Annotated in this window: 58 protein-coding genes and 7 pseudogenes (1 of these 65 cut by a window edge); 37 read left to right on the top strand and 28 right to left on the bottom strand. The window is 72.4% G+C overall.

Going from position 1 to position 53,725, the window contains the following annotated elements; genetic code table 11:
- Positions 1–367: the 5' portion of a serine hydrolase domain-containing protein gene (locus ABZ318_RS00870; RefSeq protein ID WP_356900336.1), read on the bottom strand. The gene continues 887 nt to the left of window position 1, outside the view; the window shows 367 of its 1,254 coding nt (coding positions 1–367); its start codon is at positions 365–367; its stop codon lies beyond the left edge, outside the window.
- A gap of 212 nt (positions 368–579) precedes the next feature.
- Positions 580–1,410, bottom strand: coding sequence for an SDR family NAD(P)-dependent oxidoreductase (locus ABZ318_RS00865; protein ID WP_356900335.1), 831 nt, complete (start codon positions 1,408–1,410; stop codon positions 580–582).
- A gap of 159 nt (positions 1,411–1,569) precedes the next feature.
- Between ABZ318_RS00865 and ABZ318_RS00860 the strand changes: the two genes are divergently transcribed.
- Together ABZ318_RS00860 and ABZ318_RS00855 are read left to right on the top strand one after the other, a co-directional pair.
- Positions 1,570–2,130 (top strand): hypothetical protein, encoded by a 561-nt coding sequence (locus tag ABZ318_RS00860; protein ID WP_356900334.1) that lies wholly within the window; start codon positions 1,570–1,572, stop codon positions 2,128–2,130.
- Between the two features lie 15 nt (positions 2,131–2,145).
- Positions 2,146–2,790 (top strand): hypothetical protein, encoded by a 645-nt coding sequence (locus ABZ318_RS00855; RefSeq protein WP_356900333.1) that lies wholly within the window; start codon positions 2,146–2,148, stop codon positions 2,788–2,790.
- Positions 2,791–2,980: 190 nt separating this feature from the next.
- Here ABZ318_RS00855 and katG read toward each other — a convergent pair whose 3' ends face one another.
- From katG to ABZ318_RS00840, 3 genes are all read right to left on the bottom strand, one after another.
- Positions 2,981–5,209, bottom strand: coding sequence for a catalase/peroxidase HPI (gene katG / locus ABZ318_RS00850; protein ID WP_356900332.1), 2,229 nt, complete (start codon positions 5,207–5,209; stop codon positions 2,981–2,983).
- Positions 5,210–5,326: 117 nt separating this feature from the next.
- Positions 5,327–7,213, bottom strand: a complete 1,887-nt coding sequence (locus tag ABZ318_RS00845) for a transketolase (RefSeq protein ID WP_356900331.1) — start codon at positions 7,211–7,213, stop codon at positions 5,327–5,329.
- A 78-nt stretch (positions 7,214–7,291) separates the two neighbouring features.
- Complete coding sequence (locus ABZ318_RS00840) at positions 7,292–7,675, bottom strand: hypothetical protein (protein ID WP_356900330.1); 384 nt, start codon at positions 7,673–7,675, stop codon at positions 7,292–7,294.
- Between the two features lie 227 nt (positions 7,676–7,902).
- Here ABZ318_RS00840 and ABZ318_RS00835 point away from each other — a divergent pair, with 227 nt between their 5' ends.
- The 4 genes from ABZ318_RS00835 (at position 7,903) to ABZ318_RS00820 (ending at position 11,340) form a co-directional block, all read left to right on the top strand.
- Positions 7,903–8,070, top strand: a complete 168-nt coding sequence (locus tag ABZ318_RS00835; protein WP_356900329.1) for a hypothetical protein — start codon at positions 7,903–7,905, stop codon at positions 8,068–8,070.
- Positions 8,071–8,103: 33 nt separating this feature from the next.
- On the top strand, positions 8,104–8,373 hold the full coding sequence (locus ABZ318_RS00830) for a DUF6213 family protein (protein WP_123456414.1): 270 nt from the start codon (positions 8,104–8,106) through the stop codon (positions 8,371–8,373).
- A gap of 52 nt (positions 8,374–8,425) precedes the next feature.
- Positions 8,426–8,644 (top strand): hypothetical protein, encoded by a 219-nt coding sequence (locus tag ABZ318_RS00825; protein WP_356900328.1) that lies wholly within the window; start codon positions 8,426–8,428, stop codon positions 8,642–8,644.
- Positions 8,645–9,024: 380 nt separating this feature from the next.
- Positions 9,025–11,340, top strand: a complete 2,316-nt coding sequence (locus ABZ318_RS00820; RefSeq protein ID WP_356900327.1) for a SpoIIE family protein phosphatase — start codon at positions 9,025–9,027, stop codon at positions 11,338–11,340.
- 45 nt (positions 11,341–11,385) lie between these two features.
- Here ABZ318_RS00820 and ABZ318_RS00815 read toward each other — a convergent pair whose 3' ends face one another.
- From ABZ318_RS00815 to ABZ318_RS00805, 3 genes are all read right to left on the bottom strand, one after another.
- Positions 11,386–14,349: a HAMP domain-containing protein gene (locus ABZ318_RS00815; protein WP_356900326.1), complete on the bottom strand. Its 2,964-nt coding sequence runs from the start codon at positions 14,347–14,349 to the stop codon at positions 11,386–11,388.
- A 73-nt stretch (positions 14,350–14,422) separates the two neighbouring features.
- Complete coding sequence (locus ABZ318_RS00810; RefSeq protein ID WP_356900325.1) at positions 14,423–14,872, bottom strand: ATP-binding protein; 450 nt, start codon at positions 14,870–14,872, stop codon at positions 14,423–14,425.
- Between the two features lie 58 nt (positions 14,873–14,930).
- Positions 14,931–15,326: an STAS domain-containing protein gene (locus tag ABZ318_RS00805; protein WP_356900324.1), complete on the bottom strand. Its 396-nt coding sequence runs from the start codon at positions 15,324–15,326 to the stop codon at positions 14,931–14,933.
- 203 nt (positions 15,327–15,529) lie between these two features.
- On the opposite strand from ABZ318_RS00805, the gene ABZ318_RS00800 reads away from it, so the two are divergent.
- Together ABZ318_RS00800 and ABZ318_RS00795 are read left to right on the top strand one after the other, a co-directional pair.
- Entirely contained in the window at positions 15,530–15,982 is a 453-nt protein-coding gene (locus tag ABZ318_RS00800; RefSeq protein ID WP_356900323.1) for a universal stress protein, read from the top strand.
- Positions 15,983–15,989: 7 nt separating this feature from the next.
- On the top strand, positions 15,990–16,466 hold the full coding sequence (locus ABZ318_RS00795) for a hypothetical protein (RefSeq protein WP_356900322.1): 477 nt from the start codon (positions 15,990–15,992) through the stop codon (positions 16,464–16,466).
- A 189-nt stretch (positions 16,467–16,655) separates the two neighbouring features.
- Here the strand turns inward: ABZ318_RS00795 and ABZ318_RS00790 are convergent.
- The 3 genes and pseudogenes from ABZ318_RS00790 to ABZ318_RS00780 form a co-directional block, all read right to left on the bottom strand.
- A pseudogene (locus ABZ318_RS00790) lies at positions 16,656–16,998 on the bottom strand (thiamine pyrophosphate-binding protein); the annotation flags it as partial.
- 7 nt (positions 16,999–17,005) lie between these two features.
- On the bottom strand, positions 17,006–17,233 hold the full coding sequence (locus ABZ318_RS00785) for a hypothetical protein (protein WP_356900321.1): 228 nt from the start codon (positions 17,231–17,233) through the stop codon (positions 17,006–17,008).
- A gap of 44 nt (positions 17,234–17,277) precedes the next feature.
- Complete coding sequence (locus ABZ318_RS00780) at positions 17,278–18,198, bottom strand: SigB/SigF/SigG family RNA polymerase sigma factor (protein WP_356900320.1); 921 nt, start codon at positions 18,196–18,198, stop codon at positions 17,278–17,280.
- Between the two features lie 185 nt (positions 18,199–18,383).
- On the opposite strand from ABZ318_RS00780, the gene ABZ318_RS00775 reads away from it, so the two are divergent.
- Positions 18,384–18,725, top strand: coding sequence for a DUF3040 domain-containing protein (locus tag ABZ318_RS00775; protein WP_356900391.1), 342 nt, complete (start codon positions 18,384–18,386; stop codon positions 18,723–18,725).
- A 102-nt stretch (positions 18,726–18,827) separates the two neighbouring features.
- Here ABZ318_RS00775 and ABZ318_RS00770 read toward each other — a convergent pair whose 3' ends face one another.
- The gene (locus ABZ318_RS00770) at positions 18,828–18,983 is read right to left on the bottom strand and encodes a hydrophobic protein (protein ID WP_356900319.1); all 156 of its coding nucleotides are present in this window, start codon (positions 18,981–18,983) and stop codon (positions 18,828–18,830) included.
- A gap of 177 nt (positions 18,984–19,160) precedes the next feature.
- On the opposite strand from ABZ318_RS00770, the gene ABZ318_RS00765 reads away from it, so the two are divergent.
- Positions 19,161–19,751 carry a type 1 glutamine amidotransferase domain-containing protein gene (locus ABZ318_RS00765; RefSeq protein WP_356900318.1) on the top strand — a complete coding sequence of 197 codons (591 nt, stop codon included), beginning with the start codon at positions 19,161–19,163 and terminating at the stop codon, positions 19,749–19,751.
- 45 nt (positions 19,752–19,796) lie between these two features.
- Complete coding sequence (locus ABZ318_RS00760; RefSeq protein WP_356900317.1) at positions 19,797–20,216, top strand: CBS domain-containing protein; 420 nt, start codon at positions 19,797–19,799, stop codon at positions 20,214–20,216.
- A gap of 107 nt (positions 20,217–20,323) precedes the next feature.
- Here the strand turns inward: ABZ318_RS00760 and ABZ318_RS00755 are convergent, their stop codons facing one another.
- The 5 genes from ABZ318_RS00755 to ABZ318_RS00735 form a co-directional block, all read right to left on the bottom strand.
- Complete coding sequence (locus ABZ318_RS00755) at positions 20,324–21,007, bottom strand: nucleotidyltransferase family protein (RefSeq protein WP_356900316.1); 684 nt, start codon at positions 21,005–21,007, stop codon at positions 20,324–20,326.
- 454 nt (positions 21,008–21,461) lie between these two features.
- A complete protein-coding gene (locus ABZ318_RS00750; protein ID WP_356900315.1) occupies positions 21,462–22,487 on the bottom strand; it encodes an iron-containing redox enzyme family protein in 1,026 nt (341 codons plus the stop codon).
- Positions 22,484–22,831, bottom strand: coding sequence for a CDGSH iron-sulfur domain-containing protein (locus ABZ318_RS00745; RefSeq protein ID WP_356900314.1), 348 nt, complete (start codon positions 22,829–22,831; stop codon positions 22,484–22,486). The genes ABZ318_RS00750 and ABZ318_RS00745 overlap by 4 nt, the downstream gene beginning before the upstream one ends.
- Positions 22,832–22,898: 67 nt before the next feature.
- Positions 22,899–23,606 carry a HemK2/MTQ2 family protein methyltransferase gene (locus ABZ318_RS00740; protein WP_356900313.1) on the bottom strand — a complete coding sequence of 236 codons (708 nt, stop codon included), beginning with the start codon at positions 23,604–23,606 and terminating at the stop codon, positions 22,899–22,901.
- A gap of 4 nt (positions 23,607–23,610) precedes the next feature.
- The gene (locus ABZ318_RS00735) at positions 23,611–24,729 is read right to left on the bottom strand and encodes a glutamate--cysteine ligase (RefSeq protein WP_356900312.1); all 1,119 of its coding nucleotides are present in this window, start codon (positions 24,727–24,729) and stop codon (positions 23,611–23,613) included.
- Between the two features lie 249 nt (positions 24,730–24,978).
- Here ABZ318_RS00735 and ABZ318_RS00730 point away from each other — a divergent pair, with 249 nt between their 5' ends.
- The 9 genes and pseudogenes from ABZ318_RS00730 (at position 24,979) to ABZ318_RS00690 (ending at position 30,777) form a co-directional block, all read left to right on the top strand.
- Complete coding sequence (locus tag ABZ318_RS00730; protein WP_356900311.1) at positions 24,979–25,635, top strand: UdgX family uracil-DNA binding protein; 657 nt, start codon at positions 24,979–24,981, stop codon at positions 25,633–25,635.
- Positions 25,636–25,744: 109 nt separating this feature from the next.
- Positions 25,745–25,930: a hypothetical protein gene (locus ABZ318_RS00725; protein ID WP_356900310.1), complete on the top strand. Its 186-nt coding sequence runs from the start codon at positions 25,745–25,747 to the stop codon at positions 25,928–25,930.
- A gap of 54 nt (positions 25,931–25,984) precedes the next feature.
- Positions 25,985–26,443: pseudogene (locus ABZ318_RS00720) on the top strand (SRPBCC family protein); the annotation flags it as partial.
- Positions 26,444–26,819: 376 nt separating this feature from the next.
- Positions 26,820–27,785 carry an LLM class F420-dependent oxidoreductase gene (locus ABZ318_RS00715; protein ID WP_356900309.1) on the top strand — a complete coding sequence of 322 codons (966 nt, stop codon included), beginning with the start codon at positions 26,820–26,822 and terminating at the stop codon, positions 27,783–27,785.
- Between the two features lie 9 nt (positions 27,786–27,794).
- On the top strand, positions 27,795–28,493 hold the full coding sequence (locus tag ABZ318_RS00710) for an HAD family hydrolase (protein ID WP_356900308.1): 699 nt from the start codon (positions 27,795–27,797) through the stop codon (positions 28,491–28,493).
- Positions 28,494–28,506: 13 nt separating this feature from the next.
- Positions 28,507–28,743: a DUF6480 family protein gene (locus tag ABZ318_RS00705; RefSeq protein WP_356900307.1), complete on the top strand. Its 237-nt coding sequence runs from the start codon at positions 28,507–28,509 to the stop codon at positions 28,741–28,743.
- A gap of 111 nt (positions 28,744–28,854) precedes the next feature.
- Positions 28,855–29,211 (top strand): hypothetical protein, encoded by a 357-nt coding sequence (locus ABZ318_RS00700; RefSeq protein ID WP_356900306.1) that lies wholly within the window; start codon positions 28,855–28,857, stop codon positions 29,209–29,211.
- Positions 29,204–29,419 (top strand): hypothetical protein, encoded by a 216-nt coding sequence (locus ABZ318_RS00695; protein WP_356900305.1) that lies wholly within the window; start codon positions 29,204–29,206, stop codon positions 29,417–29,419. The genes ABZ318_RS00700 and ABZ318_RS00695 overlap by 8 nt, the downstream gene beginning before the upstream one ends.
- 179 nt (positions 29,420–29,598) lie before the next feature.
- Positions 29,599–30,777, top strand: a complete 1,179-nt coding sequence (locus ABZ318_RS00690) for a hypothetical protein (protein WP_356900304.1) — start codon at positions 29,599–29,601, stop codon at positions 30,775–30,777.
- A gap of 310 nt (positions 30,778–31,087) precedes the next feature.
- Here the strand turns inward: ABZ318_RS00690 and ABZ318_RS00685 are convergent, their stop codons facing one another.
- Complete coding sequence (locus ABZ318_RS00685) at positions 31,088–32,098, bottom strand: DNA topoisomerase IB (RefSeq protein ID WP_356900303.1); 1,011 nt, start codon at positions 32,096–32,098, stop codon at positions 31,088–31,090.
- Between the two features lie 118 nt (positions 32,099–32,216).
- Here ABZ318_RS00685 and ABZ318_RS00680 point away from each other — a divergent pair, with 118 nt between their 5' ends.
- The 7 genes from ABZ318_RS00680 (at position 32,217) to ABZ318_RS00650 (ending at position 38,056) form a co-directional block, all read left to right on the top strand.
- On the top strand, positions 32,217–33,614 hold the full coding sequence (locus tag ABZ318_RS00680; protein WP_356900302.1) for an FAD-dependent oxidoreductase: 1,398 nt from the start codon (positions 32,217–32,219) through the stop codon (positions 33,612–33,614).
- A 224-nt stretch (positions 33,615–33,838) separates the two neighbouring features.
- Positions 33,839–35,083: a cytochrome P450 gene (locus ABZ318_RS00675; RefSeq protein ID WP_356900301.1), complete on the top strand. Its 1,245-nt coding sequence runs from the start codon at positions 33,839–33,841 to the stop codon at positions 35,081–35,083.
- A 78-nt stretch (positions 35,084–35,161) separates the two neighbouring features.
- Positions 35,162–35,725, top strand: a complete 564-nt coding sequence (locus ABZ318_RS00670; RefSeq protein WP_356900300.1) for a DUF6328 family protein — start codon at positions 35,162–35,164, stop codon at positions 35,723–35,725.
- Positions 35,722–35,973, top strand: a complete 252-nt coding sequence (locus ABZ318_RS00665; protein WP_356900299.1) for a hypothetical protein — start codon at positions 35,722–35,724, stop codon at positions 35,971–35,973. Before ABZ318_RS00670 ends, ABZ318_RS00665 begins: the two co-directional genes overlap by 4 nt.
- Positions 35,970–36,731, top strand: coding sequence for a metallophosphoesterase (locus tag ABZ318_RS00660; protein ID WP_356900298.1), 762 nt, complete (start codon positions 35,970–35,972; stop codon positions 36,729–36,731). The genes ABZ318_RS00665 and ABZ318_RS00660 overlap by 4 nt, the downstream gene beginning before the upstream one ends.
- 135 nt (positions 36,732–36,866) lie before the next feature.
- The gene (locus ABZ318_RS00655; protein ID WP_356900297.1) at positions 36,867–37,661 is read left to right on the top strand and encodes a polysaccharide deacetylase family protein; all 795 of its coding nucleotides are present in this window, start codon (positions 36,867–36,869) and stop codon (positions 37,659–37,661) included.
- 92 nt (positions 37,662–37,753) lie between these two features.
- Positions 37,754–38,056 carry a hypothetical protein gene (locus ABZ318_RS00650; protein WP_356900296.1) on the top strand — a complete coding sequence of 101 codons (303 nt, stop codon included), beginning with the start codon at positions 37,754–37,756 and terminating at the stop codon, positions 38,054–38,056.
- 79 nt (positions 38,057–38,135) lie between these two features.
- Here ABZ318_RS00650 and ABZ318_RS00645 read toward each other — a convergent pair whose 3' ends face one another.
- The gene (locus ABZ318_RS00645; RefSeq protein WP_356900295.1) at positions 38,136–38,627 is read right to left on the bottom strand and encodes a carboxymuconolactone decarboxylase family protein; all 492 of its coding nucleotides are present in this window, start codon (positions 38,625–38,627) and stop codon (positions 38,136–38,138) included.
- 114 nt (positions 38,628–38,741) lie between these two features.
- Between ABZ318_RS00645 and ABZ318_RS00640 the strand changes: the two genes are divergently transcribed.
- From ABZ318_RS00640 to ABZ318_RS00630, 3 genes are all read left to right on the top strand, one after another.
- Positions 38,742–39,665, top strand: a complete 924-nt coding sequence (locus tag ABZ318_RS00640) for a pirin family protein (protein ID WP_356900294.1) — start codon at positions 38,742–38,744, stop codon at positions 39,663–39,665.
- 283 nt (positions 39,666–39,948) lie between these two features.
- Complete coding sequence (locus ABZ318_RS00635; RefSeq protein ID WP_356900293.1) at positions 39,949–40,323, top strand: hypothetical protein; 375 nt, start codon at positions 39,949–39,951, stop codon at positions 40,321–40,323.
- 257 nt (positions 40,324–40,580) lie between these two features.
- Positions 40,581–41,357 (top strand): hypothetical protein, encoded by a 777-nt coding sequence (locus ABZ318_RS00630; protein WP_356900292.1) that lies wholly within the window; start codon positions 40,581–40,583, stop codon positions 41,355–41,357.
- Between the two features lie 166 nt (positions 41,358–41,523).
- Here the strand turns inward: ABZ318_RS00630 and ABZ318_RS00625 are convergent, their stop codons facing one another.
- The 3 genes from ABZ318_RS00625 to ABZ318_RS00615 all read right to left on the bottom strand — a co-directional run bounded on the left by ABZ318_RS00625 (position 41,524) and on the right by ABZ318_RS00615 (position 43,133).
- The gene (locus ABZ318_RS00625; RefSeq protein ID WP_356900291.1) at positions 41,524–41,901 is read right to left on the bottom strand and encodes a hypothetical protein; all 378 of its coding nucleotides are present in this window, start codon (positions 41,899–41,901) and stop codon (positions 41,524–41,526) included.
- A gap of 74 nt (positions 41,902–41,975) precedes the next feature.
- Positions 41,976–42,215 (bottom strand): hypothetical protein, encoded by a 240-nt coding sequence (locus ABZ318_RS00620; protein WP_356900290.1) that lies wholly within the window; start codon positions 42,213–42,215, stop codon positions 41,976–41,978.
- A gap of 117 nt (positions 42,216–42,332) precedes the next feature.
- On the bottom strand, positions 42,333–43,133 hold the full coding sequence (locus ABZ318_RS00615) for an IS5 family transposase (protein WP_356900390.1): 801 nt from the start codon (positions 43,131–43,133) through the stop codon (positions 42,333–42,335).
- A 168-nt stretch (positions 43,134–43,301) separates the two neighbouring features.
- On the opposite strand from ABZ318_RS00615, the pseudogene ABZ318_RS00610 reads away from it, so the two are divergent.
- Positions 43,302–43,781: pseudogene (locus ABZ318_RS00610) on the top strand (Imm21 family immunity protein); the annotation flags it as partial.
- A 135-nt stretch (positions 43,782–43,916) separates the two neighbouring features.
- On the opposite strand, the pseudogene ABZ318_RS00605 reads toward ABZ318_RS00610, so the two are convergent.
- Positions 43,917–44,477, bottom strand: a pseudogene (locus ABZ318_RS00605) (transposase); the annotation flags it as partial.
- 43 nt (positions 44,478–44,520) lie between these two features.
- Positions 44,521–44,691 carry a CsbD family protein gene (locus ABZ318_RS00600; protein WP_356900289.1) on the bottom strand — a complete coding sequence of 57 codons (171 nt, stop codon included), beginning with the start codon at positions 44,689–44,691 and terminating at the stop codon, positions 44,521–44,523.
- Between the two features lie 297 nt (positions 44,692–44,988).
- On the opposite strand from ABZ318_RS00600, the gene ABZ318_RS00595 reads away from it, so the two are divergent.
- On the top strand, positions 44,989–45,336 hold the full coding sequence (locus tag ABZ318_RS00595; protein WP_356900288.1) for a PRC-barrel domain containing protein: 348 nt from the start codon (positions 44,989–44,991) through the stop codon (positions 45,334–45,336).
- Between the two features lie 16 nt (positions 45,337–45,352).
- Here the strand turns inward: ABZ318_RS00595 and ABZ318_RS00590 are convergent, their stop codons facing one another.
- Entirely contained in the window at positions 45,353–46,546 is a 1,194-nt protein-coding gene (locus tag ABZ318_RS00590) for an IS110 family transposase (RefSeq protein WP_356900287.1), read from the bottom strand.
- Positions 46,547–46,955: 409 nt separating this feature from the next.
- Between ABZ318_RS00590 and ABZ318_RS00585 the strand changes: the two are divergent.
- Both ABZ318_RS00585 and ABZ318_RS00580 read left to right on the top strand, forming a co-directional pair.
- A pseudogene (locus ABZ318_RS00585) lies at positions 46,956–47,403 on the top strand (transposase family protein); the annotation flags it as partial.
- A complete protein-coding gene (locus tag ABZ318_RS00580) occupies positions 47,396–47,860 on the top strand; it encodes a hypothetical protein (protein ID WP_356900286.1) in 465 nt (154 codons plus the stop codon). The pseudogene ABZ318_RS00585 and the gene ABZ318_RS00580, both read left to right, overlap by 8 nt.
- Positions 47,861–48,256: 396 nt before the next feature.
- On the opposite strand, the gene ABZ318_RS00575 is transcribed toward ABZ318_RS00580, so the two are convergent.
- Positions 48,257–49,951 carry an alkaline phosphatase D family protein gene (locus tag ABZ318_RS00575; RefSeq protein WP_356900285.1) on the bottom strand — a complete coding sequence of 565 codons (1,695 nt, stop codon included), beginning with the start codon at positions 49,949–49,951 and terminating at the stop codon, positions 48,257–48,259.
- A gap of 309 nt (positions 49,952–50,260) precedes the next feature.
- Here ABZ318_RS00575 and ABZ318_RS00570 point away from each other — a divergent pair, with 309 nt between their 5' ends.
- Positions 50,261–50,587, top strand: coding sequence for a hypothetical protein (locus ABZ318_RS00570; RefSeq protein WP_356900284.1), 327 nt, complete (start codon positions 50,261–50,263; stop codon positions 50,585–50,587).
- Positions 50,588–50,605: 18 nt separating this feature from the next.
- Here ABZ318_RS00570 and ABZ318_RS00565 read toward each other — a convergent pair.
- Both ABZ318_RS00565 and ABZ318_RS00560 read right to left on the bottom strand, forming a co-directional pair.
- Positions 50,606–51,485: pseudogene (locus ABZ318_RS00565) on the bottom strand (IS5 family transposase).
- 316 nt (positions 51,486–51,801) lie between these two features.
- Positions 51,802–52,159: pseudogene (locus tag ABZ318_RS00560) on the bottom strand (hypothetical protein); the annotation flags it as partial.
- Positions 52,160–52,218: 59 nt separating this feature from the next.
- Here ABZ318_RS00560 and ABZ318_RS00555 point away from each other — a divergent pair.
- Positions 52,219–53,014, top strand: a protein-coding gene (locus ABZ318_RS00555) for an IS5 family transposase (protein WP_356900389.1) whose coding sequence is annotated in 2 segments (ribosomal slippage) — positions 52,219–52,551 and positions 52,553–53,014 — 795 coding nt in all. Because the reading frame shifts where the segments join, the coding sequence is not laid out codon by codon here.
- A gap of 33 nt (positions 53,015–53,047) precedes the next feature.
- Positions 53,048–53,443, top strand: coding sequence for a hypothetical protein (locus tag ABZ318_RS00550; protein WP_356900283.1), 396 nt, complete (start codon positions 53,048–53,050; stop codon positions 53,441–53,443).
- The last annotated feature ends 282 nt before the right edge of the window (positions 53,444–53,725 follow it).

Below are 53,725 nucleotides of genomic sequence, written 5' to 3'. Positions count from 1 at the left end.
CCATGTAGCTGATCGCGATGTTCCCGTTCCGGAAGTGCATGGCGGGGGTGGCCGGAACGCCCGTCATCGACTCGCCGAGCGCGGTGGTGACGACCTCGCGGCCGTCGACGGTGACCCGCAGGATCACGGACTTGAGGTCCATCTCCGCCTTGGCCCGCTCGGTGATCCGCAGGATGGCGCGCGCCGGACCGCGCTCGGGCAGCCGGGAACCGACGCAGGGCCGGTGAGGGCGGCCGTCGGCCGTCGGGGCGCCGGCCGCCGCGGTGGGGGCGCAGAGGGCGAGGAGCGCGGCGACGGCGGTGACCGCGGCACGGCGCGACCGGGGGACGGACCGGAGCGGCCCGGTCTTGGTGCGGGGTGGTCTCATGGCCGGAGTATCGGCCGGTGGGGCGGGGTGGCCGCCCGAGGCGCCGTCGACCCGCGCGAACATCACCCGTCAGGCCCGCGCGCCGCCTTTCCAGGAGACGTGCCGTCGCCGCCGTGGGCGTCGCCACGCGCGCGTGCTCGCCGACGGCGCCCTGCCGCGGCCGCTGGTCTCCTCGACCTGGCCGCCCGGCGACCCGACGCTCGCCGGGCCCGTCACACGTCCCGCCAGACCTGCTCCGTCAGCTCGTGCGTCAGCTTCATCAGCCGCTCGCGCACCTCGGTGTCGTACGCCTGCTCGTGGGCGCGCGCATCGGTGAACCGGTCGAAGTAACGGCCGGTGACCGTGGCCAGGTCCGGGTCCAGGAGCAGTCGTACGGTGGGACGGACGCCCTCCTCCGTGGTGGTGGCGGGCGCGAGGCCGTAGGCGCGGACGCCGGGCGTGTCCATCAGGTGGGCGGGGTGGAGGGCGTTCACCGTGACGCCGGTGCCCCTCAGCTCGGCGGCCAGCTCGAAGGTCGCCATGATCATGGCCAGCTTGCTCCGGCAGTAGGCGCGCAGGCCCTCGTAGTCCCGCTCCAGCATCACGTCGTCGAGGTCGACGGCCTCCTGACCCATCGAGGCCACGTTGACCACCCGCGCCGGGGCCGAGGCGGTGAGCAGGGGCAGCAGGGCGCGGGTGAGTGCGTACGGCGCCAAATGGTTGACGGCGAAGCGGAGTTCATGGCCCTGGCCGCTCAGCTCCCGGACGAGCGGCCGTGCACCGCCGCCCGCCACCGCGTTGTGGATCAGCCCGTCGAGGTGCGGCTCCGTCGCCCGGATCCGGTCGGCCATCGCCCGCACCTGGTCCAGGTCGGAGAGATCGGCGAGATGGGTGCGGACCGTGGTACCGGGCCCCGCGGCCCGGGTCTCGGCGGCCACGGCCCCCAGGCGTGAGGCGTCCCGGCCGTGCAGGAGGAGGGTGCCGCCGCGGGGCGCCAGATCGAGGGCGAGAGCGCGCCCCATGCCCGTGGTGGCGCCGGTGATCAGAGTGGTGTGCTGGGTCATGGCGACGACTGTGGCAGCGTCCGGCGGCCCGGGGGAGTGTGTGCCGCACCTGGTGTCCACACCACCAGGCAGGTCCCCGGCCCGCGACGGCCGTTTCAGCCCGGCGCGCCTGGGCAGCCGCCGCCGTGGATATCGATGAGAGCCGAGGGAGCGAGGCCGATGTCGACAGGAACGATTCTGGCCATCGTCATACCCGTCGTGGTGGTGATCGCGCTGATCGTGCTGGCCGTCGCCCTGGACCGGCGGCGCCGTCGCCGGCTGCGCGAGCGCTTCGGTCCCGAGTACGACCGCGCCGTCGAGGACGCCGGGAGCAGGCGGGCCGCCGAGCACGACCTCGGGGAGCGGGAGAAGCGCCACGAGGACCTGGACATCAAGCCGTTGTCGAGCGGGGCGCGGGAGCGCTACGCCCAGCAGTGGAGCAGTGTGCAGGAGCAGTTCGTGGACCGCCCCGACGGCGCGGTGCACGACGCGGACACGCTGGTGACCTCGCTCATGCGCGAGCGGGGATATCCCACGGAGGGCTTCGAGCAGCAGATGAGGGACCTCTCCGTGGAGCACGGCCGCACCCTGGAGCACTATCAGGCGGCGCACGAGATCAACGCCCTGAGCTCCTCGCGGCAGGCCACGACCGAGCAGTTGAGAGGCGCGATGGTCCACTACCGGGCGCTGTTCGACGAACTTCTCTCGAACGGCGACACGCCCGGACAGGGCCGGAACTGACCAGGAGGACGCGCCATGCGACGCGAGTACGACACACCGGCACGGGCCGACGACACCGACACACCACCCATGTACCCCGGGGAGAGCACCGACCTTCCGGCCGGTACACACGCCGACGAGGGCACGCGGGAGAACGCCGCCGACGACGACACGCGTGAGCCGGAGCCGCGCGAGGCCGAGGGGCGCGGAGCCGAGCTGCGCGAGGCGGGGTCCGGCGCTGACGTGGGGGCCGGTACGGACGTGGGGTCCGGCACGTATATGGGGGCCGGTACGGACGTGGGGTCCGGTACGGACATGGGGGCTGGTACGGACGTGGGGTCCGGCACTGACGTGAGGTCCGGTACGGACGTAGGGGCCGGCGCCGATGCGGGGTCCGGCACCGGGGAAGAGCTGCCGCGCCTCCTCGACGCCGAGGCCGACGAGGCGTTCCGTACGCGCTGGCACGAGATCCAGAGCCGGTTCGTCGACGACCCCCGCGGAGCCGTGCACGAGGCCGACGAGCTGGTCACCGAGGTGATCCAGAGGCTCGCCGCCACCTTCGCCGACCGCAAGAAGGACCTGGAAGGCCAGTGGAGCGAGGGCGAGGACGTCGACACGGAGGACCTGCGCACGGCCCTGCGCCAGTACCGCTCGTTCTTCAACCGGCTCCTCACCACCTGAGGTCCGACCGAGCGAGGGAGGAACCCGAGGGGCGGGCCCACGCCTGGATCGAGGAGCGGGTCTTCTCCCCAGCCGCCCGTCAGGCCGCCCCGGACGATCCGCTGGAGGTCCCGAGCGCCGACGAGCAGCCGACGAGCAGCGGGGAGCAGGGAGGCCCGGCCGGCCCGTGAGCCGGCCGGGCGCGCCGTGCTCAGCGCAGGTCGAACCGGTCGAGGTTCATCACCTTGTCCCACGCGGCCACGAAGTCGCGCGCGAACTTCTCGCCCCCGTCCGCGGACGCGTACACCTCCGAGAGGGCCCGCAGCTGGGAGTGCGAACCGAAGACGAGGTCGACGGGGGTGGCGGTCCACCGCATCTCGCCCGTGGCGCGGTCACGGCCCTCGAAGACGTTCTCCTCGGACGTCGAGGCCTTCCACTCGGTGCCCATGTCCAGGAGCCCGACGAAGAAGTCGTTGGTCAGCGACTCCGGCCGGTCGGTGAAGACCCCGTGCCGTGACTGCCCGAACCCGGTGCCGAGCACCCGCATGCCGCCGACGAGCACCGTCATCTCGGGGGCGGTCAGCGTCAGCAGGTTGGCGCGGTCGAGCAGAAGGGTCTCCGGCGACAGCTTCTCTCCCGCCCTGAGATAGTTGCGGAAGCCGTCCGCCCGGGGTTCGAGGACCGCGAACGACTCCACGTCGGTCTGCTCCTGCGTGGCGTCCGTACGCCCCGGCGCGAACGGGACCGTGAGGTCGTACCCGGCGTTCTTCGCGGCCCGCTCCACGGCCGCGCAGCCGCCGAGCACGATGAGGTCCGCGAGCGAGATCCTCGCCCCGTCCGAGCCCGTGAAGTCCTGGCGGATCCCGTCGAGGGTCTCGATCACCCGGGCCACCTCGGGCAGGTCGTTGACCTCCCAGTCCTTCTGCGGCGCGAGCCGGATCCGCGCCCCGTTGGCGCCGCCGCGCTTGTCGGTGCCGCGGAAGCTCGCGGCCGACGCCCAGGCGGTGGTGACCAGCTGGGAGACGGAGAGCCCGTAGTCGAGGATCCGGGCCTTGAGGGCGGCGACGTCCGCCTCCCCGACCAGCGGGTGGTCGACCGCGGGGACCGGGTCCTGCCAGATCTGCGGCTCGGGGATCCACGGGCCGAGGTAGCGCGAGAGCGGGCCCATGTCACGGTGCAGCAGCTTGTACCAGGCCTTGGCGAACGCGTCGGCGAGCTCCTCGGGGTTCTCGTGGAAGCGCTTCGCGATCGGCGCGTAGACCGGGTCCATCCGCAGCGCGAGGTCCGTCGTGAGCATCATCGGGGCGTGCCGCTTCGACGGATCGTGCGCGTCGGGCACGGTGTCCTTCGCCGACGCGTCCTTGGGGGTCCACTGCTGCGCGCCGGCGGGGCTCGTCGTCAGCTCCCACTCGTACCGGAACAGGTTGTCCAGGTAGCCGTTGTCCCACTTCGTCGGCTCGTTCGTCCACGCGCCCTCGAGCCCGCTGGTGAGCGCGTCGGGGCCCTTGCCGCTGCCGTACGAGTTCCGCCAGCCGAGGGCCTGCTGCTCCATGGGGGCGGCCTCGGGCTCCGGGCCGATGTACTCGGGGTCGACCGCGCCGTGACACTTGCCGAAGGTGTGGCCGCCGATGATGAGCGCGGCGGTCTCCTCGTCGTTCATCGCCATGCGCCCGAACGTCTCCCGGATGTCCCTGGCGGCGGCGATCGGGTCCGGGTTGCCGTTGGGGCCCTCCGGGTTGACGTAGATCAGGCCCATCTGCACGGCGCCGAAGGGGCCGGTGAGCTCCCTGTCGCCGCTGTAGCGCTCGTCCCCGAGCCAGGTGTCCTCGGGGCCCCAGAAGATCTCCTCGGGCTCCCAGACGTCCGGGCGCCCGAAGCCGAACCCGAAGGTCTTGAACCCCATGGACTCCATGGCGCAGTTGCCGGCGAAGACCAGCAGATCGGCCCAGGAGATCTTCCGCCCGTACTTCTGCTTGACCGGCCAGAGGAGCCGGCGCGCCTTGTCGAGGCTCGCGTTGTCCGGCCAGCTGTTGAGCGGGGCGAAACGCTGGGCGCCCTGGCCGCCGCCGCCCCGGCCGTCCGCGATGCGGTACGTCCCCGCGGCGTGCCAGCTCATCCGGATGAAGAGCGGCCCGTAGTGGCCGTAGTCGGCGGGCCACCAGTCCTGGGAGTCCGTCATCACCGCGATGACGTCCCGCTTCAGCGCGTCGACGTCGAGGCCCGCGAACTCCTTCGCGTAGTCGAAGTCCGCGTCCATCGGATCGGAGAGGGGCGAATGCTGATGGAGTACCTGCAGGTCCAGTTGGTTCGGCCACCAGTCCGTGTTGGTCTTGGGCCGGGTCTCGGTGGGGGTGGGCGAGGGGATCGCCGGGTTCTCGCTCTCGCTGCCGGGCACGTGGGTCCTTCTTCCGCTCATCGTGACGGTTTCGGCGTCCGTCATGGTCGCGTACGGCGGACCGCGCAGGGGTGATAACACGCAGAGCCCGTCCAACCGACAGAAATCATCGGAAAGAAGGAATTCACGACCGGAGGCCGGGGACCCGGGGCCGGCGGGCGCCTACCGCGCGACCAGCGCCCGGGCGGCCCCGGCGATGTGGGTACGGGAGATGCCGCACGCGTCGAGGAGTTCGTCGGTGGTGCCCGAGCCGGGCAGCTCCGTGACGGCGAGATGGGCGAAGGCCGGACGGGCCCCGTCCACGGCGAGGGCCGACAGGACGGCCTCGCCGAGCCCGCCCTCGGGGTGGTGGTCCTCGACGACGACGAGCGCGCCGGTCTCCCGGGCCGCGCGGGCGAGGGCGCCCACGTCGACGGGCTTGACCGAGTACAGGTCGACGACCCGGGCCCGCACGCCGTCGGCGGCGAGCTCCTCGGCGGCCGCCAGGCACTCGTGCAGGGTGACCCCGGCGCCGACGAGCGTGACCCGGTCGTCCGCGCTCTCGCGCAGGGTCTTCGACCCGCCCACCGGGAACGTCTCGTCGCCGTCGTAGAGGACGGGGTACGCCCCGCGGGTGGTGCGCAGATAGGAGATCCCGTCCAGGTCCGCCATGGCCGTGGTCAGGGCGGCCGCGGAGGTGGCGTCGGCGGGGTACAGCACGGTGGAGCCGAGGACGGCGCGCATCATGGCGAGGTCCTCCAGACCCATCTGCGAAGGGCCGTCCGCGCCGATCTCGACCCCGCAGTGCGTCCCGCACAGGGCCATCGTGATCCGGGAGACGGCGGCCATCCGGACGAAGTCGTGCGCGCGGGTGAGGAAGGCGGCGAAGGTCGTGGCGTACGGGCGGAAGCCGCGCACGGCCATGCCGACGGCGTCCGCGATCATCTGCTGCTCCGCGATGTACGTCTGGAAGTACCGCTCCGGGTGGGCCTTCCCGAACTCCTCGGCATGGGTGGAGTTGCCGACCTCGGCGTCCAGGGCGACGACCTCGGGGCGGGCGCCGAGGGCGGCCAGGGCGGCGCCGAAGGCGACCCGGGTGGCGACCTCCTCGCCGACCTCGTAGCGGGGCGGCTCCACCGGGCCGGAGTGCCAGCCGTCGGGGTGGGCGGGGCCGGAACGCTCGGGCGGGCGCGGGCCGCGCACCCGCAGGTCGCGGGCGCCGCCGAGCTCGTCGACGGCGCGTGCGGCCAGGTCCTCGGGGAGCGCCTTGCCGTGCCAGCCCGCCTTGTCCGCCACCTCCGCCACGCCACGGCCCTTGACGGTCCTGGCGACGACGACGGTGGGCGCCCGTCCGTCGGCGGCCTCGGTCAGGGCCAGGTCGATCGCTTCGAGGTCGTGGCCGTCGACCTCGATCGCCCGGCAGCCGAAGGCCTCGGCGCGGCGGGCGTACGCGTCGGTGTCCCACTCCAGCTCGGTGGGCCCGCTCTGACCGAGGCGGTTCACGTCGAGCAGGACGGTGAGGTTGGCCAGCCGGTGGTGCCCGGCCTTGTCGAGGGCCTCCCACACGGAGCCCTCGGCGGTCTCGCTGTCACCGCACAGCACCCACACCCGGGAGGACCGCCGCTCCAGGTCCCGGATCGCGAGCGCGATCCCCACCGCGTAGCCGATGCCCTGGCCGAGGGAGCCGGTGGCCACGTCCACCCAGGGCAGCTCGGGCGTGGGATGGCCTTGGAGACGGTGGCCGAAGCGGCGGTACGTCGTCATCAGCTCGTCGTCGCCGATCGCCCCGGCGGCCTTGAACATCGCGTACAGCAGGGGCGAGGCGTGCCCCTTGGAGAAGACCAGGTGGTCGCCGTCCGGGTTGTCGGGCGCCGCCCAGTCGTAGCGGAGGTGGCGGGCCATCAGCACCGCCATCAGGTCGGCCGCCGACAGGCTGGAGGTGGGGTGGCCGGAGCCCGCGGCCGTGCTGGCGCGCACCGAGTCCACCCGTAGCTGCTGGGCGAGTTCGAAGACCTGGGAGAGGTCGCTGTCGGGGCCGAGCGTGGTGGGGGTGGCGGGTGGTGCGGTCATGACCGGGTCCTTTCCGACCGTGCGGGGCCTCATGCCGCCTCCGCCCACCGGGACGGGCCGGCGTGCACGAGGGTGCCGTCAGTGCCCGAAGCGGAAATGGTGGCGGCGGGGACGCTGTCCCCCGGCGGCCGTGGTGTCGTCGTCCGTACGGGGCTCCGCGTCCCGCTCGTCGTAGGGATCGCGGCCCCGCAGGGAACGCGATTCCGCCGGCTCATGGGCGCGGTGTCCGAGGGCTCGGCGGCGCCGGGCCCGTGCGGCACCCGCCGCCATCATCGCGCAGGCGAGGCCGACGATCACGGCCAGCGCCATGCCGGCGAGGAAGATCGCGAGGCCGTTCATCGTGGCGATCCGGTTGTCCAGCATCATGACGGTCTGGTCGGGGCCTCCGGTGTTCTCCGAGATCACCAGCCCGATGAAGGCACCGGTCGCCCCGAGAAGCAGCAGACCCAGCAGGAACAGCATGGTCGTACGTCCTTCCGCTGACCGCCCCCGCCTTCGGCACGTTCCTCCGCCGCCCCACCCTCCTTCGGCCCCGCGTCTACCCGCGCGGTCCGGCACTCACGCGTGCGGGACGCGCACGGACGGCACCCAGGCGTACGGGGCCGGGCATCGGGTAGTCGGTCGGGAGGGAGAGGACGGGGACGGCGTCCCGTCCACCCCTCGGGCCCGGTCGACGGAAGGGCAGGGTCATGAACTCCAGCGACGGCACTTCCCGCGTGGTCGTGGGCGTCCACGACTCCGCGAGCCCGCTCCCGGGCCCGGTCAGCCGGCGGCGCGCCGTGCACGCGTCCTGTCCCGTCGCCATCGTCCGCGCGGACGCCCCGGGAGGGGCGGCCCCCGTGGACCTGACGCCCTGACTGCTCGTCCCGTACCGCGGAGGTCGGTTTCCCATGAACGCGTCGATGTCCCTCGTCCACGTCCCCGGCGGTCCTCTCCTGCTCCCCGCCGACGAAGTGACCCTCCTGCTGAGACACCTCGCCTCCCACTGGCTGGACTCGGCCGACGCCGACGACTCGGGCCTCGAACCGGAGACGGTCGAGGCGCTGGTCGGCGCGCTGACGGAGGTCGCCGACAGGATCGACGCCGAGTGCATCGCGCTCATGCCGCTCAGCGAGGAGGGAGAGGCCGGGAGGGACGGGGGCGTTCCACCGCCCCTGTGAGCCGAGGGCCGGAAGGAAGGAGGGCAGGATGCCGGAAGGCGAGGAGATCAGGATGAGCGAGCACCGGAAGCCACGTCCGGACGAGCCGCTTCCCCGGGACCCCGAGGACCAGCAGGCCATGGCGGACGACCCGCTGTCCGTTCCCGTCCCCGACGGGCACGGCGGGGGGAGGCCGCCGGACACCGACGAGGCCGGCACGGGCCCCCGGGACCGGCCGCGCGACGGCACCGTCCACCCCGGGCACCCCGCGCCGAGCGAGCCGGCCGACTGACAGGACGGGTGAGGTCGGTGGCACGGCCGGTACGGAAGGGAGACCCGCGTTCGGACCGGTCAGCCTGCCGGTCGGGCTCGACGACGTCATCAAGGGGTTCGACGCCGGGGGCGAGCACGTGGTGGTGGAGCCCGCCGGGCTCGCGCCGAGCCGCTCGAACCGGGGCCTCCGGGGCCTCTCGAAGGTCGAGCTGTACGACAAGGCCGCGGGCGCCGGGATACGGGGCCGCTCCACCATGACCCGCGACGAACTCGTCGAGGCCCTCGCCGCCCGACCCCGCCGCCCACGAGGGGTCGCGGACACGAACGCGCGAGTAGACTCCGGAGCGGACCCATCCACAGACTCCGGACGCCCGCACCCCCGGCGGGACGGAGGTCCACTTGACCGGTTCCGCCGACCCCACGACACCCCCGTCCGTCGCCCGTGCGGACCGCGGCTTCCCCGCCCTCGCCGCCGAGAACCGCTGGCTGCGCGACCAGCTCGCCCGACGCCACCTGCTCGACCTCGCCGCCGGCGCGCTCACCGCCCAGCTGCGGCTGTCCCCCTCCGAAGCGGCCGAGCACCTCTCCGCCCTCGCGCAGGCGACCGGCCTGTCCGCGGAGGACCTCGCCGCGGACATCGTGAACGCCGCCGCAGGCGACGGGGGGCCCGCCTTCGCCGTTCCCCCGGGGAGCGATCGCCCCGAGAACGAAGACGGGGCCTGCGAGCGCCCCGCAGAGGGGCGCCGGGCCCGCCGGACGGCAGCCGCCGCGGAGGCCGCCGACACGGTCGGCGAGGCGGCACGGACCCTCCTGGAGGAAGGCCTCGCCCCGCTCGGCGCGGACAGCCTCTGGCTGTGGCAGTGTGTCGACCGCGGCTGTCTGCGGCTCGCCGGCTCCGCGGGCGCGGGAGCCGCCGAGGCCGCCGCCTGGCAGTGGATCCCACCCGCCGCACCGGAGGCGTTCCGTACCGTCCTCGCCGAGAACACCCCGGTCTGGCTGGAGGAGGGCCCGCCCCCCGGTGAACCCCTGCCCGGGCCCTCCGCCCGCGCCGCCCGCGCCCTGCTCCCGCTGCGTCGGCGGGACAGGACCGTCGGCCTCGCACTCGTCGGCTGGCCGGGCCCGACGACGCTCGACGCGATGTCCCGTCGGGCCCTCACCGGGCTCATGGGCGTGGCGGGCACCGTGCTCGACACCGCCGGCTCGCCGCCGGTCGCCGTCCCCGTCCTCGTCGACGTGCTCGACTCCCTCGCCCAGCCGGCGATGCTGCTCGCCGTGCCCGGAACGCCGGGGGAGCCGACCGTGGAGCACCTCAACGACGAAGGGGTCGGCGCGCTCGGCGGCACCTCCTCGGGGCGTGACGCCTCCCTGGCGCGCGCCTTCCCCCTCGTCCACGCCGACCTGGCGCGCATGGCACGGCGCGCCACCGGCACCGCGCGCACCCAGCGGGCCGCCCGCCTGCCGCTGTCCGCCGCGCCCGGGGACCCGCCGCCGCTCCTCGACGTGCGGGTGCTGCCGGCCGGCGGGGAGCACGCCGTGGTGATGTGGCACACCGTGGGCGCGACCGGGCTCGCCGCGGCCCGGGCGGTCGCCCGGCTGCAGAGCGTCGCGCCCTTCCAGGACAGCCTGACCGGCGGCGGGACGGTGTGGTCGCCGGAGGCGTACGGCATCTTCGGGATGGCGCGGGACGAGCCGCCGGTGCCGCTCGCGGACCTGCGCGACCGGGTGCGCCCGGACGACCGGGAGGCCCTCGCCGACCTGGTGGCGACCGTGACCGAACGGCAGACGGGCGGGCAGACGGTCCTGCGAGTCGTGCTCCCCGACGGGACCGTGCGCCATGTGCGCGTGGCGGCCGAGCCGCTGATCGCGGAGGGCACCGTCACCGGCCTCGCCGGGGTGTACCAGGACGTGTCGGACAGCCGCAGGACCGAGGCCGCGCTCACCGCGACCTTCGACCACCTCACCGCGCTGCACGACCAGGCGGAGCTGCGCCACCAGCTGGCGCTCCAGCTCCAGCAGGCGATCGTGCCCGAGGTGCCCGGGCTCCAGGAGATGCCCGGGGACCTGGTGGTGGCCGCCCGGTACCGGCCGGCGGCGCAGGAGTACCGGGTCGGCGGCGACTGGTACGACGTGCTCGCGCTGCCCGGCGGCAAGATCCTCGTGGCCGTCGGCGACATCGCGGGGCACGGCATCGACGCCGTCACGGGCATGGTGGCGCTCCGCAACGCCCAGCGCGCGCTCGCCTTCACCGGCCACCCGCCCCGGCGGCTGATGGAGTGGCTCAACGAGGTGACCCTGCGCACGGGCGCCGGCCTCACGGCGACCGCCGTCTGCGCCCTGTACGACCCCGAGGACAGCGGCCTGCTCTGGACGAGCGCCGGACACCTGCCGATGGTGCTGCTCAGGGACGGCCGGGCGCGGCTGCTCGAACCGCCCCATGACCTCCTGCTCGGCGCGGTGCCCTCGTACGCCTACCGCGAGCAGCGGATCGGGCTGCGCCCCGGGGACACCCTGCTGCTGTACACCGACGGGCTGATCGAGCGCCGCCACGACGGCCTCGACGAGGGCGTGGCACGGCTCGCCGGCGAGGCGGAGCGGCTCGCGGGCCACGCGCCGGACACGCTCGTCGACGCCCTGCTCGCCACGGCGGCGGGGGACACCGACGACGACACCAGCATCGTCGCCGTACGGGTCCGGGGCCGCCCGTCGGCCCGTTGACGCCCGTCGTCCGGGCTTCTCCTCGGCAGGCGGGCGCGCTTCTCCTCAGCCGGTGAGCCAGGCGCGGATCTTGCCGGTCAGCTCCTCCTCGTCGACCGGCTTCGACACGTAGTCGTCGGCACCCGCCGCGAGGGCCTGGGCACGGTCGCCCGGCATCGCCTTCGCGGTGACCACGATGACGGGGAGACCCGCGCGGTCCGGCAGCCGCCTGATGGCCTTGATGGCCGAGTAGCCGTCCATCCCGGCCATCATGACGTCCATCAGCACGAGCGCGACCTCGTCGTGCGCGGCGAGCACGTCGAGACCGGCACGGCCGCCGTCGGCCGTGAGGACACGGAGCCCGCGCCCTTCCAGGACCGCGGTGAGGGCGTACACGTTGCGCGCGTCGTCGTCCACCACGAGGACGGTCCGGCCCGCCAGTCCGTCCGGGGACGCGGCGCCGTCCGGCCGGGCGGCGAAGGAGGAGCCGGGGACGGTCCGCGCCCGCGCGGTGGAGGCCGCGCCGGCCGCGGCGAGCTCCGCGGGCCGGGGCACCGGCAGGTAGAACGTGAAGGTGCTGCCGCGGCCGGCGACGCTCTGTGCCTGGATGGCCCCGCCGAGGAGGGCGGCCACCTCCCGGCTGATCGACAGTCCGAGGCCGGCGCCTCCGTGCCGCCGGGCGGCCGTGCCGTCGCCCTGCTGGAAGGCCTCGAAGACGTGCTGGAGCTGCTCGGCGGGGATGCCGATGCCGGTGTCGGCGACCCGGAAGGCGAGGACGTGTCCGGTCGCGGCCAGGGTCGGCGGTGTCTCGGCGGAGGAGGCGTGCTCGACGGTGAGCGACACCCGGCCCTCGTCGGTGAACTTCAGCGCGTTGGAGAGCAGGTTGCGCAGGATCTGGCGGATGCGCGCCTCGTCGTTGTTCAGCGCCTCGGGCACGTCGTCCGCCACGGTGACGGTGAACTCGAGGTGCCGCTCGTCGGCGACCGGACCGAACGTCGCCTCCAGGTACTCCACCAGCTGACGCAGGGGGAAGGACTCGCGCCGGATGTCCATCTTGCCGGCCTCGACCTTCGACAGGTCGAGGATGTCGTTGATCAGCTGGAGGAGGTCGGAGCCGGCGGAGTGGATGACCTCGGCGTAGTCGACCTGCTTCTCCGTCAGGTTCCCCTCGGCGTTCTGGGCGAGGAGCCGCGCGAGGATGAGCAGGCTGTTGAGCGGCGTGCGCAGCTCGTGGCTCATGTTGGCGAGGAACTCGGACTTGTACATGGAGGTACGGGACAGCTGCTGGGCCCGGGCCTCCAGCTCCTGGCGCGCCTGCTCGATGACCAGGTTCTTCGACTCGATGTCCTTGTTGCGCTCGGCCAGGAGTGCTGCCTGTTCCTTCAACTCCGCGTTGGAGCGCTGGAGTTCCTGCTGGCGGGTCTGCAGCTCCTTCGAGCGGGAGCGGAGCTCGTCGGCGAGCTGTCGGGACTGGCCGAGGAGCTCGTCGGTACGGAGGTTGGCGACCAGGGAGCTGAGGACGGCGCCCGCGCTGACCACGAACCGGTCGAGGAACTCCCGCCGCAGGGGCGAGAAGGGGTGCAGCGAGGCGAACTCGACGGCCCCGAGCACCTGTTCCTCGACCACGAGGGGCAGGACGATCAGCATGCCCGGGTCGCCGGAGCCCACTCCGGAGGCGACGGTGGCGTATCCGGCGGGCACGTGCTCGACCACGAGGGCGCGCCGGTCGTGGGCGGCCTGCCCGACGAGGGACTGGCCGAGGCGGAACCGGCGCGGCTCGGCGTCCGGGGCGTCGGGGGACCCGTACGAGGCGGTCATGACGAGCTCCGTGCCCCGCTCGCCCTCCTGGGCGAGGAAGAAGGCCCCGTACTGGGCGCCGATCAGTGGCGGCACCTCGGACATGATCAGTTCGGCGATCTCGGGCAGGCCGCGGGTGCCCTGGAGGAGACCGGTGATCCGGGCGAGGTTGGTCTGGAGCCAGTCCTGTTCCTCGTTGGCCCGGGTCGTGGCGCGCAGCGACTCGACCATCGAGTTGATGTTGTCGCGCAGGTCCCTGACCTCTCCGGGGGCGTCGACGGTGATCGACCGGGTCAGGTCGCCCTCGGCGACGGCGCTGGTGACCTCGGCGATGGCGCGGACCTGACGGGTCAGGTTCCCGGCGAGCTCGTTGACGTTCTCGGTGAGCCGCTTCCAGGTGCCGGAGACGCCCTCCACCTCGGCCTGGCCGCCCAGTTTGCCTTCCGTGCCGACCTCGCGGGCGACCCGGGTGACCTCGGCGGCGAAGGAGGACAGCTGGTCGACCATCGTGTTGATGGTGGTCTTGAGTTCGAGGATCTCTCCGCGCGCCGAGACGTCGATCCGGCTGGTCAGGTCGCCCTGGGCGACGGCGGTGGTGACCTGGGCGATGTTCCGCACCTGGTTGGTGAGGTTGTCGGCCATGGAGTTGACGTTGTCGGTGAGGTCCTTCCAGGTGCCGGAGACGCCGTGCACGGTGGCCTGGCCGCCGAGTTTGCCTTCCGTGCCGACCTCGCGGGCGACCCGGGTGACCTCCTCGGCGAAGGAGGACAGCCGGTCGACCATCGTGTTGATGGTCTCCTTCAGCTCCAGGATCTCGCCGCGCGCGTCCACCCGGATCTTCCGCGTGAGGTCTCCGCCGGCGACGGCCGTGGCGACCTGGGCTATGGACCGGACCTGGGAGGTGAGGTTGTCGGCCATCGTGTTGACGCCGGAGGTGAGCTCGCGCCACACCCCGCGCGAGCGGGGTTCGCGGATCCGGCCGCCGAGCAGCCCCTGGGCGCCGACCTCGTCGGCGACCCGGGTGACCTCGGAGGTGACCAGCGAGAGATGGCCGACCATGTCGTTGTAGACGCCGGCGATCTCGCCGAGGATGCCGCCCGCGGCGTCGGGGAGCCGGACGGACAGGTCTCCCTCCCGCACGGCGGTCAGCCCGGCGAGCAGCTGCCCGAGGCCGTCCTCACCGAGCTCCGTCTGCGGCGCCGCCGCCTCCGGGGTGGAACCGTGCTCTGTCATGAACGACCTCGCACAGGGAGAGTGGCGCGGGCCCGGGCGCAGGGCGCGCGGGGGTCCTGCATCACCCTCCACTCTAGGCCGTGTCCGGCGCGTCGGGTCGTGCCGTCACTTCCACCTCGAACCAGACGGCCTTGCCGGGGGGCCGGGGGACGCAGCCCCAGGCCGCCGCCAGCCGCTCCAGGAGATAGAGCCCGTGCCCGGAAGGGAGGCTGGGGTGGTGCCGTCCGTGGGGCCGGGGCCGTACCGGGCTCGTGTCGCTGACCTGCACCCAGAGTCGGCCGTCGGTGCCGTCGAGCCGCAGCTCGTACGGGACGCCGCCGTGGGTGAAGGCGTTGGTGACGATCTCGGAGACCAGCAGCAGGGTGTCCTCGACGGCCACCTGCCCCGGCGCCCCGGCTGCCCCGAACCATTCGCTCAGGGCCCGCTGGGCGAGATCACGGCACTCCCGTACCACCCCGTCACCTCCCGCCAGCTCGTAGCGGCGGGTACGAGTGGTCGTATGCCGGAGGTATGGGCCGGTCATGAGGGGCTGCTTCCCCGGAGTCGCCCCCCGAACCGCGCGGCGCGGAATCTTCCCCGCGTCAGTTCCCGGCACCGGTGTCCGCGAAGGCGGCGTCGGCGTCGTCGTACACCCGGAAGACGTTCAGCGCCCCGGTGATCTCGAAGATGCGACGCACCGGCGGCCGCAGCCCGGCCAGGTCCACCCGCCCTCCCTCGGTGAGCAGCCGCAGCCGCGTCCGCAGGAGCACGTTCAGGCCGGTCGAGTCGCAGAACCGCAGTCCCGCGCAGTCGACGACGACACGCGCGGCGCCCGTGCTCTCCTGCAACGCCTTCCGGAGGGGTTTCACGGTGTCGTGATCGAGCTCGCCGTCGAGTGTCACGAGGACGGTCCCGGGACGTCCGCCGTGCCGGCTCACCACCAGGAGACGGTCCTCCCGCGAGGCCCTCGCCTCTTCCGTTCGGCTTACAGCCTCCATGGGGCTCACCCGTCTCCTCGCGCATGAATCCGGATACCTCTGACGCCGGGTGCCTCCGGCGCCGACTGCCTCCGCGGCCGGAAGCTCCTACCCCACCCCTGCCCCTTTTATCCGGTTTATGACATTCGGGGCGTATTCGGTCCGCCGCGGGGTCTACGACTCCGCGCCCGGGGTAGCAGCCGGAGAGCAGGAGGGAGCCGAGCATGGACACCAAGGGGCAGGGCCGCCGCGTGGTGGTCGGGATCGACGGGTCTCCGGCCTCCTACGAGGCGCTGCGGTGGGCGGTACGCCATGCCCGGCTGATCGGGGCCGCCGTGGACGCGGTGGCGGCGTACGAGCTGCCCGGAGTCGCGGGCTGGTCGGCTCCGCCGGTGGAGACCGGCTTCGACGGCGCCCAGGCGGAGCGGGCGCTGGCCGACGAGATCCAGACCGTCCTCGTCGGAGCCGACGACGTGCCGCTGCGCGAGCACGTGGTGCGCGGCAATCCGGCCGAGGTCCTGACGGAGGCGGCGTCGGGCGCGGAGCTCCTCGTGGTGGGCAGCAGGGGCCGTGGCGGGTTCACCAGCCTGCTCCTGGGCTCCGTCAGCCAGCAGTGCGCCCTGCACGCGCCCTGCCCCGTCGTCATCGTCCGCCCGGACACCACCGAGAGGACGTGAGAACGTCATGGCACCCTTCGAGCTGACGCGCGTGAGCCTGGCCCAGGAGGAGCGGGGGACGGCCGTGCTGCCCCTGGACGGGGACGGCGACCCCGTCGAGCTGCCGGAGGGCGGGACGCTCAGCCTCGCCCTCGCCTTCCGCGTGGGCGAGGCGGTCGACGGACTGGTCTTCGAGGAGACCCGCAGATACGCCGGGAAAGTGATCGGCACGACCAGGACCACGCTCGGCGGATACCGGGCGGGCGGGCCGTACGAGGTCCACCTGCCGCCCGAGCGGCTGCCCGTCGGCCGGACGAACTGCGGCGTCTACGAGGTCACGGGCCGCTTCACCGACTCCACCGGGCGGGTGCTCGGCCGGGAGCACCACCGGTTCCGTCTCGTTCACCAACCGGTTCAGCAGCCGGTACGCGCCGCGCGCCCGCCGCGTACGCCCGCCGCCCCGCCGCCCGCGACGGACACCCCGAACGGCCCCGTCCCCGCGTGACCCGGCGCCCGCCCGAGCGGCGCCGACACAGGCCGCCGTACGCGCCGCGCCGACCCTTCGGTCCAGCCGGTACCGCGCCCGCCGGAGGCGCTCATGCCCGCTTTCCGGGGGCCGGGCGCCGGAGACCAGCAGCTCCACCGTACGGTCGGCGAGCACCGTGATCGTCAGGGAGGGGTTCGCGGCGCCCCGGAGGAGCTCCGCCGCGTGCCGCAGCGACTCCTCGTCGGGCACCGGCGTCCAGCCGCTCACGTCGAGGCTGGACGGCACCGTCCTGTGGGCGTACGTCGGAGGGCTGTACTCCAGCTCCTGGGCGTCGGCCGGAAGGATCAGCGCGGTCGGTGAGCCGCTTGGCCGACCGCCTCGAAGGCCGCCATCTGCTCGTACCGGACCTGGACGAACCGTGGCTCGTCACCGGCCCGCCCCAGGCGGCGAGGAGCCCGTTGACGCCGTCACCGGGATGACCGGAGGCGTGGGTGACGCCCCGTTTCCGCAGTCGTTCGAGGATCCGGTCCGACAGCCGCGGCCCGTTCACGGCACGCCTAGGCGTGCCCGACCCCGTCCTCGGTCCCCTGGTCGGGCGGCGGTCCCTTCTCGAACCGCACCGCGTCGCGGCGCAGGCGCCGGGCCGCCTCTCCGACCTCCTTACGGATCCTGGTCGCCACCTCGTCCATCGACTCCTCGGGCGGTGCCTGGGAGCGGTCGGGTTCGTCGTCCTCGTGATGCTGCTTCGCCACGTGACGGCGGCTGCCCCGGATCCCGGCGGCCATTCTTCGGACGGTCGGCCGATTCGGGCCGCGCGAGGGCCGGGTGGTCAGCCGTCCGTGCCGTCCGCCGCGTCGTCGTCCTGGAGGAGGCCGTCCTTGAGTTCGCCGAGGATGCGCGTGAGCAGCCGCGAGACGTGCATCTGGGAGAGGCCGATCCGGTGGCCTATCTCCGCCTGGGTGAGCTCCTCGCCGAAGCGGAGCTCCAGGATGCGCCGGTCGCGGTCGTCGAGGCGGGCGAGCAGCGGCCGCAGCGCCGTCAGCGACTCGATCAGCTCGTACGAGGGTTCCGAGCTGGCCAGGTGACGGGCGCCCGCACCGGGCGCGGCGTCCTCGTCGCCGGCGGGGATGTCCAGGGACCGGGCCGCGTAGCCGTGGGCCGCGAGCTGCCCCTCGGAGACCTCCTCCTCCGTGAGGTGCAGCCGTGCGGCCAGTTCCGCCCGGGTGGGGCGGCGTCCGAGGCCCTGTTCCAGGGCGTCGGCCGCCTTCGCGAGGTCGATCCGCAGCTCCTGGAGCCGGCGGGGGACCCGTACGGCCCAGCTGGTGTCGCGGAAGAACCGCTTCATCTCGCCGACGATGGTGGGCAGCGCGAAGGCGGAGAAGTCGACGGTGCGGTCGGGATCGAAGCGGTCGATCGCCTTGATCAGGCCGATCGTGCCGACCTGGACGATGTCCTCGGCGGGCTCGGCGCGGTTCCGGAACCTCCGGGCGGCGAACTTGACGAGGCTGAGGTTGAGCTCGACCAGGGTGTTGCGGACGTACGCGTACTCCGGTGTCCCCTCCTCCAGGGCCCGCAGCCGGGAGAACAGCGCGACGGACAGGGTCCGGGCGTCGTCCGTGGAGACGGCGGTCGGGCACACGGGCTCGGGCAGCCCGTCGAGCGCCGCCCGGCGGGTGGCGGCCCCCGTGGTGTCGGGGGCGGGGCCGGCGGTGGTGAGCAGGGTGTCGGAGCGTTCTCCGGCGGTGGACATGAGAGCTCCTTCGACGGGGGCGGTGGGCCTGCGCCGCGGCGGGAAGAGCAGCGGCGGGGTCCGTCGGTCGAGCGTCTTGAGGAAAGGATGCCCCTCTTGAGGCGGTTTGACACGAATCGCGGGGGAACCCGCAGAAACACGACGCGCCCGCGTCGGCGCGCAGGGAGCGGGAGGAGGTGTCCGCGATGGACGAGGCCCGGCTCTCGGCGCACGAGCGGCGCGTTCTGGCGGAGATCGAGGAGCAGCTGAATCAGGACGCGTCGCTCGCGCGCCGCCTGCGCACGATGCGACGGACCCCGCGCCTGCCCGTACCCTCGCTCGCCCGGGCCCGCCGCCACCTTCCCTCCCTCGGCGTCGTGGCGCTCGGCGTCATGACCCTCGTCCTGCTCGTCCTCGCGGTGGACACCGAGGCGCCGGAGCTCATCTGGGCGTTCGCCTCCGTATGGGTGCTGACCCTGGTCACGGCGCTGCTCCTGGCCATCCGCTGGGCGAAGCGCCGGGCGGCGGGGACGCGGACGGACGAGTGAGACGAAGGGCTCCGGCCCGACAGCCGCACACCGCCGCCCCGGAGGGTCCGGGGCGGCGGTGACATGATCTCGGGTTTCACGATCTCGGGGTTGCGGGTCCGCTCACCAGCGGTACCAACGGCCGCTGCCGCTCCTCAGCACGAAGCCGAGGACCCACACCACGAGCAGGGCGATGGCGATCCACCAGAGCACGTCAAGGGCGAATCCCGCGCCGAACAGCACCAGAATCACGAGGAGGACGAGAAGAAGGGGAACCATGGCTGCACCTCCGCTGCCTGCGGGGCCCGGCCGGTAGGTCTCGGCACGGGAACTCGGTAACAGCGCGGTTTCCCCCATCCTCGGAGAACATGCGGGGTGATACGTGAGGTTTGAGGCGACCGGTGCGGGTGAGGCGCAGAGATGGCGGGGGCAGCGACGCCGGAGAGGAAGCACATCGTGTCGTCCGACGGAAAACTCGACGGAAAGCTCGAAGGGAAGAGCGTTCTCGTCCTCACGACGAACTACGGGACGGAACAGGACGAGCTGCAGAAGCCCGTGGCCACCCTGCGGGAGAACGGCGCCCGTGTCACCGTCGCCGCGCAGAAGGACGAGTCCGTCCGGACCCTCGTCTCCGATCAGGAGCCAGGAGCGGTCGTCCAGCCGGACACGACCCTGGCGGAGGCGACGGCGGACGGATTCGACGCCGTGATCGTGCCCGGCGGCACCATCAACGCCGACCAGCTGCGGAGCGACGACGAGGCGCGACGTCTCGTCTCCGCCTTCGCCGAGGCGGGCAAACCCGTGGCCTCGATCTGTCACGGACCGTGGATCCTCGTGGACAGCGGCCTGGCCCAAGACCGCGAGCTGACCTCGTACCCGTCCCTCCGCCCCGACCTGGAGAACGCGGGCGGGACCTGGGTGGACAAGGAAGTCGTGGTCGACACCTCGGCGGGCCACACCCTGATCACCTCCCGCAGGCCCGACGACCTCGACGCCTTCGCCGCGGCGATCGTCGACGCCCTCGAAGGCGCCGGGAGGGCCGCGTGACCACCCGGTGACCTGACAGACCCAGCGACATGACAGGTGATGGCCATGACCACCGCACGCGACATCATGACCCCGGACGCGACCTGCGTCCGTTCGTCCGAGACCCTCGTCGACGCCGCACGGAAGATGGCCGAGCTCCGCGTCGGGGCGCTGCCGATCTGCGGCCCGGACGAGAAGCTGAAGGGCATGCTCACCGACCGCGACATCGTCGTGAAGTGCGTGGCCCTGGGCAAGGACCCGCAGCAGTGCACCGCCGGCGAGTTCGCCCAGAACGAGATCGTCACCGTCCGCGCGGACGACAGCGCCGAGCAGGTGATGAGCGTCATGAGCGAGCACCGGATCCGGCGGGTCCCCGTCATCGACGAGCACGTCCTCGTCGGCATCATCGCCCAGGCCGACGTCGCCCGCGCGATGCCCGACCCGCAGGTGGGCGACCTCCTCGGGATGGTCTCCGAGGAATCCTGAGTCCGGAAGACCGGCCCGGCACCACGGGGGCGCCCAGCCGCCGTCCACGGCGGACGGGGCGTCCCCGCGCCGCGCCCGCGGCACTCCGGGAGCCCCCGGTCACGCGGTCACGCGCCGTCACGGCGCGGCAGTACGTCCATCAGTTCGAGCAGGTACAGGAAGGCGTCCGCCATCGGCGAGCCCGCGGTGTCCTCGCGCACCCGCCCCCAGTCGATCCGCTCGCGCAGTCCCCGCGCCACCGGCAGCAGCGGGCCGAAGTCGCAGTGGTGCTCGGAGAGCGCGAGGAGCCGGCAGACCATGAGGTCGGTCGGCGCCAGCACCGGCATGTGCACCGAGTCCACCGGCAGGGTCGGGGCACGGGCGAGGAGCTCCGTCGTGACCGGCCGCCCGGCGAGCGAGAAGATCAGATCGATCTCCTCGCCGCCCGCGCGGGCCTTGACGAGCCAGTCCTCGGGCGGGTCGACGATCCGCACGCCGCGCTCCCGCAGGGCCTCCGTCACCACCTCGGCGTCCTCGCGCAGGATCGCGAAGTCCGTGTCGTGCTGGAGCCGGACCGGGATGCCGTGCGCGTACGCGGCGACACTGCCGACCAGGGCGAACGGGCGGCCGGACGCCTTCAGCACGGCCCCGACCTCCTTCGTCGTCTCCAGGATCGCCTGCGTGTGGTCGGGCGGCAGGGCGGGGGAGGGCGCGCGGGACGCGTGCGCGGGCGCGCTGCGCGGCGAGCCGTTCCGGGAGGATGCCGTTCCGCCCGCCTCCGGGCGTGCGGGCGGGCCTTCCATGAGGTTCATGGCCTGCTCCTCTTCTCGCAGCTGATCGCGATGGCCCTTGCGGAGGGGACCAGCGTCTACCCAACCCGAGGAACCCCATCCGCGCATGGTCGCCCGCCGGACCGTCGCCGGCGCGGTGCGGAAGTCGAGCAGCGTCGGCCGGCCCGCCGCGAGGGCCGTCCGCCCGCCGCGACCCTCTCCTGCCACGAGGCCCGGGGCGTCAGCAGGGCGAGGAGCCGGACGGCGCCCCGCGCGGACGGGGCGGCGCAGACGCCCACGTGACCGGAGAACGCGGCGTGCCCGACGGCCTCGAAAGCCGCCGTCTCCTCACGGCGCGCCCCCACGGGACACGGGTCGTCGTCCGCCCGCGCCCACGCCGACACCGGGCCGGCCGGGTCGGGACAGCCGAAGACACGGCACGCCCCTCAGGCCCGCAGACCGTCGAGGAGCACGCCCCCGACGGTCGCGCGGGTTCTCACGGACGGTTCCCGGACGGCTGCGGCAGGGGCGCGCGCAGGGCGCTCTCGCCCCGCGACCAGGCGTCCACCACACGGCCGCCGAGCCGGTCCTCCAGGAAGGAGGTCGCGGCGATGCCGAAGGCGACGTCGTCGGCGAGTTCCGGCTCGTCGTCGAGGAGGCCGCCGACGACCTCGCTGCGGACGACCTGCTCGTGGACGGCGTCGGCCTCCACGTGCTCCTCGTAGTACAGCTCCGCGGCCGGTCCGGCCCCGGTCCTGCGCAGCGCCGCGGCGATGCGGGCGGCGGCGGGCGGCGACGTCGTCTCCACGACGGCGAAGTGCCCCACGAGCGCCCCGCGCAGCCTCCGGTGCAGGCCGAACATCGACATCAGGTTCGAGGCCGCGAGGACCTCGGCGCCGGCCATGTCCACATGGCGCCCGTACGAGGGGTCGAGGCCCAGATCGGCCATCAGCTCCGCGTAGAGCCGGGAGTGCATGCGTTCGGGCCGCCCGCAGCCGTACTCGTCGTACTCGACGGCCACCATCGCCGCCTTGGCCCGGCCGTGCAGCCGGGGGATCACCCACAGGTGCGGATCGGCCTCCCGCAGCTGGTGCACGGAGCGCAGCGCGACGTACTCGCGCAGGTGCCACGGCTCGCCCGAGGAGGCCAGGAAGTGGGAGACGCCCGTGCCGTCGACCGGCTCCAGGAGGAGGGCGGCCAGCGCCTCGTCGACGCCCGCGTGGTGGCGGCAGTCGTGGCGCAGCGCGCTCTCGAAGCGGTGCTCCATGAGGGCCCGGACCCGGAGCAGACCGGGGTCCCATTCCAGGGTGTCGGGGACGTCCGCGAAGCCCTGGTAGTGGAGCTCGTAGCAGAGGTGGAGGGCGAGCTGGAGGTCCTCCCCGTACGGGGAGGAGCGCGCGATGTCCGCCGCCAGGGGCAGCCGGCCGCCGCCCAGCAGCCGGCTCCGGACCATGCGGGAGATCTCGCCTCGGGCCTCGGGCGCCTCGGGCCGTGCCGTGACGGTCGTAGGGAACGGCGTCATGAGGTCTCCTCCTCCCCGGCCGCGTCCCGCGCCGGGCGTGGGGCGCCCCGGGCCGCCTTCGGCGCGCCGGTGCGGCTGCGGAGGCGCGGGCGGTGGCTGGTGTCGCAGAACGGCGCCCGCAGGCTCCGCCGACAGGTGCACAGGGCCATGACGGGCCGGTCGCAGCGGATCACCGAACCGTCCGGCATGACGATCTCCGCGGGCCCCTCCACGAGCAGCGGCCCCTCGGGGAGGGGACGGAACCGGGGCGGGGACGTCCGGGGCCGGGCGCTGCCCGGGCCGTCCGGTCCGTCGTCCACCGGGATCCTCACCCTCGGGGCGCCCTCGTTCGGGGAAGCAGACATCACACACACCACCCATCAGTTCGGAATGCGTCGGTACCGCGCGACTGCCCGGCTCCCGGGCTTCGAATCACCGCCGGCACGCGCGGATCACCACGAGCTGCTCCGTACGCGTCCCCGGCGGGACCAGGCCCCGGGCCGCGAACCATTCGGCGCGGGCCGACATCACCGGGCCGAACGGCTCGGTGCGCCGCTCGACGACACGGGCCCACAGCCCGGCGCGCCCGAGCGCGTCGAGCGTGGGGCCGATCCCGGAGAGCGAGGACTGGACGAGCAGCAGCACTCCGGAGGGCGTCAGGAGGCGGGGCGCCCGCGCACAGACCCGGTCGAGGAGCAGCCGGCCGTCGGACCCGGCGTCCCAGCTCCGGCGGGCGCCGCGCGCGGGCAGCCGCGGGTCCTCGCTCGGTACGTACGGCGGGTTCACGGTGACGAGATCGAAGCGCTCCCGCCCCACCGGCCCGTCCAGGTCGCCGCGCAGCGCCCGGATCCGGCAGCCGTGCAGCAGCGCGTTGAGCCGGGAGGAGGCGATCGCGGCGCGCGAGATGTCGACGGCGGTGGCCCGCGCGCCCCGCAGGGCGGCGGCGACCGCGACGATGCCCGTGCCCGTGCACAGGTCGAGCGAGCGGACGCCGGGCCGCAGTTCCTCGCGCTCCACCTGCTCCACCAGGAGCCCGGTGTCCGCCTGGGGCGCGTACACGCCGGGAAGCCGGCACACCCGCAGGCCGGCCGGCTGTTCCCCGGCGGGAGCGGAGCGGCGTACGGAGACGGGGAAACCCATGGGATCAGCTCCTCACCGTGGCGGCGGCCAGCGCGTCGACCACCGCGCTGAACCGGCCGTGCCGACGGAAGACGTCCCGCTGACGGGCGGCGCCGCCGCCGTCCGTGCGGATCCGCTCCCACTGCTCGCACACCCAGTCGGTGTCGCCGGTGGCGTCGAGGCCCGGCCGGGCGAGGACGATCAGCGCGTCGAGGAGCCTCGTGGCGGGCCGCTCCCGGCCGTCGACCGGATCGAGACCGATGCCCGTGAGGCCCTGCGAGGCGGCGAGCCGATGGGCCCTGAGCAGGGTCGGGCCGGGAATCACGGGCGGGGGGACGCCGGCGTCGACGCGGGACAGCAAGGTGGCGGCGAGACCGCGGACCAGGATCGCCAGCAGCACCACCGTGTCGAGTTCCGCGTTGGCGTCGGCGACCCGGATCTCCAGGGTCGGCACGTGCTCCGAGGGCCGGGCGTGCCAGTACACCATGCGGTTGTCGAGGAGCGTGCCGTCCCTGACCAGGCGGGCGACGTGGGCGAGGTACTGGGGCTCGTCGAGGACCGGGGTCGGGCCGACGGTCGGCCACCGCGCGTGCTCGACGGCGCGCCAGCTCTGGTAGCCGGTGTCGTGCCGGCCGGCGTAGGGCGAGTTCCCCGCCAGCGCCTGGAGCACGGGCAGCCACGGCCGCATGTGCTGGGCGAGCGCGAGGGCGCGCTCGCGGTCCAGCGTCCCGATGTGGACGTGGCAGCCGCAGACGAGCCCGTCGTCGCGCGCGACGCCGTCCGCGCGGGTGACCAGCGAGGCGAAGCGGCTGGCCATCAGCCGGTACCGCTCGGTGTCGGTCACCGTCAGCGGCTCCTCGGGCGGCAGTACGGGAGTGCCGCAGGCGACCGGCATGCAGTGCACGTCGCGCGCGGCCGCGCCCACCGTCGCACGCAGCCAGGAGAGTTCGTCGCGCAGGTCCCGGCGGCTCGCCGTGGCCCGCGTGCAGATCTCGATCTGCGCGTTGAAGAACTCGGTCTGCACCTGCCCGCCGAGTTCGCCGACCGCCCGCCGGATGACCTCCGGCGCCCGGTTGACCGGAGCCCGTGTCACCTGGTCGACCAACACGAACTCTTCCTCGACACCCATCGTCAGGATCTTCATCTCGAGCTCCTCCTCGCCTCGGCGCGCGACTACCCGCCTCCGGGCCCGGCATGCCGCCGCCCCGCCCGCGCCCGCCCGGCATGGCGCCCCCCGCCCGCGGCCGGCTGCCGTGCGCGGCCGGTCGCGCACGGCCGTTCCGGCGCGGAGCTGTGCGCGGCCGTTTCCGCGTGGCGCCCGGCGGGCACACGCCCGCGCGTCAGCGGCATGCTCCGGCACCCGCCGGACGGGCCCGCTGCCGGGAGGTGCGCGATGGCCGGTACCGGCGACCGGGGGACCGCCCCCGAGGCGTACGACGCCACGCCCTATCTGCCGGGCCGCGGCGGACTCCCGGCGCACCGCGAGGCGGCGGCGGAGTGCCGGGGCTGCCCCCTCCACCGCGACGCCACCGGGACGGTCTTCGGCCGGGGCGCCCCGGACGCGCGGCTGATGCTGGTCGGCGAGCAGCCCGGCGACCAGGAGGACCGCGAGGGCCTCCCCTTCGTGGGACCCGCCGGACGGCTGCTCCACCGTGCCCTGGCGGAGGCGGGGATCGACGAGGAGGACCTGTACGTCACCAACGCGGTCAAGCACTTCAAGTTCGCCCGCGACGAGGCCCGGGGCCGGCGCATCCACAAGACGCCCACCGTGCGCGAGACCCGCGCCTGCCGGCCCTGGCTCATGGCCGAACTCCGGCTCGTCTCGCCCGAGCTGGTCGTGGCCTTGGGGGCCACCGCGGGGCGGGCCCTGCTCGGGCCCTCCTTCCGGGTCGGCACCGACCGGGGCGTACCGAGACCGCTGCCCGACGCGGAGGACGGCACCCGGGTCCTCGCGACCGTGCACCCCTCGGCCGTACTGCGCGCGCGGGACCGGAAGGAGATGTACGCGGGGCTCGTCGCCGACCTCCGTACCGCCGCGGACGCCCTCTGAGCACACGTCGTCGAGCCCGCGGGGCCGGCTGTCGGATTCCGGCTGATTCGGCTCCGCGGGAGCGGGCAGTCGCGGAGTGAGGGGGTACGGCCGGAAGGAGGCGGGCCCCGTGCGAGGGAACGCCGAGGGCAGCAGGACGGCACGGGGCCGGGGACTCGGCGACGAGGAGTTCCGGTCGCTGACGAGAGAGGCGCACGCCGAGGTGCGGCGCCGCTTCCTCGGCCGACCGCCCCGGGCGGAGCCCGACTTCGCCCTCCGTACCCAGCACGCCGAGTTCGGGGCGGCCGCCCACTGACGGCGGCCCGGTACCCGGCCCGCAATGCCGTGACGACGTGAAGGAGGCCGCAGCATGAGCAAGGTCGAGCAGACGATCGATGTGGACGTTCCGCTGCGGAACGTGTACGACCAGTGGACGCAGTTCGAGGAGTTCCCGCGCTTCATGGAGGGCGTCGAGGACGTCCGGCAGATCGACGACCGGCACTGTCACTGGCAGACCAAGATCGCCGGGGTCCGGCGGGAGTTCGACACCGAGATCGTCGACCAGCTCCCGGACCAGCGCATCGCCTGGCGCACCATGGGAGGCGACGTCCGGCAGATGGGCGTCGTCAGCTTCCAGCCGCTGGACGAGGCGCACACCCGGGTACGGCTCGCGATGGACGTGGAGCCCGAGGGCATGGCGGAGAAGGCCGCCGACGCGATGGGAGTGCTCGACCGCCGGGTCAAGGGCGACCTCAAGCGGTTCAAGGGCTTCATCGAGGAGCACGGGGACGCGACCGGCGGCTGGCGCGGCCGGATCCGCCCCCAGGACGCCGGCACCGCGCCCGCCGGGGGCGCCGGAACCATGGGGACGGAGCGGCCCATGGGGACCGACCCCTCCATGGGAGACCGGTCCATGGGAGACCGCTCCATGGGGTCCGACCCCTCCATGGGAGACCGGTCCATGGGGACCGACCCCTCCATGGAGTCCACTCAGAAGGGCCCTGACGCGATGAAGGAGCCGCCCGGGCCGGTGGAGACGCCCGGACGGACGAGCCCGGCCCGGGAGACGGAGTCCTGGTCGCTGCCGCCGGACGACGAGCCGGGCATGCGCTGACGACCCCCTCCCGCCCCGCGGTGGAAAGGGCCGGCTCTCCGAGCCGGCCCTTTCCCGTTTCGGACCCCGTGGTCGCGGCAAGTCGCCGGACATGATGCGTATCGGGTACACGATGATGACCGAGCAGGCAGGCCCCCGTGAGCTGGTCGGGCACGTGGTCGAGGCGGAACGGGCCGGATTCGAGTTCTCCGTGATCTCGGACCACTCCTTCCCCTGGCTGCCCGAGCAGGGACACGCCCCGTACGCGTGGAGCGTGCTGGGCGCGGCGGCGCAGGCGACCTCCGACATCCCGCTCATGACCCTGGTGACCTGCCCGACCTTCCGCTACCACCCCGCGGTGATCGCGCAGAAGGCCGCCACCCTGCAACTCCTGTCCGAGGGCCGCTTCCGGCTGGGCCTCGGCTCGGGCGAGAACCTCAACGAGCACATCGTCGGCAGGGGCTGGCCGTCGGCGCGCGTGCGCCTCGAGATGCTGGACGAGGCGGTGGAGATCATCCGCGCCCTGTTCGGCGGGGAGTACGTGACCCGTCACGGCCGCCACTTCCAGGTCGACGACGCCAAGCTCTGGGACGTCCCGCCCACGCCCCCGCCCCTCGGCATCGCCGTCTCCGGGCCGCGGTCCTGCGCGCTCGCCGGACGCCACGCCGACCTGGTGGTCGCCACGGAGCCGAAGCGCGAACTCCTCGACGCCTTCGACGCCGAGGGCGGTGCCGGAAAGCCCCGCCTCGGACAGCTGCCCATCTGCTACGACCCCGACCGCGACGCGGCCATCGCCCGCGCCCACGAGCAGTTCCGCTGGATGCTGGGAGGCTGGCGCCTCAACGCCGAACTCCCCCTGCCGGCGGGCTTCGCACAGGCCTCCCAGCACACCCGCCCGGAGGACGTGGCGAAGAGCATCCCCTGCGGGGACGACGTGGACGCCGTCGTGGAGGCGGCCCGCGCCTACGCCGAGGCGGGGTTCACCGACCTCGCCCTCGTCCAGATCGGTGGCGACCACCAGCTGCCCTTCCTCCGCTGGGCGGAGTCGACACTGCTGCCCGCCCTCCGCGACCTGTAGGGAGCCCCCATGGACCGCGCCGCGCTCTTCGACGTCGACGGAACCCTCGTGGACACCAACCACCTGCACGTGGTGGCCTGGTGGGAAGCGTTCCGGCAGGGCGGCCACCAGGTGCCGACGCACGCCGTGCACCGGGCGATCGGACTGCCCGGCGAGCAGCTCATCGAGCACCTGCTCGGCAGTTCCCGCGACCCGTCGGACGACGACCGGCTCAGCACCGCCCACGACACCCTCTACGCCACCTTCTTCGAGCGGCTCCAGGCCTTCGACAAGGCCGGCGACCTGCTCCGCGCCCTCGCGGGCGACGGATGGAAGGTCGTCCTCGTGACCTCGGCCAAGGACCGGGAGCTGAGCGCCCTGCGCCGCGCCGTCGACGCCGACGAGGCCCTCACGGACACCGCCACCTCCGACGACGTCGAGGAGGGCAAACCCGCCCCCGACCCGATCGAACACGCCCTCTCGCTCGTCGGCGTCCCCGCCGACCGGGCCGTCTTCGTCGGCGACAGCGTCTGGGACATGAAGGCCGCCCGCCGCGCCGGAGTGGTGAGCGCCGGCCTGCTGTGCGGCGGCATCCCCCGCGCCGACCTCACCGAGGCGGGCGCCGCCGCCGTGTACGCCGGCCCGGCCGACCTCCTCGCCCACCTCGACACCAGCCCCTTCAAGACCGTCCCGGCCGACGGCGCCCCCTCGGGCACCGGCGAGCCGTAGGGAGATGAACACCATGACCGGACCGAGCAACCCGGACCCGGACCCCCGCCGCACCCCGGGCGTCGAGCCCGGAGGGGGAGTCCCCGCGGGCGAGACGCCGCCGGCCGAGTCCGGGACGGGGACGGGCACCGGTCCCTACCGGCCGCCCCGGCGCGGCTGGGCGACGGGCCCGCTCCTCATCGTGTGGCTGCTGGTCATCGCGTGCGCCCTGTTCTTCCTCGTGTACGCGATCGTCCTCGCGGCCCGCTGAGCCCGCTGAGCCCGCGCCGGACCGACCGGGCACGACCCGCCCGGCACGCCCCTCGGCACCACTCGCCTGACACGACCCGCCCGAGCACGACCCACCCGAAAGGAATCCTCCATGGCCCGCAACGAGCCCGACCCGCAGGCGGCCCGCGGCGACGACGTGTACCAGCCCACCCACTCCGACGCGGGCAACCGCCCGAGCGGCGAACTCGACCCCGAGAACGCGCTCGTCACGGACCCGCTCGACGACCCGGCCGCCCCCGGCTACTCCCCTCCGGAGCACCCCAGGGGCATCGACCGGCACGGCACCACCCAGCGGGAGCAGCAGGAGGGCGAGCCGCTCGACGAACGGCTGGCCCAGGAGGTGCCCGAGGCACGGCCACCCGCCGCCGACGGCGCCGTACCCGCGGAGGAGGCCGCCGTCCACGTGGAGACCGGGGCGGAGGGGACCGAGGAGGAAGTCGATGAATGAGCGTACGAACGAGCCCGCGGACGCGCGCCTGACCGAGAAGGAGCTGAGGGAGCACCCCGCCGACGACCCGGTGCACCCGCCCTCCGAGCGGCCCGACGGCGGCCGTTCCCGCCACGAGCGGGGACGGCAGGACACGGACGACGTGCGGGGGCAGACCACCCCCTCCCAGGCGGAGGGCGAGCGCCTTCCGGACGACGAAGGAGCGTGATCACCCGGGCCGCCCGCCGGTCCGTACCGCGCCGTTTGCCCGCCGGGGCGGTGGGCAGCAGCCGCAGAGGAGCCCGTACGCCCCACCCGCGTGGAGGAGTGGCGCGACCCCGAGCCGCCTGTCGACGAGCCCACCGAACAGGACAGGGAACGCGGCAGCGACAGCTGACCGCCCCTCCCGTGACCGCTTCCCACCCCCTTGGGGACACCATGGACCTCGACTTCCTCAAACCACTCCTGGAACGCCCCGGCCCCTGGGCCTCCGTCTTCGTCGAGACGAGCCGGGACACGGAGGACGCGGCGCAGATCCAGAAACTGCGTGACCGCGCCGTCGCCCGGCAGCTCGTCGACGAGGGTGCGGATCCGGCCACCGTCCGTGCGGTCGCCGAACGCCTCCGCACCGAGCCGACCTCCGGATCGCCTCCCGGGCGGGCCCTCTTCGCCACGGCCGGGGAGATCGTGCTCGACCTCCCCCTGACGACGCCGCCGCCCGGCGTCGAGGCGACCTGGTCGAACCTCCCGCACATGGCGCCGCTCCTGTACCTGCGGGGCGACGAACCGGCCTGTCAGGTGGCCCTCATCGACCGCACCGGCGCCGACCTGGAACTGCGCGGCCCTTTCGGCATGGAGGACATGGGTCGCACCGAGGGGAAGACGTGGCAGGGCCGCGGCCACCGCGGCCTCCCCGCCGACCGGTACGAATGGCACTACAACAACAAGGTCGAGAACGCCTGGGAGGAGACGGCCGACATCATCGCCGCCGAGCTCGTCCGGCGCTGCCCGCAGGACGGCGGGACCCTCCTGGTCCTCGCGGGGGACGCCCGCGAGCGGAAGGCCGTGCGGGACCGGCTTCCGCAGCGGTTGCGGAGCTACACCGTCGAGGTCGAGCACGGCAGCCGGGCGTCCGGCGTGTCCACCGAGGCCCTCGACCGCGAGATCGAGGACGCCCGCGCACGGTACGCGCGGGAACGCGTCCGCAGCGCCCTCGACGACTTCCGCAGAGGACGGGGACGGCCCGGCGAGCACCGTGAGGGAACCGTGGACGCCGGCCCCGGCCCGGCCGCCGAAGGCGTTCCGGCGGTACTGGAGGCCGTGCGCGAGCACCGGGTCGCCACCCTGCTGCTCGGGCTCGACGCCGCCGACGCGGGCCGCGCGGTCTGGGTCGGCCCCGGCGCGTACGACATCGCCCTGGGCCGTACCGAGGCCAAGAACTGGGGGTTCGGCCGGCCGAAGGAGGCGCGCGCCGACGACGCGTTGCTGCGCGCCTGCGTGGCCGGGGACTCCGAGGTCCTCGTGGTCCCCGAGGAGACGGCAGGCCCGGCCGGCGGCCTCGGCGCGGTCCTGCGCTGGAACACCTGACCCACCCGGCGGAGCAGACGGCGCCGCCCCCGACGACAGAAGGGGCGACGCCGCCTCCGCACTCCTTGGCAAGCGCCGCTCTCGCGCGGCCTGGCGAGTGCCGCCTCCGCACGGTCCGGCGAGCTTTGCTCTCGCGCGGCTTGGTGGGGGTTGCCTCCGCACGCCCCGGTGGGCACCGCCCCCGCACGGTCCGGCGAGCACCGCCCTCGCGCGGTCCGGCGAGCTCTGCCCCCGCGCGGCCCGGGGAACGCCACCCCCCTACGCCCCGGCCAGTGGAGCACCCCCCGTACGCCCCGGCCGGCGGAGCGTCTCAGTCGACCAGGTGCAGGACCGCCCGTTCCACCGCGCCCCGTGTGGCCGGGTGTCCGAAGCCGCCGTCCTCGCCCAGCCGTCCCAGCACCGGGGCGATGGTGACGCCCTCCTCGAAGCGTTCGACGACGAGCGGGTCGATGTACGAGGCGCGGCAGACCGCAGGCGTGTTGCCGAGGTAGCCGCTGACCTCCTGGACCGCCCGCCGCTCCGCCTTCGCCCGCGCCACGCGCGAGCCGTCCGCCACCGGCGCCGAGACGGCGAGCGCGACGGCGGCGAGGACCGTCGCGTGCCAGGTCCGGAAGTCCTTGGCGGTGATGTCGCTCCCGGAGTGCTTCCGCAGATACGCGTTGAGGTCCTCCGCGTGGACCTCGTGCCACGCCCGCCCCTCCCAGTACACGAACAGCCGCTCGCCCCCGCCCCGCCGCCGCAGCAGCGCGCGGACGACCTCGTACGCGGGCTCGTCCACCAGGGCCCGGGTCTGCCGACGGCCCGACTTCGCCGGATAGCCGAGGCAGACCTCCCCGCCCGCGCAGCGCGCGTGCTCGCGGAGCAGGGTCGTGAGTCCGTACGAGGAGTTGTCCCGCCGGTACCGCTCGCCCCCGATCCGGAAGAAGCCGAGGTCGAGGAGGCGCACCGCGCAGGCCAGCACCCGCTCCCGGCACAGGCCGCGCCGCTCCAGATCGCGTGCGACGGCCCGGCGCAGCCGGGGGAGGCTGCGGGCGACCTGCCGCACGTGCGCGTGCTTCGCCTCCTCCTGCCGGCGCCGGAAATCCTGGTGGTACAGGTACTGCCGGCGGCCCGCGGCGTCCGTGCCGATGGCCTGGATGTGCCCGTTCGGCCAGGGGCAGATCCAGACGTCCCGCCACGCCGGGGGGATGACGAGCGCGACGACCCTGGCCCGGTCCTCCGGGCTCAGGAGCGCGCCGTCGGCGTCCAGGTAGCGGAAACCCCGGCCGTGGCGGACCCGCCGCCAGCCCGGCCGGTCCGGATCGCTCGTCCTGAGCCGCATCCCTCCACTGTGCCGTCGTAGGGGGCGTCCTGCCTCTCCCGGCAGTCGGGCGCCCGCCCGACTGGGGACGCCGCCCCCGGGTAGTCGCCCCACGGGCCGGCGGCCGAGAGGAGCCATCATGTCCGCGAGTTCGTACTGGATGGAGTCGGCGCCGCCCGCCGCCGTCCGACCGCCCCTGGAGGGCGACCTCGCCGCCGACGCGGTCGTGGTGGGAGCCGGGGTCGCCGGACTGTGCACCGCCCGCGAGCTGGCCCGCGCCGGGCGCGAGGTCGTCGTCCTCGAAGCGGGCCGGATCGCGGCCGGGGTCACCGGACACACCACCGGCAAGCTGACCTCCCTGCACGGGCTGTGCTACGAGCGCCTGCGCGCGGGCCGGGGAGAGGCGGCGGCCGCGGCGTACGCCGAGGCCCAGGAGGACGCCCTGCGAGAGGTGCTGCGCTTCTGCGGGGAGCGGGGCGTCGACGCGGAGGTCGAGCACCGGCCGGCGTACACGTACACCCTCGACGAGACACGCGCCGGGACGATCCGGGCGGAGGCGGCGGCCGCCGCCGCGGCGGGCCTGCGGGCCACGGCGGTGACCGGCACGGAGCTGCCGTACCCGGTCGCGGCGGCCGTCCGGGTCGAGGACCAGGTGCAGTTCCACCCCCGCCGCTTCCTGCTGGCCCTGGCGGACGACCTGGTCGCGCTCGGCGGCCGTCTCCACGAGGGCACCCGGGTCACCGGCCTGCGGGAGGGCGCCGACTGCCGCCTCGCCCTGGAGGGCGGCGGCACGGTCCACGCCCGGGACGTCGTCCTCGCCACCCACTTCCCGCTGCGCTGCCACACCACCCTCCTCATCCGGCTCTCCGTCCGCCGCGAGCTGGTCGTCGCGGCCCCCGTGGCGGAGCGCCACGCGCCGTACGGCATGTACCTGACCCACGAGCACGGCACCCGGTCGGTGCGGACCGCCCCGCTCGGCGAGGGGCGGCGGCTGCTGATCGTCGCGGGCGAACCGTTCGCCCCCGGGGCCGGGGGTGTGAGCGGCCGGTACGAGCGCCTGGAGGCCTGGGCGCGCGCCCGGCTGCCGGGCTTCGCCGAGGCGCCGACGGTCCACCGGTGGGCGGCCCAGGACGTCCACACCACCGACGGACTGCCGTGCGTCGGCCATGAACACCCCGACACCCAGCACGTGTACGTCGCCACCGGATTCGGCGGCTGGGGCCTCAGCAACGGCGTCGCCGCGGGCCGTCTCCTCGGCGCGCATCTGACGGGCGGCCCGCGCCCGCCCTGGACGGAGCTCTTCGACCCGCGCCGCCGGCTGCCCGCCCGCGAACTGCCCGGGGTCGTCCGCCGGCAGGCCACCGTGGCCCGCCGCTTCGCGAACGGCCTGCGGACCGGCCGGCGCTGCACCCACATGGGCTGCGAACTCGGCTTCGACGAGGCCGAGCAGACCTGGGAGTGCCCCTGCCACGGCTCGCGCTTCGCCTCCGACGGCACGCTCCTCCAAGGCCCGGCCACCCGCTCCCTGGGGGGCTGAACCTCCTCGCGTACGCACGCGGACGCGAGGGCCGCCCGGAACGAGGAGTTCACCGCCCCCGAGGTCCGCGTACGCACGCGGGTGCGGGGGCCTGCCCGCCGGGACGCCCGTGTGGCTCCACCCGCCGGGACGGGCGCGCGGCCTCCCGCCGACCGCACGCGCGCGTGCCGCCACTCGGCCGTACGCGCGCGTGCCCCCGCTCCGACGGGGGTACCGGACGGGTCATGATCCGACTGATCGAGGACCTGACGGAGGACCGCACAGCCGCTCTGCTGCTCCAGGGGTACGCCTGGCTGCCCGACGCGCGCCGCCGGGCGGGGAACGGCGAGGCCGTCCGGACCCGGCTGCTCGGCCGGACCGCCGTCGCCCTGCACGGGCCCGAGGCGGTGCGCTTCTTCTACGACGAGAGCCATGTGCGCCGCACCGGAGCCCTGCCGGGACCGGTGCTCGACACGCTCTTCGGCCGGGGCGCCGTCCACACCCTGGACGGCGCCGACCACCGCGCCCGCAAGGCGCTCTTCGTCGCCCGGCTGACCGATCCGGCGGCCGTCGCCTCCCTCGCCGAGCACGCCGGGGCCGCCTGGCGGACGGCGTTCGCCGCCCCCGCCCCGCGCGAGGTCGTGCTCTTCGACGAGGCGGCGCTCGTGCTCGCGCGGGCCGTCCGCGACTGGGCCGGGCTGCCGTACGACGACACCCGGATCCGCGGCCTGGCACGGGACTGCGTCGCCATGGTCGACGGCTTCGCCACCCCCGGCCCGCGCCACCTGCGGGCCCGCCGCGCACGCTCCCGCCAGGAGGAGGTCCTCGCGGACGCGGTCGGGAAGGCGCGGGCGACGGCGCTGCCCGCCGAGGAGACGCCGTTCGGGGCGTTCGTCCGGCACCGCGGGCCCGACGGAGCTCCGCTCGACCTCCACACCGCCGCCGTGGAGCTCCTGAACATCGCCCGCCCGGCGATCGCCATCGCCTGGTTCGTGGCGTTCGCCGGACACGCGCTGCACCGGTGGCCCGGGACCCGGGAGCGTCTGCGCGAGGACGGCTCCGGCGCCTACGCGACGGCCTTCGCCCACGAGGTCCGCCGCTTCTACCCCTTCGTGCCGTTCGTCGGCGGCCTCGGCGCCCGTGACCTGGAGTGGCGCGGGGAGCGGATCCCGGAGGGCGCGCTGGTCCTGCTCGACGTGTACGGCCAGAACCACGACCCGGCCCTCTGGCCGGACCCGTACCGGTTCGACCCCGAGCGCTTCCTCTCCCGGCCCCCGGACCCGGACGGTCTGATCCCGCAGGGCGGCGGTGACGCCCGTACCGGCCACCGCTGCCCCGGCGAGGACGTCACCGTCGCCGTCCTCGCGGCCCTGTCGGGCGCCCTGGCCCGGCAGGAGTGGACGGTGCCCCCGCAGGACCTGCGGATCCCCCTGCGGCGGGTCCCCACCGCACCGCGCAGCGGCTTCCGGATCGCTCTCCGGCCGGTCTGACCGGAAGGTTTGCGCGGCCGTGCTCCGGGCACCGCACCTCGCAGAACGGGGCGGACGTGCCGAGCCGAGGAGGACGTCATGACCGTGACGAGACGCCTGACGGAGGCCGAGTGGCGCATCGTGGAGGAGGAGACGGCGCACCGGCCCCAGGTGTCACGTCAGCCGGAAGACGCCCGGGACCGGGTCAACAGACGGTGGCAGGAGGTCCTCCAGGAGACGCGGGTCGCCCAGACCGGCGTGCAGGTCCTGTTCGGCTTCCTGCTCAGCATCGCCTTCACGGCCCGCTTCCGCGAACTGGACGGCTTCGACCGCGGACTGTACGTCGCCACCATCGTCCTCGCCGCCTCCTCGACCGCCGCCCTGATCGCCCCGGTCTCCCTCCACCGCTGTCTCTCCGGGCTGCGGCTGAAGGAGGAGGTCGTGACCGCCGCCGGGCGGCTCATGGTCTGCGGCATGGTCCTCCTCGCCCTGACCGTCGCCTGCACCCTCATGCTCATCCTGAACGTGGTCCTCGGCGGCGCGCTGGCCGCCGGGATCGTCGTCGGCGCCGTGATGCTGTGGTTCGCGCTCTGCTGGTACGTCACCCCCTACCGGCTGCGACGCAAGGCGCTGTCGCGGAACCAGCACGGAGGACGACGATGAACAGCGGCGAGAGCGAGTACCGGATCGCCCGGTTCAGGGAGCGCCTCGCGCGCGAGGACGTGGCCGAACTCGGCGTCCGCGTCGAGGTGCGCGGCGCGGCCATCCTCCTGACGGGCACCCTCCCCACGGCCGACCGCCGCGACGAGATCCTCCGCCTCGCCGGCACCGAGCTGGCCGGCATCCCCGTCCACGCGGACCTCCTGGTCGCCCGCACCGACCCTCCCGACCGTCCCGAGGAACTGTCGTGACCCCCGGCGCCGAGCGGAACGGAGCCGTCGTCCGGGTGGCCGCCGTGGGCGACATCCACCTGAGCCCGGACTGCCGGGGCCTGCTGCGCCCCTCCTTCGAGACCCTGCCGGACTGCGCGGACGTGCTCCTCCTCGCCGGCGACCTCACCCGGCACGGCACCGTCCCGGAGGCGGAGGTGGTCGCGGAGGAGGTGCGCGACCTCGGCGTCCCCGTCGTCGCCGTGCTCGGCAACCACGACTACCACTCGGAGCGGGAGGCCGAGGTCACCCGGGTCCTCACCGAGGCCGGGGTCGCGGTCCTGGAGGGGGACCGGGTGGTCCTGCCCGTGGCGGGCCGCAAGGTCGGCGTCGCCGGGGCGAAGGGCTTCTGCGGGGGCTTCGCGGGCCGCAGCGCCGGGGAGTTCGGGGAGCGGGAGATGAAGGACTTCGTCCGCAGCGCCCGTCGCAGCGCCGAGGGCCTGTACCGGGCGCTGGCCGACATGTCGGCCGACGGCTGCGCGGCCAGGATCGCCCTCACCCACTTCGCGCCCGTCCCCGACACGCTCGCCGGCGAACCGGTCGAGATCTATCCCTTCCTCGGCAGTTACCTCCTCGCCGAGGCCATCGACGAGGCCGGTGCCGACCTCGCCGTGCACGGCCACGCCCATCTCGGCACCGAACACGGCATGACGGCCGGCGGGGTACGCGTGCGCAACGTGGCCCAGCCCGTCATCGGCCGGGCGTTCGCGCTCTACCACCTTCCGCTCGCCGCGAGCTGAGCGGCGGTCAGCGCCCCGCGCGGTCCGGCCGTCCGCGCGTCCCGCCAGTTGGTCGGGATTCGGTGAAACCTTGTGGCTCCTCGTACCGTCCTCTCACCAGGGAGATGATCGGAACACGGGGAGTGGGGGATTTCCATGGGGCAGGGCAAGTACACCGCGCACATAGCCGTGGTGGCTTCGGCGGTAGGACTGAGCCTGGCGGTATGGGGCGCGGCGGCGCTGATGGACAACGAGGCCGCCGCGAAGATGGGGGGCGCGCCGGCCTCGCAGGGGCCCGCCGGTAAGCCCGGGCAGCCGGCACAGGTGCGGCCGCAGAAGGTGCCCGAGAGCATCGCGCACGCGGCCGAGGCGGGGGGTTCGGCGGTGAACATCACCATCGACGACGGACCCGACCCGCGCTGGACGCCGCAGATGCTGGACATCCTCAAGGAGAACGGCGTCAAGGCCGTGTTCTGCATGGTCGGCCCGATGGCCAAGGACCACCCCGACCTCGTCAAGAGGGTCGTGGCGGAGGGCCACAAGCTCTGCGACCACACCGTGTCCCACGACACGACGATGGACAAGAAGTCCGTCGCGTACCAGAAGCAGCAGATCTTCGAGGCGAAGAAGATGATCGAGGACGCCGCCGGGGGAGCGACGGTCGAGTACTACCGGGCTCCGGGCGGGGCGTTCACGCCGGACAGCCGGCGGCTCGCCGCCGCCGCGGGGATGCGGCCGCTCGGCTGGAACGTGGACACGAAGGACTTCGAGCAGCCGGGTACGGCCTCGATCGTCAACACCGTCAAGAACGAGCTGTCGAACGGGCCGACGATCCTCTTCCACGACGGCGGCGGCGACCGCGCCCAGACCGTCGCGGCCCTGCGGCAGGTGCTGCCGTGGCTCAAGGAGAGCGGACACACCTTCAGCTTCCCCGTCCGCACGACCCCTTGAGCCACGGCGCGGAGGGACCCCCGTTCGGACGGTGAGAACGGCGAGAGCGGGGGCGGGCCGTGACCCGTGGCGGGCCGGCCCGTTGTGAGGGTGTGACCTCAACACGACGCATCTCCTCGATCCTCGCCGTCGCCGCCGCCTTCTCGTGCCTCGGCGCCTCCGCGGCGTCCGCAGCGACCGCCGCCGAAGCCACCGGACCGCTGGGGCCCAAGATCAACCCGATCAGCGAGCTCGACGCGCTCACCATGACCGGCATCCCCGAGGAGTCCCGCGGGCGGTTCCCGGGTGTCGCCGGCCAGCTGAAGGGCCTCGACCGGCTGAACGAGCTGGGGCAGCTGCACCAGCTCACCGACCAGGCGGCGCCGGTGACCGGGCTGCTTCCCGTCTCCGCCTGACCGACCGACACGACCGAACGAACCCTCCGAAGGTCCGGTGCCCCGACGGCACCGGACCTTCGCCGTCCCCGCCCCCGGATCAGAGCGCGGCGGGGTTCTCCCGTACGGGGTGCTTGCTCAGGATCGAGACCCGGTTGAAGGCGTTGATCGTGATCGCGACCCAGATCACCGCCGAGATCTCCTCGTCGCTCAGCGACCGGTGGGCGCTGTCGTAGGCGCGCTCCTGGGCGAGGGAGTCGGAGGGGAAGGTGGTGGCCTCCGCGAGGGCCAGGGCGGCGCGCTCCCGGTCCGTGAAGAGCTCGGTGTCGCGCCAGGCGGCGAGCACGCCCAGACGGCGGGTCGTCTCGCCCGCGCGCAGGGCGGCCCTGGTGTGCACGTCGAGGCAGTACGCGCAGCCGTTGAGCTGGGACACGCGGAGGTTGACCAGCTCCACCAGGACGCGGTCGAGCCCCGCCTCGGCGGCCGTCGCGCGCACGGCGTCCGCCGTCTGGACCAGCGCGTGGTAGGCCTTGGGACTCTGCTTGTCGACGTAGATCCGCTGGTCCGCCGGGGCTCCTGCCGTGTCGCTCACCGTGCGCTCCTTCCGGGCCGTGCCGGCCTCGTCCGCGAACGGTGCGTGTCACCGTCGCAGGGGCTATCATCGTCCATGATTGTTGAAAATGGAACTATCATTGGAGGGGTCGGCATGAGCATCGCGGAGATCGAGGTCCTGACCGCACGGGACGTCCCGCTGGGCGGCCCCCGGGCGATGACCGTACGGCGCACGCTCCCGCAGCGCGCGCGGACGCTGATCGGCGCCTGGTGCTTCGCCGACCACTACGGCCCCGACGACGTCGCCGAGTCCGGCGGCATGGACGTCGCCCCGCACCCGCACATCGGACTGCAGACCGTGAGCTGGCTGTTCAGCGGCGAGATCGAGCACCGCGACAGCCTCGGCAGCCACGCGTACGTACGGCCCGGGGAGCTGAACCTCATGACCGGCGGGTACGGCATCAGCCACACCGAGGTCTCCACCCCCCGCACCACCGTCCTGCACGGCGTCCAGCTGTGGGTGGCCCTCCCCGAGGAGCACCGGAACACCGCCCGGGACTTCCAGCACCACGCCCCGGGGACGGTCCGCGTCGACGGCGCGGACATCCGGGTGTTCCTCGGTTCGCTCGCCGGCTCGACCTCCCCGGTACGGACCTTCACCCCGCTGCTCGGCGCCGAACTCCTCGTCGACCCGGGCGCGACCGTCACCCTCCCCGTCGATCCCGGCTTCGAGCACGGCCTGCTCGTCGACACCGGGGAGGTCCGCATGGGCGGAACGCTTCTGCGCCCGGCCGAACTGGGATACGCCCCCACCGGGGCCGGGACGCTCACCCTGACCAACGAGTCGGACACCCCCGCCCGCGCGGTCCTCCTCGGCGGAACGCCGTTCGAGGAGGAGATCGTCATGTGGTGGAACTTCATCGGCCGCAGCCACGAGGACATCGCCGAGGCCCGCGAGGAGTGGGAGAAGGCCTCCGCCCGCTTCGGCGAGGTCGCCGACTACCCCGGCGACCGCCTCCCGGCCCCCGCCCTCCCCAACGCCCGAATCACCCCGCGCAGGAACCCTGCACGCCGCTGACCCGGGGTTTTCCCCGCCGAATCGATGCGGGGTGGGGATGCCCGGCTGTGACTGCGGCTGTCGCCGCGACGGTGGGAGGGGTGCATCGCAGCCCCTCCTATGACTTCGCGTCTGAGGGCGTGTGTCACCACGGCATTGTCCGACAGGCCAAGGCCTGATCGACCACCTCATCGGCCGAGAGCTCTCGCTCCGGCGGCCAAAGACCAAGCTGCTGACGTGGCCGACTGGACAGGCCAGGGCTCTGCCAAGCCTGCCCAGCCACCCGTCCGCCGCGTACTGGCGGATGCGCGATCTCCTCGACCCCGCTTTCGGCACGGAGCTGATGCTTCCACCGGCCGATCCGCTGCTGTCCGACCTCACCACCCCCACAGGGGACGTGACCACGGGCGTGCGGCCCCGGATCCAGGTGGAGCGGAAGAAGGGCGTCGCCCGCGATTCGGTCATGAACACCACGGCGCGCGGCTTCGCCGCACCCCAGGACGCCGCGGACGCCCGCCGTCAGGGCCGGCGCCTGCGCTGCACCCAGCAGGAGAGCCCCTGGTTCGACCACCATGACATCGTGCTGCGGATCGAGGCGGAGGCGGAGGAATGGGCGCTGCTCCTGGCCCTCGTCCATGTCATAAGAAGTCATCTCAATTGGCGGCGCATTGGGCTGTAGGTCGTGGCGGGCAACGTTGAGCGTCTGGTGCCCGACGGCCCGTGGGAGCTGCTCCATCGAATCGCCTCAGCTTTGCCCGCTGCCGGACTGGATCCCGCCCGATTGCTGAGAAGAGACCAAAACGTGGCAAACCAGTTCATTCGCCTGTGCCGCGCGCTCCTCCCTGGGCAGCTCGCTTGGCCAGATCGCCTCACCGTTCGCAACCCGTCGGGCTCAATCGGCGAAACAATGCGACGACTTCATAGGAGACTCGGGCCATGACCTCACCTGGCCCCGTCGGCGGCACGCCGGTCAAGAAGCGGATCGAGCGCTTCATAACTGGTGGCTGCCTGGTCTCTTTAGTTCTGCTGATCGTGGTTGGCGTAAGTCTCGTGGCCGTGGTCGGGTACGCCCTGTGGAGCACCAGCAGCACCACTGAGAAGAACCGGGCGGCGGCCGAAACCGAGCTCCGCGACCTCATCGACCGCACGGCCCGGGAGTCGGCCGGGGCGCTCCGCGCGAGCGCCACCACTGACCCCGCCGCGCTCACCACCCTCATCTGGAAGCGCACCGAGGCACCTGTCATCACCTACGATGCGGCTCGCAAGGGGTTCACCGCGGTGGTCGAGAAGGCGATCGTCTACGAGAGAGCCAGCATTCTGGGCAGCAACCCCGACCGGATCACCTCGTGTGGCATCTTCACGTACACCCTCGGCCCGGATCGTGCCTGGCGCGTCAGCGTCGCCACGCGGGAGACCGCCGCCTGCCTGCCCGGCCGGGAGATCGACGCGCTGGCCCGCGAGGCAGGGCGGGTCCTGGAACACTCGGACAACGACCTCACGACCGTTACGCAGGCCCAGGGCGTCCTCGACCGGACAAGGCCCCTGGGCCGGCTGACCGTGAGGAAGGTGACACACGACGAACGCGCCACCACCGTCTCCGCTCTCCTGACCGATACCGCCCAAACGGTCGAGCAGTGCTTTCTCTTCACCCTGTCCCGTCCCGGAAGCCAGGTGCCGAGCCCTGTCGCCGTCACTCCTGCAAGCTCATGCTGAAGCGGCCACCCTGCGGCAGGACTTCGACGCGGTGACGGCGGGCCCAACTGTGCCCCACAGCCCAGGCATCGTCGAAGGCCACGTTTACCGAAGGAAACTCTGAGGCGCAGCACGTGGCGGCTATGCGTCCTTTGCCTTCCTTCGCGGCTCGTATCCTCAATTCGTCCTAGAGGTACTTCATCAGCGTCTCGAAGCCCACCGCAGCGCAGTACTCCGACACTCGCTTCTCCGCGTCCTGATCGTTGTGCGAGACCGCCTGGGACGTGTCGTAGAGGATGTGGCTGCCCGCGTGGTCGAGATGCTCGCGGTCGATGACCTTCGCTGCGGAGATCACCGCCGCGGCGGTGAGTACGGGCTCGTTACCGTAGCCCTTCTCGGGCGGGTCATGGACGATCCGCTGCCAAGCCGACAGGTCCGAGCAGTAGTCCTCCCTCCAGGACGCAACCCGCTCCGGATCGGGCTCCTGCTCACCACAGGCCGAGAGGGCCCCCGTCAGGACCACGGCCAATAAGGCCGACACCCTCCGCTTGTTCGTTTTCCGCATCTGCAGTACTCCTGTCGTCAGGCACAGGTCAAAGCACACTCGGTCAAGGATCGGCAAGGCGCCCCCTCGACGATTCAGCCTCGTCGGCCGGCCACGAAGGCGATCGTTGCCCACCCACACATGCCGGCAAAGACCACGACCGCCGCCGGCCCGGTCCAGCGATACACGTCCTCACCGACGTGGGCGAGCCCGGCGGCAATCGCCTCACCCGGCGTGTTGTAGTCCGCGGCGTTGTTCCGGCCCTTGCAGTGGTGGTTGGAGGAGAGGAGCCAGCCAACGCCGCGAAGGATCGCGAGGATGACGAGAAGGACCATTCCGGTAATGATCGGCGGTAACAGGGTGCGGCCTGGCGCATGTAAGTAAGCGTCCACACAGCCACGGTTCCACTCCCAGCGCTTTGTGCACCTGAGTACGCATACTCAGAGGCCATCTCATCCTGCGAGCCTGCGGTAGCAGATGAGAGCGCAGGCGATGCTGGTGAAGGCGAGAAAGTGGTCGGCTTTGCGTTCGTAGCGTCGGTGGAGGCGCCGGCAGCCGGCGAGCCAGGCCATGGTGCGTTCGATGGTCCAGCGATGACGGCCCAGCCGCTGCGAGGACTCGACGCCTTTGCGGGCGATGCGGTGGGTGATGCCACGCTCGCGTAACCATCGCCGCAGGTGGGAGTAATCGTAGCCCTTGTCGGCGTGAAGCTTGCCCGGCTTGCGCCGCCGGGGCCCGCGGCGGGACCGGATCGGCGGTATGCCCTTCACCAGCGGGATCAGGGCCTGACTGTCGTGAAGGTTCGCCGCCGAGATCCCAACAGAGATGGGCGGACCGGTCCGCTCAGTGATCAAGTGAATCTTCGAGCCGTACTTGCCCCGGTCCAGAGGATTCGGACCCGTCAGGTCCCCCTTTTTCAAGGCCCGCATGTTCACCGAGTCGATCGCGCAGCGGGACCAGTCCAGCTCGCCGCGGGCACCGAGCTCGTCGAGCACCACGCGGTGGAGTTTGGCCCACACCCGCGCCCTCGACCACTCGCTGAATCGCCGATGGGCTGTTGCCCCTGGCAGCCCGAAAGACGCTGTCGGCAGTTGTTGCCACGTGCAGCCCGACGTGGCCACGAACACGATCGCCGCCAGGACCTCTCGGTCACCATGCCGACGCCGGCCACCACCCTGGGGCCGAGGCGGCGCCTCCGGCACCACCCGCTGGAACAGCTCCCACAACTCGTCCGGCACCAGCCGCTCAACAATCCCCACTACAGACCGCAGCCTACCGACCCTGCCAAATGAGATGAACTCTAAAGCGTGTTGCAGAAGGCTGTCCCGTAACTGCTGCTTGCCACAGGCGCTGAGCCTTTCCCCGTGCTGGATTCCCATGAGCGCGCGGACGTTGTCAGCGGGCGAGGGCACACTGACTGCATGATCATCTCTTCATCCACCACAGACGATGTCTCCCGCCCCTCCCTCGTCTGGGTGGAGTCGATGGGCGGCCCTCTGATCGTCGTCCCCGTCTCCGCCCTGGCCTCCTGGGGCGGGTGCATGGAGAGCGGTGTCATGGCGGGAGACGCCACCGCTCCAGACGACTACGACCGGGCCTGCGCGGTGGACGATCTGGCCGGTGTGGTCCCCGTTGGCGAGAACGGCGCGCAGGCACTGGTGCTGGCGGACGAGCCGGCCACCAGCTGCTATCTGCCCGAGCGCCGAGCGTTCCTGCGGTGGCTTGCCGCCGGCTCCGAGGCCGGACTGAGCGCCGCGGCAGACACTGTCCTCGCAGACCCGGCCACGGTGTGGGAGGAGTGTGACACCTGGGTGTCGGACGGTCCGGCGGTGCTCATGGACTCCGCCGAAGCGGGTTCCGACTTGGGCATCGAGTACCCCGGCGGTGGGATGCCCGTCGAGGCATCGGTCCCGCTGCCCGCCGGCCGCTGGAGGGTCCGCGCCACGCACACCAAGTGTGGACGAGGAGAACCGGGTCGGCCTGGTCCAGCTCCTGCCCGCCGAATCCTGGCCGGGCAGTGCTTCGGCCGGGTGCGGTCAGTCGCGGCGCGCAAGGTTGTGCAGATGGGCGATGCCGAGCATCGCGTGGTGCACGCCCTCGCCCTTGAGGCGGCAGTCGCGCAGGATCTTCCAGGACTTCATCCGGGCGAAGGCGTGCTCGACCCGAGCGCGGACCTTGCGGTGTGAGGTGTTGTTTTCTTCTTTCCAGGCAGGCAGTTCGCTCTGCCCAGAGTCGCGGCGGTGTGGGATGACGAGCCCGGTACCTCGATAGCCTCCGTCGGCGATCACTGTGGTGTTCCCGACGGTGTGCTTGGCGCCGGACAGCTCCCATGCCTTGCGGTCGTTGCGGTTTCCCGGCAGTGGCCGGCCGACCACGATCACCAGTTGGGTGTCGGCGTCGATGACGACCTGGTGATTCGTCGAGTATCGGTAGTTCTTGGACCGCTCCGCCATCGTGTGGTCGCGGGTGGGAACCAGAGCGCCGTCCACGATGAGCACGGCGTCCTTGCGAAACCGCTTACGTGCCCGGAACGCGAGAAGAGGCCCGACCTGCCTGACGATGCGGTCGGCTGCGGACTTCGAGACACCGAAGAGCGGCGGCCCGCTCAAAAGCGGGCCGCCGGCCACAAACACGAGGACGTCACCGCTTGGTTGCGTCCCTGATCTTCTGCATGGCCTGGCGCACGTCGCTCTTCGCCTGCTCGGCGCGGCCGCTGCCAGTCATGCGCTCGTTGCCGACGGCCCGGCCGGCAGCCTCCTTCAGCTTCCCCTTGAGCCGCTCGACCGTGGGATTCGCTTCCTCTGCTGCCACTACTTTTCACTCCTAGGTGTTGGCACCGAAGGACGTCTATGCGCATTGCCCCGCTGCCGTTCCCTAAACAATCTCGATGCACAACGGGGGCAGCGCCGCCGGGACGAACCAACAGCGGCCCCGATGCTGGTTCCCTTCTGATGACGCTCGTCATGACGCGAGGGATGCAGGGTAGGTGGGGATCGACAGGGATCAGCCCTGTGCCTGTGCCAGGGGAGCCGCAGTGACATGCGCACGCATTCCCGGAGCTGGAGCCGAGTTCCCGGCATCTGCACGTCCGCCGGATAAGGAGTACCTATGAGTGAGAGCATGTGGGCCTATGTTCCGACCAGTGGCCACACCCGCGATGATGACCTGGCTGGGTACCACGTCGAGGCAACAGACGGCCCCATAGGGAAGGTCGACAAGTATTCAAACGAGGTCGGCTCCCAGTACATCGTCGTCGACACCGGTGTCTGGATCTTCGGCAGGGAAGTGATGCTGCCCGCCGGCACCATCACCAGTGTCGACAACCAGGCCAAGAAGGTCTACGTGTCGCGCACAAAGGAAGAGATCAAGGCTTCGCCGGAGTTCGACAAGAAAAAGCACCTGGGCGATCCCGCATACCGCGACCAGTTGGGCGGCTACTACGGCTCCGGCCACTGATTCCTAATGTGGTCTGTCAAGCGGCGAGGGCTGCCGGTGGTGTGAGTTCGTAGCACCGTCCATCGCGGAGGAGGGCCCAGAGGACGTTGACACGGCGGCGGGCGAGGGCAAGGACGGCTTGGGTGTGGCGCTTACCTTCGGCGCGTTTGCGTTCGTAGAACCGGCGGGATTCCTCAGACCGTCGGATGCTGAAGAGCGCGGAGGCGTAGAAGACGCGCTGGAGCCGTCGGTTGTAGCGTTGCGGCCGCCGTAGGTTTCCGCTGATCTTGCCGGAGTCGCGCGGGACCGGTGCGACGCCGCCGAAGCCGGCGAGGCGGTCCGGTGTTCCGAAGACGGCCATGTCACCGCCGGTGGCGGCCAGGAACTCAGCCCCGAGGATGATGCCGAGGCCGGGCATGCTGGTGATTGCGTCGAAGTGGTGGTGGTCGCGAAATCGGGCCTCGATGAGCTTGTCGAGCTCGGCGACCTGCTGGTTGAGGGTAACCACCTCCTTCGCCAGGATCTGCACCATCTGGGCGGTCAGCTTCTCGCCGGGCAGACCAATGTGCTGGCGTTCGGCCGCTTCGACCGCGGTCTCGGCGAGTTGATCGGCGCGGAGGACCTTGCGGTTTCGTAGCCAGGTCTCGAGGCGTTTGGTGCCGAGCCGGCGGATGGCCGCAGGGGTCTGGTAGCCGGTCAGCAGGGTCAGCGGGCCCTTGTTGGTGAGGTCCAGGGCTCGTTCCAGGCTGGGGAAGATGCCGGTCAGCTGGGCTCGGAGCCGGTTGACGGTGCGGGTGCGGTCGGCGACGAGATCCATTCGGCGACCGGTGAGGATCTTGAGGTCGGTGACGATGTCGTCGCCAGCGTGTAAGGGGTGCAGGTCGCGGCGGATGCGGACCTGATCGGCGATGACGGCGGCGTCCTTGGCGTCGGTCTTGCCTTCGCCGCGGTAGCTCTCGGAAGCCCGGTGGATGGCCCGGCCGGAGATGTAGCGCAGTGGTTGGTCGTGGTGGAGGAGGAGCGTGATGGCCAGGGCGGCTCCGCCGTCGGCCAGGTCGATGCCCCAGGTCACCTCATTGCCCAGGGCCAGTACGTCGGTGATGAGTTCGAGGAGTGCGGGCTCGTCGTTGGCAACGCGACGCGACAGCAGCCGGCGGCCGCTCTCGTCGATCGCAACGCAGTGGTGGTGGGTCTTGCCTGCGTCGATGCCGGCCCAGATCGCGGCCATCATGCCTCCGTGCGGTGGGGTGTGCTGGGTGCCTCCCGACGGACGACCTCGCTGTCGATTCCCTACGGAGCGATCATTCGCAATTCCTAATTGGCAGCCGAGTCGTCGTGGGGCACCGGGCGGCCAATCAGTGCAAGCCACCTGGGGCAGAGCCTTTTGAACCACACCCGGCACCCCTGGGCGGGTCAACCATACGAAGGGCTCACCACATCCCGCAGAACAACGTAGGGAGCCTTTTCAGACGGGCCACCGATCGGGTGACGCTGGTGGGGTGGGACCGGGGCTGCAACGCGCAGGACGCCCGTGCCGTTGATGGGGATGTTCGAAGTCTCAATCCACCGGCACAGGAACCTCGTTGGTCCCCCACCCTGCCGCACTCAACCTGCCGCACGCCTTGGTCGAGTGAGTCGCCATACTCATCGTCACCCGCGGGGACGACCGGCGGTGCAAGCCTCCGCCGCACCAGCGTGCGCTCGTCGCTCTCGTGTATCTGCGCCACCATGGCACCCTCGCCCGCGTCGCCGCCGGCTTCGGGATATCTGTCGGCACCGCCCACGCCTATGCCACGGCCGTGACCTGCCTGCTTGCCAATCGCGCGCCGGGCCTACCCAAGACACTGCGCGAGCACGATCCGGATTTCATCCTGCTGGACGGGACTCTCTCCGAGTGCGACCGCGTCGGAAACAGCCGGGTGGACTACTCGGCCAAGCATCGCCGGCATGGAGTGAACATTCGGGTCGTCACCGACCGCCGCTGGCGAGGTGCTGTGGCTCTCGCCCACGCTGCCGGGTCGCACCCACGACCTGACCACTGACCGCCTCCACAAGATCATTCGGATCTGCGAGCGGCAAGGTGTCCCCACACCGGGTCTTCGAGCGCCTCCTCGAACTGCCCGAGGTCGTCGGCACTTGGCACTTCACCGACAAGGAGAGCAAGGGGACGCAGGTGGACGTCCCGCTCGCCACAGCGATCCACGCCTGGATCTCCGGTGAGACCGTCCCCGACCTGGCCCGCGCATGGCTGCCCGGCGTTCCCGCCGAGTGGGCGCTCGAACAAACGGTCCGCAATATCAGCAGCGGCTTCGAGCACGCCTTGAGCCGGGTCACCAGCGCACTGATCAACCTGGTCAACACCAGCCCCCTAATGGCCCCCGCGACACCCCGGCTGAACACGCATACGGCCTGGTACATCCGGCACGGCGTCGACATCGAGCACGCCCTGGCACTACTTACCTCAGGCATCATCTCCCGCTGCCTGGCTCATTCCGTCGGCAGAAGGGCAGCGCAGCGGACGGACCGGTCGGAGCCGGGTTGCTGAGCATCGGGGGCCCGATGTTCTGGGTCGGCTGCGGCAGACAGCGGCTGGGCGCGGTGCCTGCCGACCGGCGTCTCGATGTGCTCGCGATGCTCAACAGCGGACTTGAACTCACCCACTACCTGCAGGATGGCCACCTTGTTACCACCCGACGTCATCGGTAGAACGTCTCCGGGGCAGTAGGGCTTGTGGAGGCGCGGGGGCCAGCTCCGGGGGCCGTACTCTACGGGGACGTCTCACCACAGCACACCGATGCGGACCCGGAATCGTATGCCGTTGATCAACTGCCGTCGAAGCCGGGCGGTGGCCTGCTGGTGGCGGCCGAGGATCGTCAGCGTACGGATCCGGGCGACGAGGGTATGGAGGGCGGGACGGGGGTGCGCGCCGTCCGGCGAGACGTCAACTTCCCTTCGTCAGGTTCCGGTCGAGGACGCCGATGAGCCGTGCTCCCGCGCGGTCGGTCCCGCGGCGCCCTTGCTCCGCATCCGCCGAGGCTCTCTCCAGTCGCAGCCGTGCTGTACGACCACGCAGTGTCAGCGTCATGAACTGGTTGCCGAACCACGGTCCGCCGGTGCGCTCCCACCGGACCGCCGGTCGCGTGATCCGTCCGTGGCGGGCGAGGAGATGCCCGATCCCCTTGGCGAACCGGCTCCAGCCGAAACGGAACCCGGCCCGCATGGCAGCGGGCACCGAGTTGTGCAGCGGTGAACAGGTGAACTGGAAGACGCGGGAGCGCGGCGGCTGCCCGGTGGTCCAGACGGGCTCCGCCACATACGCGTGGTGGACGTCCCCGGAAAGCACGCACACCGTCGCCGGGGCGGCGTCGGCCCTCCCCACCTCGGCAACCGTCTCCGTCAGTCTTTCGAACGACGAGGTGAACGCCGCCCAGTGCTCCAGGTCCGCCCGCCGACGCAGCCACTCGCCGAAGCGCGCCCAGCGCGGGCCGCGTTCGCCCCGGCAGAGCGCCGCGTGCCAGCCCTCCGCGAAGTGGACCATCGGAGGCAGCAGCCACGGGAGCGAGGTCCCGATCAACAGGTGGTCGACGTCGCCGAGCTCGCCGAGTGCCTGTGTCCGCAGCCAGGCCGCTTCCTGAGCGTCCAGCATCATCCTGTGCTGCTCATCCAGCACCCGTGCGGCCCGGGTGTCGACCATCAGCAGCCGGGTGCGACCGAAGTCCCTGCGGTAGCTCCAGCGCACCGACGCCGGGTCGGCGTCGGCGCGTTCGGCGAACGCGCGCAGCACTTCTGTGGCGTCGTCGGCCGCCAGTACCGCCGCGTACAGCTCGTCCTCGGCGAGCTCGGCGGGGGAGAGGTTCCCGAGGTGCTGGTAGACCCAGTACGACATCAGGCCGCCGGTGATCCGCTCGTGCCACCAGGGCGTTGCCCGCATGTCGGCCACCCAGGCGGCGCTGGTGTTCCAGTCGTCGATGACGTCGTGGTCGTCGAAGATCATGCAGCTGGGCACGGTCGAGAGCAGCCAGCGCAGTTCGGGGTCGCCCCAGGACTCGTCGTAGAGGTGGGTGTACTCCTCGTAGTCGGCGACCTGGTCCGGTGGGGCGGCGGAACCGGTGCCGGCGGCCCGCCGATGCCGGGCGATCCAGGCGCGGGTGTCGGCGGACGTCTCGTCCGCGTACACCTGATCGCCGAGGAGGAGGAGAACGTCGGGACGCTCGGCCTCCGGGTCGTCGGCGAGCCGGGCGGAAAGGGTGTCGAGGACGTCCGGGCCCACCGGGTCGGCCTCGCCCATGGCAGGCGCCGCCCACCGGCACGAGCCGAAGGCGATCACCGCGTCCGCCGCCGGGACCGGCGGCGTGCGGATGGTGCTGGGCGGCCGGGACGAGTCCGCGAGGGGCCACACCTGCTCGCCGTCGAGCAGCACCTCGTACGCCGTGGCGGACCCGGGGGCGAGTCCGGTCACGACCACCAGCGCGTAGTGGTGGTCGGCGACGCGGAACGTCGGAGCCGAACCCCCCGCGCCGCCCGGGCACCGGACCTCCACCGTGCACGCCCGGTCGGTCTCGACCCACACCGTCGCGCTTGTGCCCGACTCCCAGTCGACGTGCCGCAGGAGCGGTCCCAGCCTCAGACCGGCCATCACGAGTCCCCTTCCGACGCCCCGCACGGTACGGAACGGCCGCTCCGTACGGTACTGAAACCGCTGCGCGAACAGTGCCGTCGCACCGCCCGGACACCCCGAGCCGGGCCCGGCGGGCCCGCGACTAGGCACTGTCCGGCGGATCATGTGATTACTAGGATCCAGGGGCGTCCGTTCCCCGTTGGTCAGTGCCGGGGGTCTGGGTGGATGCGGTAGTGATGAGCGGTGCGGATCCGGTGTTTTCCGCAGCGGACGGAGAACGGGGGGCTTGTGGGGAGTCGGCGGCTGCACGGGGGGCTCGGGGCGGCGGTGGCTCTGCTGCTCGCGGTATCCGCTGCCATGCTTCTGGGCAGGTCGTGGACCGCCTGCGACGTGGGGGTGGACAACGCGGCCAACGGTGGTTTCCTGCTGTGGCTGTTCATCCCGGGTCTTTGGACGGTCCTGCTGCTGGTCTGGGTTGCGGTGGGCGCCCTTCTGGGGAACCGTCCCCTTTTCCATGCCTTGGTTCTCGCGGTGACGCTGCTGGGTGTGGTCTGGTGCGTCATCTCGATCTTCTGGGAGGGCGCCGCCACTCCTCCGTGCCCCAGCGGCGTGCCCCCATGGTGGCCGAGCCTCATCCCTGCCCCGGGATTCTGAAAGGCCGGTCCCGGCATTTCACGGCTTGGGACAGAGGCGGACTGCTGCTGCGGTGACGGTGCCGTGGAAGACATAGGCCCGTTTGCCGTAACGGGTTGCAACAGCACGGGAGTTCTTGAGGCGGTGATGGTCCGCTCGACCTCGTTGTGACGCCGGTAGCGGTCAGGGTCGAAGCCGGTGGGCCTTCCGCCCGCGCTGCCTCTGTGCCGGCGGTTGGCGCGTTGGTCCTTCGGTTCCGGGATGGTGTGCTTGGTGTCGCGTCGTCGCAGGTAGCGGCGGTTTCGGCGGGAGCTGTATGCCTTGTCGCCGCTGACGTGGTCGGGCCGGGTCCGGGGCCGTCCGCCCAGCGGGCGGGGAACCCGGATCCGGTCCAGGACCTCGATCATCTGCGGGGCGTCGCCCCACTGGCCCGGAGTGATCAGGAGAGCCATCGGGCGGCACCCGCCTTCCCCGGCGAGGTGGATCTTGCAGGTCAGCCCGCCCCGGGACCGTCCGAGCCCCTCGTCGGGGCGGTGGTGCCGGGGCGTCGTCCTTTTTTCGGAACCCGCGGGGTGGCCTTGCGGGCTCCGGCCGCGTGCTGGTGGGCCCGGCAGGAGGTCGAGTCGCCACCGGCCATGCCCCAGTCGATCCGGCCGGCCAGGTCGGCGTCGGCCTGGACCGCCTGCAGGATCCGGTTCCAGGTGCCGTCCGCCGACCAGCGGCGGTGCCTCTCGTAGACGGATTTCCAGGAGCCGTATCGTTCCGGCAGGTCACGCCACGGGACGCCGGTGCGGATCCGGAACAGGATCCCGTTGAGCACGGTGCGGTGATCGTTCCACCGGCCTCTCCGCCTGCCGGAAGGCGGCAGATGCGGCTCCACGAGTGACCACTCGCGATTCGTTAGATCTCCCCGCCCCATGACCGCAGCAACGAGTGACTAATCGGGAAGTCGCATGATCCGCCGGGCAGCGCCTAGCGCCGGCTCACGCCCGACATCGACGAGGACAAGACGGTCAAGAGCGACACCGATGTGAAGGGGAACGGAGAGAAGGTCACCGCGCCTGCTCTCGCGGCCACCACCGAACGGCTCGGTTCCACACTCCTGCGCCCCGCCCCGAAGGCCGGCGACGGACGCCGCTCGTCACCGTCGTCGACCGAGAACCTTCACCGCGATCGAGAGTGCTGCCAAGCCCGCGGCCACCGCCACGGCTCCCCCGATGACACGGTGGTCGTGAGGAAGAGGCCAGCTCGACCTTCTTTCCCAGCACGCGGGCGTAGGCGGTGGCTGCCAGTGCCGCCGCTGGACGACGGCCTTGGCCGTGGTGGAGGCGGCGACGCCCTGCTGGGTGGCGATGCGGTGGGCGTTCACGGCCAGGAGCCCCCACTGCCGAACAGGTGCATACCGGTGGCATCGGCATTGACCGGCGTCCACTTCGCCCAGCCGGCAGAGGCGATCCGGTCCGTGGCCGCCTTCGTACCGCCTTCACTCCCGGCAGCACCGTTGAGGCCGACTGCACCCATCAGCGAGCCGCCGAACCAAGCGGCCAGGTCCACATCGTGCAGACTGCGAATCAGCGTGTGGCGTTCGGACATGGTGCTCCTTCTACGACGTCGTCTCATTTGGCGGGTTGAGCAGCCTGCCCTGTGTGGTGATGGTCGAGCGCCTGGTGCCGGATGGGCTGTGGGAGCTGTTCCAGCGGGTGGTCCCGCCCGCTCCGGCACGACCGCAGGGCGGCGGGCGACGCCGGTATGGGGACCGTGAAGTGCTGGCCGCGATCATCTTCGTGGCCACGACAGACTGCACCTGGCGCCAGCTGCCGCCGGTCTTCGGGCCGTCGAAGCCGACCGCACACCGGCGCTTCACCGAGTGGACTACCGCCCGGGTCTGGGCCACGTTGCACCGCGTCGTCCTCGATGAGCTGGGCTCGCGCGGCGGCCTGGACTGGTCGCGCTGCGCGATCGACTCGGTGAACATGCGAGCCCTGAAAGGGGGAGCTGACAGGTCCGAATCCTGTCGGCCGGGGCAGAAAAGGCTCGAAGATCCACTTGATCACCGAGCGGAGCGGTCTACCGCTGTCCCTGGGCATCTCCGGCGCGGACCTCCACGACAGCCAGGCGCTTGAGCCGCTGGTGCGCGGCATCCCGCCGATCCGCTCGCGTGGCGGCCCGCGCCGGCGCCGGCCCGCCAAGCTCCACGCGGGCAAGGGGTACGACTACGACCATCTGCACCGCTGGCTCCGCTCGCGCGGCATCCGGCACCGCATCGCCCGCAGAGGCGTCGAATCCTCCACGCAGTTGGGCCGGCATCGCTGGGCGATCGAGCGCACGATGTCCTCGCTGGGAGGCTGCCGCCACCTGCACCGCCGCTACGAGCGCAAGGCCGAACACTTCCTGGCCTTCACAGCTATCGCCTGCACCCTCATCTGCTACCGCAGACTGACAGCCTGACGGACGGCACCCGCAGGTGGGACGATCCACAGCGTGATCGGATGGATGCGCCACACCCCGCGCTGGACGGTCATATCGGCCTGCGGCATCGCAGCCGTCCTGCTCTTCGTCGGCGCTTTCGCACACGTCACCGACCTCCTCCATCACGGCCTGCACCCGTACGACTGGGCACCAGGGTGGCTCAACCTCTACTGGTCGTCGCTGGCGCTGTTCGACACGCTCGCCGCCGTGCTGCTGATCCGGGGTAAACGCCGAGGGGTCGATCTCGCCTGCGCCATCATGGCGACCGACCTCGCCGCCAACTGGTACGCGGCCTATGGCATCCAGCACAGCAACCTCGCCGCTCAGCCCGGCCTTCAGCGACTGGCCGTCTTCGCCGCACTCGTCGCGGGAACGGCACCGTTCATCCGACGGCACCTCACCAAATGAGATGACGTCTAAGTGAGCGTTTTGCTTATTTTCATGCTGGTTTGATGTGATTCTGAATCATCGGCCTTGAAGGGCGACCGCGCCTTATCTACCGGAATGTGCCTGTTCTTGAAGGCGGAAGGCCAAGGAAGCAGCTCGGTCTGCCCCAGAACATCCTGTCTCGATTACACAAGCACCAGTTCGCGGTATACCCGGGCGCATACCAACGCTCCCCATACCCCCACACACGCCCTCCCCGGCAGCCACCAGCGCCAGTAATCCCACCTCATGCGACCGCCCCGC

Origin of the sequence: Streptomyces sp. NPDC006197 (genome assembly GCF_040613865.1) — a bacterium.
In the GTDB taxonomy this organism is placed as follows: Bacteria; Actinomycetota; Actinomycetes; order Streptomycetales; family Streptomycetaceae; genus Streptomyces.
The sequence above is the reverse complement of the archived record's forward strand: the minus strand, read 5'-3'. Positions and strand labels throughout refer to the sequence as shown.

Coding starts and splice junctions, on each gene's coding strand:
- ABZ318_RS00865 (WP_356900335.1), bottom strand. CDS start 1,410: ATGACCCAGCACACCACTCTGATCACCGGCGCCACCACGGGCATGGGG.
- ABZ318_RS00860 (WP_356900334.1), top strand. CDS start 1,570: ATGTCGACAGGAACGATTCTGGCCATCGTCATACCCGTCGTGGTGGTG.
- ABZ318_RS00855 (WP_356900333.1), top strand. CDS start 2,146: ATGCGACGCGAGTACGACACACCGGCACGGGCCGACGACACCGACACA.
- katG (WP_356900332.1), bottom strand. CDS start 5,209: ATGACGGACGCCGAAACCGTCACGATGAGCGGAAGAAGGACCCACGTG.
- ABZ318_RS00845 (WP_356900331.1), bottom strand. CDS start 7,213: ATGACCGCACCACCCGCCACCCCCACCACGCTCGGCCCCGACAGCGAC.
- ABZ318_RS00840 (WP_356900330.1), bottom strand. CDS start 7,675: ATGCTGTTCCTGCTGGGTCTGCTGCTTCTCGGGGCGACCGGTGCCTTC.
- ABZ318_RS00835 (WP_356900329.1), top strand. CDS start 7,903: ATGAACTCCAGCGACGGCACTTCCCGCGTGGTCGTGGGCGTCCACGAC.
- ABZ318_RS00830 (WP_123456414.1), top strand. CDS start 8,104: ATGAACGCGTCGATGTCCCTCGTCCACGTCCCCGGCGGTCCTCTCCTG.
- ABZ318_RS00825 (WP_356900328.1), top strand. CDS start 8,426: ATGAGCGAGCACCGGAAGCCACGTCCGGACGAGCCGCTTCCCCGGGAC.
- ABZ318_RS00815 (WP_356900326.1), bottom strand. CDS start 14,349: ATGACAGAGCACGGTTCCACCCCGGAGGCGGCGGCGCCGCAGACGGAG.
- ABZ318_RS00810 (WP_356900325.1), bottom strand. CDS start 14,872: ATGACCGGCCCATACCTCCGGCATACGACCACTCGTACCCGCCGCTAC.
- ABZ318_RS00805 (WP_356900324.1), bottom strand. CDS start 15,326: ATGGAGGCTGTAAGCCGAACGGAAGAGGCGAGGGCCTCGCGGGAGGAC.
- ABZ318_RS00800 (WP_356900323.1), top strand. CDS start 15,530: ATGGACACCAAGGGGCAGGGCCGCCGCGTGGTGGTCGGGATCGACGGG.
- ABZ318_RS00795 (WP_356900322.1), top strand. CDS start 15,990: ATGGCACCCTTCGAGCTGACGCGCGTGAGCCTGGCCCAGGAGGAGCGG.
- ABZ318_RS00785 (WP_356900321.1), bottom strand. CDS start 17,233: ATGGCCGCCGGGATCCGGGGCAGCCGCCGTCACGTGGCGAAGCAGCAT.
- ABZ318_RS00780 (WP_356900320.1), bottom strand. CDS start 18,198: ATGTCCACCGCCGGAGAACGCTCCGACACCCTGCTCACCACCGCCGGC.
- ABZ318_RS00775 (WP_356900391.1), top strand. CDS start 18,384: ATGGACGAGGCCCGGCTCTCGGCGCACGAGCGGCGCGTTCTGGCGGAG.
- ABZ318_RS00770 (WP_356900319.1), bottom strand. CDS start 18,983: ATGGTTCCCCTTCTTCTCGTCCTCCTCGTGATTCTGGTGCTGTTCGGC.
- ABZ318_RS00760 (WP_356900317.1), top strand. CDS start 19,797: ATGACCACCGCACGCGACATCATGACCCCGGACGCGACCTGCGTCCGT.
- ABZ318_RS00755 (WP_356900316.1), bottom strand. CDS start 21,007: ATGAACCTCATGGAAGGCCCGCCCGCACGCCCGGAGGCGGGCGGAACG.
- ABZ318_RS00750 (WP_356900315.1), bottom strand. CDS start 22,487: ATGACGCCGTTCCCTACGACCGTCACGGCACGGCCCGAGGCGCCCGAG.
- ABZ318_RS00745 (WP_356900314.1), bottom strand. CDS start 22,831: ATGTCTGCTTCCCCGAACGAGGGCGCCCCGAGGGTGAGGATCCCGGTG.
- ABZ318_RS00740 (WP_356900313.1), bottom strand. CDS start 23,606: ATGGGTTTCCCCGTCTCCGTACGCCGCTCCGCTCCCGCCGGGGAACAG.
- ABZ318_RS00735 (WP_356900312.1), bottom strand. CDS start 24,729: ATGAAGATCCTGACGATGGGTGTCGAGGAAGAGTTCGTGTTGGTCGAC.
- ABZ318_RS00730 (WP_356900311.1), top strand. CDS start 24,979: ATGGCCGGTACCGGCGACCGGGGGACCGCCCCCGAGGCGTACGACGCC.
- ABZ318_RS00715 (WP_356900309.1), top strand. CDS start 26,820: ATGATGCGTATCGGGTACACGATGATGACCGAGCAGGCAGGCCCCCGT.
- ABZ318_RS00710 (WP_356900308.1), top strand. CDS start 27,795: ATGGACCGCGCCGCGCTCTTCGACGTCGACGGAACCCTCGTGGACACC.
- ABZ318_RS00705 (WP_356900307.1), top strand. CDS start 28,507: ATGACCGGACCGAGCAACCCGGACCCGGACCCCCGCCGCACCCCGGGC.
- ABZ318_RS00700 (WP_356900306.1), top strand. CDS start 28,855: ATGGCCCGCAACGAGCCCGACCCGCAGGCGGCCCGCGGCGACGACGTG.
- ABZ318_RS00695 (WP_356900305.1), top strand. CDS start 29,204: ATGAATGAGCGTACGAACGAGCCCGCGGACGCGCGCCTGACCGAGAAG.
- ABZ318_RS00685 (WP_356900303.1), bottom strand. CDS start 32,098: ATGCGGCTCAGGACGAGCGATCCGGACCGGCCGGGCTGGCGGCGGGTC.
- ABZ318_RS00680 (WP_356900302.1), top strand. CDS start 32,217: ATGTCCGCGAGTTCGTACTGGATGGAGTCGGCGCCGCCCGCCGCCGTC.
- ABZ318_RS00675 (WP_356900301.1), top strand. CDS start 33,839: ATGATCCGACTGATCGAGGACCTGACGGAGGACCGCACAGCCGCTCTG.
- ABZ318_RS00670 (WP_356900300.1), top strand. CDS start 35,162: ATGACCGTGACGAGACGCCTGACGGAGGCCGAGTGGCGCATCGTGGAG.
- ABZ318_RS00665 (WP_356900299.1), top strand. CDS start 35,722: ATGAACAGCGGCGAGAGCGAGTACCGGATCGCCCGGTTCAGGGAGCGC.
- ABZ318_RS00655 (WP_356900297.1), top strand. CDS start 36,867: ATGGGGCAGGGCAAGTACACCGCGCACATAGCCGTGGTGGCTTCGGCG.
- ABZ318_RS00640 (WP_356900294.1), top strand. CDS start 38,742: ATGAGCATCGCGGAGATCGAGGTCCTGACCGCACGGGACGTCCCGCTG.
- ABZ318_RS00635 (WP_356900293.1), top strand. CDS start 39,949: ATGCGCGATCTCCTCGACCCCGCTTTCGGCACGGAGCTGATGCTTCCA.
- ABZ318_RS00630 (WP_356900292.1), top strand. CDS start 40,581: ATGACCTCACCTGGCCCCGTCGGCGGCACGCCGGTCAAGAAGCGGATC.
- ABZ318_RS00625 (WP_356900291.1), bottom strand. CDS start 41,901: ATGCGGAAAACGAACAAGCGGAGGGTGTCGGCCTTATTGGCCGTGGTC.
- ABZ318_RS00620 (WP_356900290.1), bottom strand. CDS start 42,215: ATGGTCCTTCTCGTCATCCTCGCGATCCTTCGCGGCGTTGGCTGGCTC.
- ABZ318_RS00595 (WP_356900288.1), top strand. CDS start 44,989: ATGAGTGAGAGCATGTGGGCCTATGTTCCGACCAGTGGCCACACCCGC.
- ABZ318_RS00590 (WP_356900287.1), bottom strand. CDS start 46,546: ATGATGGCCGCGATCTGGGCCGGCATCGACGCAGGCAAGACCCACCAC.
- ABZ318_RS00575 (WP_356900285.1), bottom strand. CDS start 49,951: ATGGCCGGTCTGAGGCTGGGACCGCTCCTGCGGCACGTCGACTGGGAG.